Below are 57,297 nucleotides of genomic sequence, written 5' to 3' on the forward strand. Positions count from 1 at the left end.
AATATGATTTGCCATTTTTGGATGAACTGAAAAGGCTTTCAAGAAGGGTATTAACTTCTCTCACCGGTATGGAGTGGAAAAAATTTTTTATATCTAATCTAAGGAAATAATAACCTTTAATGTGAGGTTTAAGGAAGTCAAAATATGATTTTCCTTTAATAAAACCACATGCAGATGAATTTACAGGTTGGCGTGATAAGATGAATTTTGTTATGCGCTCGTTGATTTTGTTCTGTTCAGAATCTTTTACTATTTCGAAGAAGCAATCATTACCTATTTTCCTCTCAATAACAGACACGTCAAAACTATCAAAAAGATCAGTGTTTCCTTTCAGAATGGCATTTTTAAAAAAATCATCACTCACTCTATTTTTATTCATGGTGCTCCAACCCGATACAAATGAACAACATTACACCGTAGGTGTGATTCGGCACACTAATACAAATTGACCAAATTAGCAACTACTGGGACTGCGTCTAATATAAAGAAGTGAACTTCTTACTATCGGACAGGAAGGGCAAGCCTCCAGACATTCGTTTACACTCATATCTCCCCTCTACTATCGGGTTGAAGCCTACGAATAATATCATAAAATTCTGGAAAGTAAAATCTAAAAACACTTCCAAATGTTTTATTAGTCAACTTAATCTCATCCTCGATGTATTTAACTGAATAATTTAAAAAGGAAGTTGTCCACCCATTAGTCTTACCAACGCGGCTGTTGGCAATTGACTTTTTTTCTAATAAATTCATGAGGTTTTTTGCATTTTTTGAGGTTTTCTTTAATGCGTCATTTAAAGCTCTACCATTGCTAATATGTTGTTTATAGCTTTCATAATTGAAAGAGCTGTAATCAACTAATATTTTATTTTTTCCATTGAATATTACCGAAAAATAATCTATTAGCATTTCGAGAGTTAAAAATTTACTTCTTGATACTTTATTTGTTATTTTATCTATATTAATGCCATATTCTACAGAAAGCCACTCGTAAAAGATCTGTGCACTATTTATTTGGATCAAACATCCTTCTAATGTCGTTCTATTCAGAAAAATGTTTTTGTGCAAAAGGCGTTTTTTTACAGCATTAAATACATCTTCAAAATTTGACGTGGCTGGAAATATTTGTTTGAATAAATCTACATCAATCCTTGCACCTAAGTTGTCTATTAAAAACTGATTGTTACTTTTTATTTCTCTATGCTTCTTACTGAAACCAAAGTTATTTCTTTTGATTTCTAACATTAGGGTCTTCTTGTCGAATTTATAGTAATTTCCGTTGGATTTTAAATTTATAGTAAAATTACCCGGTTTACCTTTTAAAGATATTGCTTTGTCTGCATCAAATAAATATAAATACGGTATTGAAGAATTAGCATATGCTGGATTTAAACGTTCACCTATTGTGTTGCTGCTGCTTTTATATATATCAATATGTTTAAGGTGCGAAAAGTGATCAGATAAACGCATATTACCGAAAACTTCAAGCTCTGTTTCTCCTTCTACAAACAAAATAAAATCACTAAAATAAAGTCTTGCTTCATTGTCACTAAATATATTGATGAAACTCTCGTTATCGAAATTTGAATTTAACTCATTAATATTAGTTGCCGAGTCTCGAGACTTCTGAAAGCAAAAGAATTTTTGTTTTTTACGAAATCGCTTGATTATTTCTTTTACTATATTAGGCGAGTGTGTTGTTATAAATAGTTTTGGACGTGTAATTCTATCATTTACTCCTTCTCGATATTTATAGCTATTAAATATCTCTTGTATTAATACTTCGTTCATTTTTGGATGCAAACCTAGTTCAGGTTCATCAATGAACACAAAGGGAGTTATATATTCTCGTCGGGAAATTGTAATTAAAAGATTCAGGTATGTTTTAATATAATAGAATGAGTTTGTGCCGTCTGAATGTAAACGTAAATCTCGTTCATCAATTTCAAACTTATAACCTTTTAAACCAGCTTTGATGTAACTTAATATTTTTTCTTTCTGCGTGCTGACTTTTGTAGAAAAATGATTATTTAAATCATCAATGTATTTTCTATATGAACTATCGCTACCAGAGTTAATTGAATTATCGAAAAAGTCAATAATTGACTCATCATCGATTTTTGAAATATTAAACGATTTAATTCTAGAAACTAGATCCCATAAATTATCCCATTCATGAAGGTTCATGTGCCGGGGTTCAATGTGGAAGAAAGGAAACAAATAAAGAATTAGATTTAGTACTTGACTATCTTTTGTTGACCATTTTACTTTTCCATCATTATATATATAAAGTGATAGTGTATATTCTGTTGGTTCATTCGTATAAGTTGCGAGCGAAAATATACTTCTTCTAATGGGAGGGATTAGTTTTCTCATGATAAATTGAAAATATGGATTATTAGTTTGCCTTCTAGCAATTCTAAAAATCTTAGTTGTATCAAATGTTAAAGATATGATACCTTTGTATGAATAATTTGAATACAATTTTAATGGTAGTTCTTCTTTTCCTTCGAGTCTGTTATAATAAAATTTAAGCGCCTTTAATAGATTTGACTTGCCCACGTTATTCCTGCCAACAATGCAGTTCATATCATGTAATCCACTGATTTCAACATCATCAAAAGATAGCAAGTTTGTGATTTTTATTTTTAGTATCGTCATGGTAAACCTAGCAATATGTTAAATTATAATGAAAATACAATGACTATACTAAAATTGTCAACAATATCAGCATAATGTTGACTTTATTATTTGAGATAGGACAAAAATGTTATCAATCTTACTATTTTAATTGCAAAACGTAGAAAGAATTCATCTGTTTTTATTGAATCTAGTTGGCCTAATTGAAGGATGATTCCTACTTCTTCCTGATACTGTCGATGGAGCATGAGTGTAATCCAGATCATTATCGGCCTTGTACTGTTCTTCTTTAGGACGGCTTGGGAAGCGTCTAATCTCAGCGGGTGAAGGCTTGTAATCATCACTGTTAAACTTGACACGTTTTTCATGTTCAGAGCGTGAAACATAGATACCCTGAACCTCGTCAAAGACATAGTTTTCAGCAATACGGTTATCATGTTCAGTATCCACTGAAACAGGTGCTGGTTTCTTCTTGGCCCAGATAAATCTTTCTTTAAAGAATTCCACTACCAGCAACGTAAAGCGCTTAAAAATATTTTCTTTCTGTGGTTGAACCTGCTTCCTCTTAGATTTAACAGGAGCGCGTTTAATTGCTCCGGGTGTTGAAGAAGAGGAGACTTTCAGTTTAGTGCGTGTATGTGGCGTAGGAGCAACCAGAATAGGTTTTTGTTCCTCTGATGATGATTGTGAACCCGTATCGGTCAGGATGATTTCTACTGGCTCAGGCAAATGTGAAACAGTGAAGCTGTTGAGGTCTACCACTATCTGTAGATCTAAATCTTTAAAGACACCGTATGCAGCTATAGCTTCTTGTTTCAGCTCATCACGAACAACCTGTTCAGCCGCTCTTTGTTGTTGGGCTGTCTGACTGTTCCATTTAGCACGAGGAATGCGTTGCATAGCTGGACGGCTGGTTAAGGCTGCTTTAGCAATCCATAGTGCTTTTTCTTCAACGTCCAATGTGATGGTTGCATTCTCAAATGCCTCATCATGCTGTATCTCAATAGAACGGTGGTCAATACGTTCATTGCTGCCAGCGGCAGCCAGATAGTGATTGGCAAATGTTGCCCATGATTCACGCCACTTAATCACATTTTTCTTATCATTCCAGCTACGGTCTTTTTTACCAAAGCCTTCAGCGGTGATCGGCTTTAATGTCAACATCACATGGGCATGGGGATTTTGACTATCCAGATCATGGAAAGCGATATCAGCAATCATGCCTTTATCGACAAAGTTCTTTTGACAGTAATCTAAAACCAATTTTATCTTATCTTCATTGTTAATTTCAGTGGGAATAGCTACGTCAAAATAACGGGCTGTTTGACCATCCTTCTGACGCTCAACCCTTTCAACTTCATTCCATAGGGCTGTTGAGCTTTCGATAATATGAGAAGGAGCAGAAGCAGGAGCCAATATCTGATGATGGAATAAATCAGAACGGTGGCTGAAATCATATGTGTTGCCAGTGCGATCATCTGTGATCTTGCAGCGCGCATGATAGGCAGCCTTCCTGCAGGAAGACATGCCCTCTGAGCGTTTCACAATTTTAAACTCCAGATGAAATATTGCCATATAATAAACCACCTTAAATATAATAAAAACTATCAAATATACAACAACACCTACTATGCTGATTTTAGTTTTTCGAAAGAAAAACTCAGGGGTTGACGTTGAACTTGGTTTTGCTTTTAGCCTGCGGCAGGCAACCGTCGGTAGACCCCACACACTCGAAGAGTGTATAAGTGGGCATTGTTTTCTTAAAAAAAGAAACAATGTAAAAGCCTTCTTATTAATTAATACGAAATATATGAATGCCTGTAAAACAAAACGCCGAATTAAGCAGCGCTATCTGGATAAACGGGCGAAGTATTCCGCGATATTACCGAGATGGGTTTTAGATAGCGTCCGAAGGACAAAAAGAGTTTAATTTATCCCGCCGTAAGGCGGGAAAGACATAAAACAGGAAAATAAGCATCTTGTTAGGTAGTTTTCCTTGTTGCACAATTCACAGGTTAAGACCGAAAAGAATATTTTAAAAGCAATAGGTTAAATTATTTTCATGGATTTTATAAAATAAGTAACGGGGAGAGTATCAGATATTTAAAGTTAGTGATTGCAGGCGTATGTGTTGCTCAATTTTATTTTTGGCTTACTCTTTTGTTTTTTTAAAACAAAAGAATATTATTTTTGATAAATTTCCTTTATCCAAAAACGCTTAAAGCTCCTCCATGGGGAGGAAGTGGCTAAAGTTGTTCGCCGTAAAATAGCAGAGGTATATTACAATCTTCGAATATTAATGCGAAGGATCGAGCAAGACTTAAATTACGAGGAAAACATTTCTGAGGATATGGTGGTCGACAGGAACAAGCAATCGAGCAAGTTTTTTCTACATAAGTTAATGAAAGTAAATATATTTTTAATGATCTTAGAAGATGTGGTTTTGAATTTGATACAAAATAGTTGGTTGAATTATGTTCAGTTTTGAGATCGTGATCAAGAAAATAAGTATGCTCTATGGTGTAGTTTAGTTTAGGTGTGTTGTCAATAGAGTATTGTGGATAAATAGTTTTCTTGAAACTTGGTTTTTTCATAACACCACAATCTTTATTTTTGAGATGAGGTAGATGTTATGAATGAGACCAATGTTGCTCAATATCTTCGGATGTCTACGGACCATCAGCAGTATTCATTATTTAATCAATCTCAATTCATAAGTAAATATGCTTCGGAAAATGGTATGAATATTATTCATACTTACGATGACTCCGGTAAAAGTGGAGTAACGACAAACCGTAGAGATGCATTTCATCAACTAATAGATGACGTGGTTAGCGGAAGAATAAATATTAAAGCTGTTTTAGTTTATGATATCAGTCGTTTCGGCCGATTTCAAAAAATAGATCAATATGGATATTATACCCACCAACTTGAAATGCATGATGTAAAGATTATTTACTGTGCAAATCCTATCGCTGAAGTAGACAATGATTATGCCGACTTCCAATTGTTCATAGGGAGAAAAGAAGCATCTTCATTCAGTCGAAATTTATCTCAAAAAGTTTTTATTGGTCAAGCAAATCTGGCTGGTCGTGGGTATCACCAAGGTGGGCCTGCTGGTTATGGTTTGCGTAGAATGCTAGTAGATGAAAGTGGTATACATAAAGGGATACTTAAATATAAAGAGTGGAAAAGTATCCAGACTGATCGAATAATTTTAGTTGTAGGGCCGGCGGATGAAGTAGCTGTTGTGAAATGGATATACGAGCAGTTTGTTAATGTCTTTAAGCCTGAGCGAGTTATTGCGTCAGAACTTAATAGAAGAGGGATAGTCGCAGAACATGGGAAGAAATGGACGAGAGGGAAGATTCATGAAATTTTAACTAATGAAAAATACATTGGCAACAATGTTTATAATCGAACCTCATATCGATTAAAACGGCGTTTTATCCACAATCCACAACATGAATGGATACGATGTGAAAATGCTTTTGAGGCCATTGTTTCTCCTGAAATATTTTTACAAGCGCAGGAAGTTATTAGTAATAGAAGTATTTATCTTAGTAATGAGGAATTGCTTGGTAAACTAGTAGAGCTTTTTAAAACAAAAGGAAAACTATCCGGAATAATTATAGATGAGGATGATGACACACCATCTTCATCTGTTTATAGGAAGCGTTTTGGTGGATTATTACAGGCTTACAAATTGATTAACTATAAACCAAAGCACGATTATGACTATTTGAGAATAAACTCTTTGCTAAGAGAAAAGTATCGAGATTTAATTGAAACTCTAATTTTAAATATTACTGAACAGGGTTGTTATGTTGATTATAATGAAGAGTCTAAATTATTTACTATTAATGATGAAGTTAAAATATCTGTTATTATTTCTCGTTGTTTTATGAGTAATACAAGGAAGCGTTGGAAGATACGGTTTGAGCGTAAGTATAGTTACGATATTTGCATTGTTGTTCGACTTGATAGTCAAAACGTGAACACGAAAGATTACTATATATTTCCTTCAATCGAGGTGTTAGAACGACAGTTAATTTTTGAAAATGTAAATCCTTATCAGTTAGAGTTTTATAGGTTTGATGCTTTGAGTCCTTTTCTACAGATTCTTCGACGTGAAATTATTTAAGAGGAAAATTTTATGAACGAATATGAAGAAATAAAGCTTATAGATATATCTAAGATCAGAATAGTCAATCCGCGTTCCAGAAGTAAATCCATTCATGAGGAACTTGTTGAAAGCATAAGGAACATCGGCTTAAAAAAACCAATAACAGTAAGAGTGTCTGATTCACCATGTGAGATGTATAAGTATGATTTGATTTGTGGGCAAGGAAGAGTTGAAGCTTATGAGATATTAGGGGAGAAAAACATTCCTGCAATAGTAAAGTCTGTCAATCATGAAGATGGGCATATCATGAGTCTTGCTGAAAATATTGCACGAAGAAAGCCCCGTGCAACTGAACTTCTCAACAGTATATTAGAGTTGAAAAATAAAGGTTTTACCGAATTGGAAATAGGGCAGAAAATAGGACGTTCACGAACTTGGGTAAGCGCAATAGCTTCATTAAAAGAGAATGGAGAGGATAAACTTCTTGCTGCTGTAGAATCGGGAAGAATACCATTTTATCTTGCTGTTGAGATATCAAGGGCAAAAGGAGATGATATACAAGATATTTTGTTGGAAGGTTTTAATTCTGGAGAACTGAATTCAAAGCAAATAGCTGTAATAAAAAAGATCTTGGCTCAGAGGGAAACTTCAGGAAAAGGAAGTGACAATAATGCTTTCGTTAGGGGCGTAAAAAAGAAGCGGATTACACCTGATGAACTGAGGGTACTTTATCAGGATAATGTGAACAAACATAAAATGATCCATACAAGGTCTGAGTTTACGATGTCGAGCTTAATGGTTGTTAAAGAGATCATGGTAAACCTTTTACAAAATAAAGAATTCGTCGATGTGTTAGTTTCTGAAAATTTAAATACTATCCCTGCTTTTATTCTCGATAATGTGAATCCCGAACGAGGATTGGAAAATGAAAAACCATAAATTTAGTAGTCGATGTGTATTAATAGATGTGTACGAGCTAAAGTATGGTAAAGAATTACCATTAAACATTAAGACAAGTGTAAAATACAAACAAATACTTTCAACTATAGAGGTAATTGGTGTTATTGAACCTATCGTAATCTACATTAATGAGAGATCTGAAAAAATTATACTTGATGGACATTTGAGAGTCGAGGCATCAAAAGATGCAGGCCTTGATAAAATATACTGCTTAATAGCGGAGGATGAGGAATCTTATAGCTATAATAAATATGTTAACCGCTTATCAGTCATTCAGGAACACCGAATGGCAATACAAGCTGTTGAGGCTGGAGTATCGGAAGAGAGATTGAGTACGGCACTAAATATTTCGATAAAGGCACTTAGAACGAAATTCAAACTACTTGATGGTATTACCCCTGAAACAACCGCTTTATTAGCTGACAGAATAGTCCCACAAGCTATATTCAGGGTGTTGAAGAAAATGAAGCCAGAGAGACAACATGAAGCAGTATGTACGATGATAAGTATAAATAACTTTAGTAGGAAGTTCGCACTCTCACTATTGCATACAACCCCTGATGAAATGTTAAAAAACCCCGGAGATTCCAAGCTAAAGCAACAAGATATCGCTAAAAATTTTGCTAGAATGGAACGAGAAATGGCAGCGATGGAAATGGAAACTAGGCAACTAGAAAACATTTATGGTACAAACAATTTAAAGCTTGCGGTGATTATAAATCACATCAAGAAACTACTTGGTAATTATGCAGTGCTGAATTGGCTTGTAGATCATAATCCTGATTATTTAACTCAACTAAAGAAGATTTCCGCTATTGATTCCTTACCAGTATCTAAAGATGAAACGTCTTTTTAAAAACATTGTTATTGTAAAATATTAAAAACAGCACATTTATACTGCTATGTGCTGTTTTTAACTAAAAAATATTTTTTTGCTAAAATACTACATGGCAATGATAATATATATTTCTAGAAATATAAGGTGTTATTATTTTATCCTTACCTAATCAGTTAACCGCGCACACATGAATAGTTAAGGTGTGCTATATAAAAATGCAACACTGGTTTCTACAATTAAGTATTTATGAGTCAAATGAAAATAATGTTAAAGAGTCGGATGAGTGACATTTATGGATGTTAAGTTAAATTTTTTTTGTTGAATGAGTTTTTCCATTTAAAAATAAATTTGAATTCAATATTCTGAATGTATTATTCTTATATTGAAGATTTAATAATAAAAGGAGAGCATATGAGCAATGGTTTGAGAATTTACTATAAAATAGAAGTTAAAGCTAAAAAGAATCAGCATGGTGATGCTGAAAGTAGAGTTTATACTCTTTTTTTCAATGATCCTTCAGGGGATATAACAAGAACGATAAATGAAAAAAAAGGTGGGGAGTTTGTCGCGGATCTGATATGTGAGAAAAGAACGCCGGGCGGTATGCTGTCAGGAGATGGACAATGTAGGGGTTACAGTATCGATGTGAATATCCATGAAGGGGAAAATATTCGTTCAGTCATTTCGGCACTTGCAATTGAAAATGATGAGTACCTTAGAGATCCAAGGTGTGAGTCTCGGGAAATTTATCTGTCTAAGCTGAATGAGTTAGCTAAGAAAGGTTTTACACCATCTTTCAGAAAAAATAGACCATAATTGTATCCTCAAAAAATTGTATCAATTTAAAAATGATGAATTCATTTTATTAAAAAGTTACCTTCTTGTATTGATAATTATCCAAAATGTGTTAAAGGATAACCTATAACAAATACAAGGAGGTGTAATGTATAAAAATAACGATGAAGCCATTGATTGGGAAGCCAAGAGACTTCTTGATGATGGTATCTATACCGATAAAGAACAAGCCTATTTAGAAGCAGAAAAGATAGTAATAAATATTAGGGAACAAGCAAAGCAACGCCAGATAAAGCAACAGTTTAAGATGAAAATAAAATCAATCAAGAAACAAATCAGTAATGGTTATGACTATGCTGACATCCCTTATGCCAACAAGAGAAAAAATTGGGGAGAACATAAATGACCAGAAAAGATATCAAACAACAAATTGCTTCAGCACAGGAACGTCTATACTTTTTGGAAGCTAAAAAGAAACAACAAACGAAAAAAGAAAATACACGCCAGAAAATTATTTTCGGTGCAGAGGTTGCCAAAGTCTTAGGATGTGATATTGGTTATGTAGATAAGGAATTGGTCTTTGGGATTCTGCTTGATATCCCGAATCTTCATGAAAGTGATATTGAAGGGTATAGAGCACAGGGCCAAGTCTATATCGAAAGTGTTTTAAATAAGTCCAAACAGTAAGTTTTCCTTTTTTCACGTCCGAACGGTGAGCCGACCTAAAACTTGTTTTTAGGTCGGTGAGCTGTTGAGCAAGCCCCAGAGGGCGCGGTAGCTAATTTATTCCCAACACTATCTCAGGAAGAGATTCGCAGCATATTCACCATTAATAAAAACATCACATTCATGAACTGGTGCTGAAAAAGTATGAATTTCTCTTTTGCAACGTGCCATAACTTTTTTACCATTGTAGGTCGCTGTATAGACATTGGTGAAACTATTGCTAAAGGCCCCGGCTAAACTTTTATCTTGGTTTAGGAAAGGTTCATTTACTATCAGGGTTTCATTTATCCATAGCTTTAAAACACCATTTGGCATGTTTGCGCTAATTAGAAGTTGTTCGCCATCCTGAGTTCGGTAAGGCTGTTTTGCGGAAAAATTGGTACAACCTACCAGAAAAAGTATTCCCAGAAGTAAGACTTTGCCTGTCATTTACTATCCTTAAGTTAAATTTTTATATTTAATCTTAGAAAAATCCCCTTTAAATAAAATTCAAAGGGGGAGGGTTTTATCAGATCTCAAAATCTTCCAAAGTCTTACCATTTTCAAGCGCAGCGGCGATAGCTTTTGGTGTACGACCCTGACCTGTCCATAATTTTTCACTGCCGTTTTCATCGACATATTTATATTTGGCTGGACGAGGAGCACGTTTAGATTTTGTTGACTTGGTGGCAGAAACAGAACCGAGCAGTTCAGCCGGATCGATACCATCTTCTAACAGTTTGGCACGAAGAGCTTCAATTTTTGCCAGACGTTCAGCCTGTTCTTGTTGAACTTTGGTTTCTTCTTCACGGCGCTCTTCAACAATAACAGTCAACTTTTCCAGCATTTCTTCCAATGTTGCCAAATCGGTTTCACGCGCCTGAGCACGTAGGGTGCGGATATTGTTTAATACTTTAAGTACTTCACTCATAGCTTATTATCCTGATGGTGATAAGAAATCATCGATAGGGTGTCTGAATTTGACATATGTCAGAAATAAATTGTATATCAATACGGATACGGAGGAAATAATGAAAAAGAGAAAATCAAAGAAAAATCCGCTTGAGGATACAGCGGTGTTAAGTCGAATTGCCAAAAACGCCTCACAGAAAGCGATCAACGAGGCATTCAGGGCTGGAATGCCTATCCACTCTATTTCAGAAGGAAAGCTGATAAAAGAATATCCTGATGGAAGAAAAGAGTGTGTTAAAACGTTGGATATAGTACCGATTTCTCTCGCGTCAGCCGTTCGTCAGTTAACCCGCTAATTACGCACCGCTATCTATTGTTTGACTCAAGTTAATGGTTTATCTGTTTTTCATCGTTTGGATGAAAAGGAGTTAAACATGGTGTTATTAAAAAACAGAAAATATAGAAAAGGGTTCTCTCTGCTTGAACTAATGTTAGTTTTAGGTGCTACTGCTGGGTTGGTTGTCAGTGCGTTTATGATTTATCCCAAAGTTCAGGCAGCACAGCGTGCAGAGATTGAATTAAAAAATATCACAGCTATCGTGTCTGGGATAAATGCCATTTATGGTTCCAGCAGTAATTATACAGGGATAAATGCAAGAACATTAATTGACGCGAAAATCATACCAAGTCAAATGAGAGTCGGAAATACTTATCAGGTGGTTAATATATGGAAAGGGCCAGTGAGTTTTAGCTATGGTAATAGTAGTTTTTCTATTACATACGGTAATGTTCCATCTGTCGAGTGTGCAAGGATAGTGTTAGCAACGGTATCAATGTTTTCAACTATATCTGTTGGCGATAATGAAGGTTATGATGAAAATGGTAATGAACTCGGAAACAGTGGTACTGTGAAGCAGGGAGCTAAAAATATCGATGAAGTAACCAAATATTGTTCTAATGAAATGAATGTCATCTCATTTAGTTATTGATGAGGTTGTTAACTGCTTTAGTTTTTTGTCATTGCATTAATAAATTGGTTTTGTTTAATAAGTAAAGTGACGTGATATCTTGACCACTTTTTTATTTTTGCTAATTAACATGTATGTAAATAAAAAAGGACGGTGAAGGATGAAAATAACAAATAAAAAAGGGTTTTCCCTATTGGAAATAACACTGGTGTTAGGTGTTGGCGCAGCAATGGCTTTCATGAAGTTTCAGGACATGAAAAGCGATCAAGAAAACATTATGGCGAATACCGTAGGTTCACAGATGAAGCAAATGGGAGAGGCGGTTAACCGCTATATAAGTATCCGCTATGACAAACTTTCAACCCTAACTTCCAGTAGTAGCCAGAGCAGCGATCCGGGACCAAGAACCTGTTCGGCTAATGGTTGTGAAATTACCTATCAGACGCTGTTAAATGAAGGGCTGTTGCCTGTCAGTTATACCGGAATAAATGCGCAGAAATCAGCGTATAAGATTTTATTAAAACGTTCTGGAACAACACCTAACTACGTCATTAATGGACTTGTTATTACAACGTTGCCTTGGTCAGAAGGAAACCGTGTTCGCTATGACTTATTAGGTCGTGCTATGCAAGCGGCTGGCATTGATAGTGGTATGACGCAATCCGCTACGGTGGCATCGGGTACGGCTGGTCAATGGACTGAGAGCCAAAGTAACTACAGTGGGATTAATGCAGCAGGACTGTTGGCCTACCGTGTAGGCTACGATTCTTCTATGTATTCCGTTTATCTACGTCGTGATGGAACACTCCCTATGACAGGGGATTTGAATATGGGCGGCCAGAGTATTAATAATGCCAAAGACATTACCGCATCGGGTGATGTTAACGCGACCTCGTTTAACGGTACCTATGGTCGTTTTGCCAAGAATGTGGGTATTTCAGAAGACTTGACAGTAAATGGGTTTTCCACCTTTGGTAAGAACGTATCGATGAACAGCCAGCTTACGGTAAAAAATGGTATCAACTCTGAAAGCTATGTTTCAGCCAGAACCCAAGCCAGCAAACTTCAGATTGGTGGTGGTGGCACCAGCGATCCGAATATGCTCCTGCTGAACGTATCAGGCGGTGCGGGTGATGGCTATCTTTCCCTGAATGGAGATAACAACTCCTCTGTTAAACTGGATATTTGGGGTAGCCAAAGAGTGAGAGGCGACCTCACATTATCGGGTTCAAATGATGGAAAAACGACAGGAGCGATTTCTGCATCAGGAAATATTACAGGTAAATATTTGCAGTCGACTTCAATATCAATTGCAGGTGAGGTTTGTTCGCCTGATGGTCTGATAAGCAGGGATGAAACAGGCGCGATATTGTCCTGCCAGAATGGGGAATGGAAAGGAACAGGTGGCGGAAGTATCACCCGAACAGCCACTGACAGTTTACGTTTTCAGTCCACGGGGGATTTTAATTATCTCAATGTCTCTGTGGTGTCAAAGTTTTATCCGGCAGATGGTACACACACCGGTTCAGCCACGTTTAATGTTCTGGTTGGGGGCAAGACGGTGGGACAAATCACGACCTCAATTACGGTCTGGAAAGCGGGGAGTCGTGGACATTACTGGGGTTATGAAAATACGGGCGCGACATTGCGTATGTTTACTACCGCAGTAAAGCAGGGCGATGTTGTTCAGGTGGTTATGGCAAGTTCTGGATTTCATAGCAGCAGTGATATCAGCGTTTCATTATCTCAGTAAGCGTAGGGCGAATAGGGATTTTTTGACAGGTTTATGACTTAATAAGAAATAATATCTGAACCTAAATAAAAATCTCATTCATCATCTCTGTATCAATGCCTGATACGGGTTTCGGTATTGAATCATCCATAAAAAGCGCCCAACATTCAGCTCTCAAAGGAATGTTTTACTGTCAAAGGAGAATGACAATGCCGGGTGCTGCCCGCCTTAACGACATTGGAAGCGGTCACGATTGCTTCCCTGAAACACCAATAATCGAAGGCAGTCCTGATGTAATTATTAATGGTCAGCCTGCCGCCCGACAAGGCGATGCTGTTCTGCTTCACGGTTGTCCCTGTCCTAATGCACCACATGGTGTTCATTCCCGAAAAATCGCCGAAGGTTCATCCACCGTTATTATTAACGGAAAACCTGCTGCACGTATTGGGGATGGCATCAATTGTGGTGGTGTTATCACGTCCGGTAGCGGCAACGTGATTATTGGTGATACACCCCATCGTTCTCCCGTTCAGGACTGTGCTAAACAGGCAGCATTAACCCGTGCGCCATTGCTGGCATTAACACCGATGCTGGCTGTAGAGCCTGTTTTTGCCAAATCCTGCTTACGTGGCGCGGGTTGTACGACTGCGGGAACGGAAGAAGAGCCACAGGGCAACATCGGGGAAATGAGTTTTTATGTCGCCGAGCCTGTTGGTGAGTCGATTGTTCCGGCAGATAAACCGGGTGAAGTAAAACAGTATGCGCAGGCAGCGAAAAAGAAAAATACGTCTTCTGCTGTTTCTCCTCCTCAGTCATTTGCCGGAAAAAACGAGCCGTTACCCAAGACCTCGCCCGGTGTGATTAACAAGCCTCAGATACCCCCGATGGAGCCGTGGTATAAAACAGTATTCGACCTGTTAGTGGGTAAAGCGGATGCGGCAATGTTGCCGCCCCCTCAACCAGTGGTCATGGCAGGTACGGCAGCACAGGCGGGTGCGACCGCTGCTGCGGGTGGCGCTGTAGCGCAGGCCAATCAGGATGCAGCAAAGGCACTGACATATCAGATGAAACGCCTTTCTGGTCCATCAATCTGGCAAGGCCAGTTGCAGATGGCGCAAAGTTTCCTGCTGATGGGAGCATTGATTCAGCAACATCTGAAAGGTGAAAAAGACGATCTGCTGACACAGGAAAAGCTACTGGAGGTAGCGAAGAAGCAGGGAACGGTGCCCAGTCGTGTTCGTTATCAGTGGATTGAAGATGAGGAAACGGGCAGGCTGAAGGCGGTCGGCTACCACACCAGTATGGAAAGCGGGCGTGATCAGGTGCGTGTCAGATTACTGAAATATGATTTCCCCAATAACCGCTATGAGTTCTGGGAAGAGGGCGCAACTGGGCCAACGATTTTATGGACGCCGGATAATCCGGGAGTAGAATTACCCACGGACACAGCACACGGTGAACAGCCTGTTATCCCATCAGCAGTGCCGGGATTTGAAATTCCCGAAATGGATGATGTCAGCATTCTTGCCACACCGATGCCGGACGAGAAGGATTTTCGGGATTACATTCTGGTGTTCCCAGATAATGCGTTTCCACCGATTTACATCTATTTGAGCAAATCCCTCAAGGGGATACAGGGTTCGCCAAAAGATGCAAAAAATAAGATCAGAAAAGGTCAAGGGCCAACTGAAATTACACGTATTGATTCACCAGAATTGAGTGTTCCCGGTTCACAATGGCACGCTCATGGAAAAAATGGGGGAGCTGTAAATTTGGATGGTTCGATACATGATGGAGACCCTGAATTTTCTAAAAAAACGTTGCAATGGCTTAAAGCTAATGGATGGAGCATAGGAGATTGAGTATGAACAGTCAATTTGATACGGAATTAGAATTTCTCATAGAGCAAGAGGGGCTAAATAATGAGTCACTTTATCTTCGTGATTATCAAAGTTTTGAAGAGATTCCTTTGTTCTCTCGCTTTGAAAGTATTTCATTCTTAGAGTCATTGTCTTTTGATGAGAAGAACAGAGTTTTGATAAAAAAGGGCATTGAACTTGTTGAGAATATACTTTTTTCAGTAAAAAGGAAGTTGTCTGAGAATGATTTCCGTAACTATTTTTGTTGTCTTACATTAACTGATGTTGATGACTATCATGAAATAAATTGTTTTACTCCTAATATACTTATATCTAAAAGGAAAAAATGGCTTCTGCACCATCTTAATTTAACTCAAAAAGAAACAGCAGAAGAAAATCTGGTTAAAGAATACTTAGTCTTTATGGAGAGGAAAGAATATAAGGTTCTCGTTCCATCCAATTACTCTGTGGATAACAAGAGAATGTATATAATAAAATCTTTTATATCGTAGACGATTATCTATTCAATGGATGTATTTCCAGAATTAGCATTAAGAGTGTATAGAATATGACGACTTTTCGTAAATTAGTAGGAAACATCAATATGAAGAAAGAGCCGCATCAACAATCTTCTCTTGATTTATGGTTTGATATACTGCTTGAAAAGCTGTAAAGCGTAAACCAGTGTAACCAACGTCCCAGCGATGAACGGGCATAGCAAAGCGTTCTGGCGACATCACTAACAGTATGGCCCCGATGGAGCATCAACATGGTAGTTAGCCGACGAGTATGCTTGTTTTATGAATGGCTTTCTGCATCAGGTGTCGTTCGTCACGGGGTATTGGTGCTATGTCGGCATTGCTCAGTCCGGTTGGTGATTTGTGATGTTTGGAGATTGTTCAGATCGCTCAATTCGGACTGAGTTCCCTTCTGGTGATTTACTATTTGGAACAGCTATTTAGTTATCTGGATGAATAGTTAAGGTGCTGGTTAATGAAATATAGGAATAAATAACAATATGACTAATGAATATAATTACCCCTGTCCATGCTGCGGCAAGGATGAATTTGAAGTGTTAGGTGAATATGATATTTGCTCTAATTGTGGATGGGAGGATGATCCTTTTCAGTCTAAGAATCCTGATAGAAGTGGAGCAAACAAGATGAGTTTAAATGAGGCTAGAGAAGTTTTTAAAAATGGCCAAAAAGTTAAATAGTGTAATGGTATGAATAAATGGCGAGTTATTCTTTATTTGATGTTATTTCTTTAAAAAATGATCTTCCAGATGAAGGGTTAAAAAAAGGAATGTTAGGGGCTATTGTTCACATTTATGACGATCCATCATTTGCATATGACATAGAGTTTTGTGATGATAATGGTGAGACACTGGCTTGGATAACATTAAAATCAGACTGTTTCAATAAGGTTAATTTTAAAAAATAGTTTGATGATTCACTCATTAAAATAAAAATATCATAACGATGAACTGTAATAAAAAAATTAAATAGCAGCACAACAATCTGTATGTGCTGCTCAACTTCCCACACAATTAAAGTTGTGGGCTTAATGCGTTATCCTCATGACTGTTTCCTTAGTCTGCTGGGATCACTTCTGGCGTATGAAAAGTACGGAATAACAGATCAAGTCGTTCCCAAAGAACGAAGATCAAAATCTCTTTTGCCTTGGGTTCATCCAGTTCAACAACGGCATAAATTAATGCCCGACATTGATCGATAATTTCTTCCAGTTCCAGCGGTGTGTTATCGAACATGATAAGTCTCCGTTGCTGGATGCTGAGATGTGGCAAAAAAAGCAGTAGCCAGATGCAGATTTTCAGGAAGGGAATAGGTAAACTGACAGACAGCCATAGCGTTAGTCCTTATAACGTTGAGGTTAGCCCTTGTCTGGTATCGCAAGTACCTTTCAGGGGCGATTATTGCATGAATAGTTTTTCGTTAAGGTGTGTACCTGCTTGGCTGCAATGTAAAGCTAGGAATGGTGCTAGTCAATTGCTAAACGCGATATGAGAAATCTACGGTGGGCAAGTCTCCAACGTTTCAGATCTACATAGTCTCAGAGCTGCGTGAAAAATTGGGTGAAACTGCTGGGAATGTGGGTATGAGTCTGGATAGTTTGTTTAAGAAATTGGCTCAGCGGAGATTAGGGATTGAGGTAAAAAGATAAGGTGTGGGATATTAAATGTATTTATTCGGAAGTGTTAATATTAAAATATTCTCTAATCGTATATCACGGAGAATACCATTATAAATATATTCATCCGTGATATTATCATTCAGCTCACTTTTCGACTGTGAAGCATGAAACACCCGGTTTATCTGTTCCACATGATCTGATTATTTGATGGGTCTCATCAAATTTATCATTAAGTGCATTAATAAAAATACCACTATCACCAAAGATAAAACTAATTGCCGTGGCTATCAACGCCGCCAAAACGCCGTATTCAATTGCAGTAGCACCACTCTCGTTACTTAAAAATGAACGAAATTTCAATTCCATAACAGCAACCCCTTGCCTGATTGAAAGTGTGTATACCCTAAATAATTCGAGTTTCAGGCAGACGGCAAGCGAGGGGATCCCGATGACCTTACTCAAGTAAGTTATTCGGGTAACCGAACGAAGCTAACGTACATGCAACTTGAAGTATGACGGGTGTAGACGTTTTTATCTTATAATCCTTGGCTTTCATGGTAATGATTTTCATTATCAAAATCAATAATGACTTATGATAGGGACTTTAAGTGGTCTGATGTTTTTACTGCTTTTGTGTTCTGACAGTTATCTCACCCTGATGGTATCAGTCATCCATGACCTGAGCTAAATTTTATCCCTTCTGCCCAAACTCAAACGGCCTAACCATCCCGTTGTTGTTAGCATCCAGAAAATCAGCCCACCATTGCAACATGAGGCGGCGTTGCTCAAGGTGTTTGGCCTTGTGAGTATAGGCAGCGCGAACGTTGTTCTTTTCCATGTGGCTCATTTGAAGCTCAACCACATCTTCAGGCCAGATACCCGATTCAATCAAGGCACTACACGCCAGCGTTCGGAAACCATGACCGCACAGATCGGTTTTGGTGTCATAGCCCATTTTGCGCAGCGCCTTATTAATGGTGTTTTCACTCATCGGCTTCATCGCATCATAACAGCCCGTCAGGATAAAACCGTCATCACCGTTAACGTCATAGGTGAGGTCTTTTAGTTCTTTCAAAATTGCCAGTGCTTGATCGCATAGAGGAACATAATGCTTTCTGCGCATTTTGGCACCACGACCTGAATGCTTGATCCCATCAATAGCTTCACGCTGTTCAGGGATAACCCACAAAGCACTTTTGAAATCGATCTCTGACCATCGGGCAAAGCGGAGTTCGCTAGAACGAACAAAAATCAGTAGATTGAGTTTTATCGCAAGTTGAGTCAGTCGGCTACGGCCTTTATAGCCTTCAATGCGTTCCAGTAGGGCAGGTATCTCTTCCAGCTCGATAGCGGGGCGGTGCTCTGTCTGTGGTTTCTGAACCGCACCTTCCAAATCATAGGCAGGGTTAAAGCGGATCATCTTTTGCTGGACGGCATAGCGCATGATGGCAGTGGCGTACTGTTTCACCCGCATAGCGATTTCCAGATAGCCCAGCTTTTCTATCTTTTTGATGGGAACCAGCAGATCGCCCGTATCCAGTTCAGCAATATCTTTTTCACCAATGTCAGGGAACAGATAAGTTTCCAGCCGGGTCCAGACAGAACGCTGATAATCTTCCGACCATGTGGTTTTGGTGGCAAACCAGCTCTTAGCAACAGTTTTGAAAGCGCGGGTATTGTTACGCTTCTCTTGAATGGTTTTGTTGTCAGCCTGTTTTTTAGCGCTCGGATCAATTCCAGCCGCTAACAGTTTTTTTGCTTCATCCCGGCGTTGTCTGGCATCAGCCAAAGAAACAGCAGGATAGACGCCTAAAGCGAGTAATCTTTGCTTCTTTTCGAAACGATAAGACAAGCGCCAGTATTTAGATCCATTAGGATGCACTAGCAGGTGCATACCAAAGCCATCAGTAAGCTTATATTCCTTCTCAAGAGATTTGGCATTTTTTACTTTGGAATCAGTTAGTGGCATGATTTTCCCCCTTGAGTTGTTGGTATAAGCAAAATCGAACCAGAAATACCAACAATTCTACCAACAAAAGTAGTGGGCAGTAGCGTTTTTTAGTGAACGAGGGTGAACCTAAAGAAGGGGATAACCAATTGATAAAAAGCAAAAAAGCAGACGTCAGTGAACGTCTGCTTTCTTTAAATTGGCTCCTCTGACTGGACTCGAACCAGTGACATACGGATTAACAGTCCGCCGTTCTACCGACTGAACTACAGAGGAATCGTGTGAACGGGGCGCATGATATCCGCCACCCGCGGTACTGTCAACGGCAAAATCAGCTTTATCGTCTGACTGTTTAGGCTGTGTACAATTCGCTGTTTTTTTATGAGTTAGTAAATGGATGGCGCACGGTAATTGGTGCTGCTTTGCCAGCTTTTTAGACGGGCGAGCGGATCCTGTCGATAGAACTTTTGGAAGCAGCGGTACAGATCGGGGAAACGCTCTTCGAGAAGTTCGGGGGCGCTGAAGAAGTATTCCGACAGCACCGCAAAGCACTCTGCCGGATCGTGGACGGCGTAGGGATCCATGCTGGTAGCCTCTTCGCCGACCAGATCGATCTCTTCCTGCATGGCATCCATCGCGCCGTGCAGATGTTGTTCCCAGGCAGCAATCTCACGCAGCGGAATCAGGGGAACGCCCGTTGCTTCACCGCTGCTGCGAATATCCAGCTTGTGCGCGACTTCGTGAATGATGAGGTTGAAACCGGAGAGGTCGAAGGAGTCCTGCACTTCCTGCCAGTTGAGGACAATCGGCCCCTGATCCCAACTTTGGCCGGATTGCACCATTTTCCCCTTATGCACGAGTCCGATATCGTCCTGCCACTCTTCTTCAACAATAAACGGGCCGGGGTAAACCAGAACTTCGTGGAAGCCATCTAACGCATCCATTCCCAGCGACAACACCGGCAGGGAAAACAGCAGGGCGATGCGCTGCTGCATGATGTCCGTCAACACCAACTCCTGCAACGGAATCAGGCGCTTTTGCTTCAGAAACTGATCGGCAAGGGCGACCAGTTGTTTGAGCTCTTCGTCGCTTAACGGCGCGAGAAGTGGGATGGAAATCGCAGCTTGCCAGTGTTCAAGCGTCTGCACCTGAGGTTGAGTGTTTTTCCACGGCCATTTAATCATTGTTATTGCTCGTTCAGTCGTCACTTGAATTTAAAGGCGAGGGCGGGTGCTGTTAACATGCCGCAAAAGTAGGCATCATGGCAACTGCTAAACGGAGAGATGCCGGAGCGGCTGAACGGACCAGTCTCGAAAACTGGAGTAGGGGCAACGCTACCGGGGGTTCAAATCCCCCGTCTCTCCAACACTATTCAAACACTTACCCCGCGTTGAGTCTGTGACGCTTTCCACACTTGGTAGTGGCTTAAAGCGGACAGCTCAAATCCCCTTCTTCACAACGTAGCATGGTTTTGAACTCTTTTACGCGCTCGGCAGTTTTCTCTGTCAGGCACTGGGAATACACCATGCCATGCACCGATCCTCCGGTTGTCGGGAAAGTCCGAAACTCACAGTCAGCGTCGCGATACGCGATCCATTTTCTCTGGGCTGACTTGAGTAATGCCTTGTGTTCTTCAATAACGACCCGCTTTACGACATTCTGATAAAGCCGATTCAGCTCGCCATCCACTTTTTTATATTCCTGAACCGCGCACTGATTCATATCGAGTTGCGTGTTGGCGTTATTACAATCTAAAGCCGCAGCTTGCGCTGTGGGCAATACAAAAAACAATGCAATGGCTAATTTTTTCATTATTTATCCTCTGTAAACAGACGCTAGGCATGAAATTTATTATATCCACCACGAGGTTAGCTGAACATAAACTGAATGACGGGATGCCAGTCTGTGCGCCGCCAGCGTTGTCATGTTTGCTAGGCAACATACGGACTTGCCACGTGAGCGGCTTCGCGTAATGCTCAGCCAAATGTAACAATCCGGCGGCGAGTGCGATACACTTCGGTCATCTTATCAATGGGGTACGTTAGCGAATTATCTGGCGTGAGCATTAAACGAGTAGCAGCCTGCCTAGCTATTTTTTCTATGATGATGCTGTTTATTGCTCCCGTGATTTCCAAATCATTGGTGCAGTTAGCTGCCTGTCAGGTATCCACTCACCACATGCCTGCTGCGTCGCAACATCATCATGGCGCACATGAGCATGAGGCATGTCACCATGGCAGTACACCGCATAATCTGATGATGTCGAGCGTCGGGCTTTCACCGATGGAGGACATTGCCTGCGGATACTGCCAGCTGCTGGTGCATTTACCGTTTATTCTGTCGGTCGTATTGCCGTTGCTCTGGCTGCTATTGTCCACCAGCAGGCCGACCTATTCCCCTGATTTTGTTTGCCCAACCTTATTTCGGCCTTATTGCCCACAGCGCGCCCGCGCACCTCCTGATGCGGTTTCTTTGTTTTGAATCCTTTTAATTAAATTAACGACATCCGTCGGCGTACTCCCTTATGGTCGGGCGATCCCTCCATAGGCGTTTTGCCGCGCGTCGTTATGGCATAAGAAACCGTAAGGCAACACGATGAAAAAAATTGAATTGGTATATACGCCCGCCGCTTCTCTGGTGCTGGTGGCGTTAGCTTCTTTGCCTGTGATGGCACAGAGCGATCACGATCATTCCGCTGCTCACGCCACGCTGAACAATGATGATGCTGTGATGGTGGTGACTGCCCCTGAGACTTCTCCACTCACGCTGGTGACCTCGCCGAAAACGCCGCGCCAGCCTGTACCGGCCAGCGATGGTTCGGATTATCTGAAAACCATTCCCGGGTTTTCGCAAATACGCAACGGTGGCACAAATGGCGATCCAGTTTTCCGGGGCATGTTTGGCTCAAGACTGCGCCTTCTTTCCAATAATGGTGAGATGTTAGGTGCCTGTCCGTCACGCATGGATGCACCCAGTTCGTACATCTCACCCGAAAGCTATGACCTGTTAACCTTTACCAAAGGGCCGCAGACCGTACTGTGGGGGGCAGGAAACTCAGCGGGAACCGTGCGGTTCGAGCGGACGCCACCGCGTTTTGATAAACCGGGGATACAGGGCAATGCCAGTGTGCTGGCGGCGTCAAACGATCGCCATGATGAAAATGCCGATGTTAGCCTCGGGAGTGAAGAGGGCTATGTTCGACTCATCGGTAATAAATCACAGTCAGGCGATTACAAGGATGGTGAGGGGAAACGCGTGGCATCAAAGTGGGATAAATGGAATGCGGATGTAGCGCTCGGCTGGACGCCAGACAGCGACACCTTGTTGGAACTGACCGCAGGTAAAGGCGATGGGGAGGCGCGTTACGCAGGGCGCGGCATGGACGGTTCGCAATTTAAGCGTGAGAGTTTGGGTATCCGCGTGGAGAAATCAAATATAGGAGACGTATTCGATAAATTTGAGGCGAGTGCGTACTACAACTATGCCGATCACGTTATGGATAATTACACGCTGCGATCGCCAAGCGGCATGGGGATGATGGGTATGCCTATGGCCAGCCAACTGGATAGAAAAACGGTTGGAGGACGGATGATGGCAACGTGGATATGGGCCGACTATGAGCTGAAGAGCGGGGCGGACATGCAGACGAATACGCATCGCCGCTGGCGAAATGATGGCTGGAAGAAAGATGCACAGTTTAACACCTATGGTGTCTTCAGCGAGCTGACCTGGCAGGCTTCTGGGCAAAGTAAGGTCATCGGGGGAACGCGTCTTGATAAAACCAAGGTCGAGAACGATACGGGTACGGGCGCAAGCGAGCGTCGCGATACGCTGCCCGCTGGCTTTATTCGCGTGGAGCATACGCTGGCTGACAGCCCATTAATGCTGTACGCAGGTGTGGGTTACACCGAGCGTTTTCCTGACTATTGGGAGCTTTTCTCGCCAACCTATGGGCCGGGAAGAACGCAGAGTGCATTCACGCAGGTTAAAACTGAGAAAACGACCCAGATCGATATCGGGGCGCAGTACAGCGGCGAGCGTATGAGCAGTTGGGTCTCTGCCTACGTGGGACGGGTTAATGATTTTATTCTGTTCCGCTACGATCCGCTGAATACCAGAGTCAGTGAAGCGGATAATGTTAATGCGACCATCATGGGGGGAGAAACAGGATTCAGCTATAAATTAACCGATAGCTGGAAAACAGACGCCAGTCTGGCGTATTCCTGGGCGAAGAATACCGATGATCATCGGCCACTACCACAAATTCCACCGCTGGAAGCGCGCCTTGGACTATCGTGGGAAAAAGGGAACTGGAGCAGCACAGGCTTGCTGCGTTTGGTGAGTCAGCAAAATAGGATCGCGGTTAGCGAAGGTAACGTTGTCGGGAAGGACTTTGATAATAGCCCCGGTTTTGCGATTTTCTCGGCTAATGCGGCGTATCGCGTCAACCAATACGTCAAGCTGAGCACGGGTGTCGATAACCTGTTCAACACCGCCTACAGCGAGCATCTCAACCTCGCTGGTAATAGCAGCTTCGGTTATTCAGCCAACACGTCCGTAAACGAGCCGGGTAGAACCTATTGGGCGAAGGTGAATGTCACCTTCTGATTAAGGGCTTTAACGTACGGATAAACTGCACCGTAGTCATTCTTTGACAGATTACGGTGCGGTTCTGGGGCGATACGCCGCGTGAAACATGTTATTGCATTTTCTCTGCGAAGATTCGTCTCAATTATTCCGGCGAATGCTGACAAATCCCGAACGCTGAACTATTTTCATAAGTAATTATCACGTTACGGAGGTTGATATGGGGTTTTGGCGCATCGTACTGACTATTCTTCTGCCACCGTTGGGCGTGTTATTGGGGAAAGGGATTGGTGGAGCATTCATTCTGAATATTATTCTGACGCTATTAGGCTATTTTCCCGGTTTGGTGCATGCATTTTGGGTGCAGACAAAAGATGATGGGATTTAATGGCTGAAAAGCTGAATAACGGTCATGATGAAATAACGGGAGGCAAATGGCCTCCCGTTATTTTTGCGGACGTATAAGACCGACGATCAATAATAGCCAATCAGTTTCCACCACGCTAAGCCGACGATAAAAATCAGGGCGACGTTAAACGTGACGATGCAGAAATTGATTTTATAGAAACGGTGCCGTTCAAAATATCCCTGAGCAAAATAGATCGGGCCGGGGCCACCGCCGTATTCGGTATTTCCCCACATCAGGTTGCTAAAAATCCCAAAACAGATGGCGACCATCATGGGTGGCGCGCCTGCGGCTATTGCGGTGGCGGCGAAGGGCGCATAGAGCGCGGCTACGTGACCAGAGGCGGTTGCAAACAGATAATGCACATAGATATAGAGGATGCCGAGAATAACGAAGGTTTCCATCGCGCCGAAACCCTGTATGGAATTACCCAGCTTAACGGTCATCCACTTGATGAAGCCGAGGTCAGACAATCCTGCGGCGAGGCTGATAATGACGCTAAACCAGATGACTGTATCCCAGGCTGCGCGATCGCTAAGTACGTCTTTCCACTGGACGGCCTGAGTGACGAACAGATAGGCAACTAATGCCAACCCGACGGACGTGGCAGAAAAACCGGTGATCAGGCTGGTGCCCCAGCCAAGCAGCGCGAGAACAAAGCCAAACGCGACTTTTTTCTCTGCCGATTTCATGCTGCCCAATTCCGCCAGTGACCGGCGTCCCATCTCTTTGGCTTCTGGTGTTTTTTTCAGTTCCGGGTTCAGTATTTTGTACACCAGCAACGGCATCAGACAGAAGCAGCACATGGCGGGTACGACAGCGGCAATAAACCAGCCGCCCCAGGTAATATCTACGCCTAATGAGGTCTTCGCCAAACTGCCGACGAGCGGGTTGGCGGCCATGCCAGTGAGGAAGATCGCGCCGGTGATCGGAGTAAACTGAAAGCAGACCATGATCAGAAAGTCCCCGATCTTTTTACCGCTAACGCCGGGTGTTGAGCCTAATACTTCATTAATGGAACGTGCGATAGGAAAGATAATTCCCCCTGAACGCGCCGTGACGGATGGCATGGCGGGCGCCATGATGAGATCGGAAACGCCCAGTGAATAAGCAATCCCCAGACTGCTTCCGCCGAATAGCGACAGCATTTTGTAGGCGATGCGTTTTCCTAATCCAGATGTCACAAAACCCAGAGAGAGAATATAGGCACAAAAGATGAGCCAGACGGTACCGCTGGAAAAACCGGCTAGTGCTTTCGCTTCTGTTAATGTTCCAGTGAAAATAGTGATGCAAAGGACAAGAAGCATAATCGCGCCCGACGGCAGAGGCTGCGTCAATATTGCTGCGATGGTGGCGGCAAAAATCGCGAACATATGCCATGCCTGCGGCGTAAGGCCATCGGGAACCGGAGAAAACCAGATAATCAGGCCCAGCAGGAGAGGAATAATAACTGCGACTATTTTTTTCTTGGTGGATGATTCGGATGACATAACGTCTCCTTAATCGTGCAAGCCATTATTATCCGCCATCATTCCCGGCAACAGAGAGCCTGCCCAGACGCGTTATTATTTTGCGTCTGGGACGTATCGAACTCAGTCTGTTAATTAGGGTGATACCGGATAATCGCCGGTGATGACTACTTTCTTTCCGTTTTATTTAATACCTGGTCAACCATTTCAGGGGCGCTGCCCAAATAATTGACGGGATTAGTCAGGTCTTCGATTAATTTGGGATCGAGTCGGCTGGAGACGCTAGGCATGGCATTGAGAACATCGGCCAGCGTGCCGCCTTTCTCATTCACGATACGGCAGGCATCGTAAACGATGTCATGAGCTTCCTGACGCCCAATATACGGTGCCAGCCCCATCATAACGGCTTCTGCCACAATCAGGCCGTTGGTCATATTGAGGTTTTTCAGCATCATTTTCTCATCAACAATAAGACCGTTTAGCATGAACTTGGCCTGATGAAGTGCGCCCGCAGAAAGAATGAAACTTTCCGGAATAGCGATCCATTCTGCGTGCCATGGGCCTGTGGCACGTTCCAGATCTTGCACCATCGCATCCAGCATTAATCCAGCCTGTTGGCGAACGCCTTTGGAACAGGCCAGCATCAGTTCGCTGGAAATGGGGTTACGTTTTTGCGGCATGGTGCTGCTGGCTCCACGGCCTTTGACAAACGGTTCATACAGTTCGCCGAATTCGTTGGAGGCCATCAGCATGACGTCATAGCCAATTTTCCCCAACGAACCCGTGATTACTGCCAGCAGGTTGACGGCTTCGGCAAATCCATCACGAGCAACGTGCCAGGTTGAGGTCGGTACGCCCAGGCCAAGCTCGGCCATCAGTGCTTTTTGTACCGCCAGCCCTTTGTCGCCCAATGACGCCAATGTCCCCGCAGCACCCGCGAATTCGCCTACCAGTACGCGAGGGCGCATCTGGGCAAGGCGCTCGGCATGGCGATCGAACATATCCAGCCAGATGGCGGCTTTGTAGCCGAACGTAATCGGTAATGCCTGTTGTAAATGGGTACGCCCAGCCATTGGTGTATTACGGTAACGTGCGGCCAGTCCGGCCAAAATAGAACGCAGGGCGTCGATATCAGCTTCAATTAACGCGAAGGCATCACGGATTTGCAGCACCACGGCGGTATCCATAATGTCCTGTGTTGTTGCGCCCCAGTGTACATAACCGCCAGATTGACCGGCCTGTTTGGAAATCTGGTGTACCAGCGGCAGGATAGGGTAGCCCACAATTTCTGTTTCATGGCGCAGCAGCTCAAAATCGAGCGTGTCGGCGTTACAGCTGGCCGTAATTTCTGCGGCAGCGTCTTCTGGAATTACGCCACAGCGCGCCTGCGCGTTGGCCAGAGCGATTTCTACTTCTACATACTTACGGATGAGTTCCCGATCATCGAAGATCGCCCGCATTTCCGGGGTACCAAATGAATCACGGAATAGGACTGAATCAAGCACATTCGAAGCCATAACGCCTCCTGAAGCGAGTGTATTAGTGATAAGATGCAGGCCATATCCGCAATAAAATGAAGCGTGTTTCCCTTGATAATCGATATGACCTGAAAGGTTAAATATACGGACAGGTTTAAATGTCCGTACATGTTATGCTTATAACAACATGTACGGACAAGTTAGGGAAGCAGATGAGTGTCATTTTGTGATGCAGGGCATCAATATTGATTAAGAGTGTGAGCCGATGAAAGAACCCTTGTATAAGCGTATTGCCCGTGAACTTAGCCAGAATATTACGCTAGGCCAGTATCCGGCGGGGTCGTTAATCCCCTCCGAGCTTGAGCTCTGTGAGCAGTATCAGGTCAGTCGGCATACCGTCAGGGAGGCGCTGCGCGATCTAACGGAGGCGGGCTTGCTATCCCGTCGCAAGGGCGTAGGCTCCGTTGTTGTCGATAATGATGAAAAACGCGAACGCAACCATCCTCTGGCTAGCCTTGAGGATCTGTTCGTGCTGGCAAAAACCAATCTGCGCGTCGTGAAGAAGATTGATGAAATCGTGGCGGATGTTGAACTGGCACAGATTATCGGCGGCAAGCCGGGCGATCGCTGGCTGCATATTGCCAGCATTCGTGAAGACAGCGAGAAAAAGGATTCTCCGATCTGCTGGACTGATAGCTACGTTAGCCCGGATTATGCCAAGGTCAAAAGTCTGGTGCGCAGCGATCCGTTTGCTTTAATTAGCGATTTGATTGAAAAGCACTACGGCGTGCAGGGGGAAGAAGTGCGCCAGACGATCTCTGCCGTGGGTGTTCCGGCCAAAATAGCGAAAACGCTGGGCGTTGACGTCGGTTATCCGGCATTAAAAATCATCCGCCATTATCTTGACCGTTCGGGAAACGTCTTTGAAACCACGGTATCGATCCATCCGGCAGACCGATACACCTGTTCTATTACGCTGAAACGCCAAACGGGAAACCGAACGTAATCTGTTTGATACCTTATTGCAGCCCGCTGGTTTTCTATCGAAATGTGCCTGCGTATTCATGCAGGCACTAGTTATGCAGGCACCATCCACTTATACAGGCACTATTTATGCGTGCACTATCCACGCGCCACTATTCCTGTCGCTATTGCCCTGATGGCGATTACGCCGAACTTACCACCTGATTACGTCCCTGCTGTTTCGCCTGATAGAGCGCGATATCGGCGCGGTTAATCAGCATACTCAGTGTCTCGCCCGCCCGATATTCAGCGACGCCGCAGCTGACTGTCACCTGAATGACGTCTTCGCGGTAGGGAAAAGGTGAGATTTCAATACTGTGGCGTAGGGCTTCGGCACGCTGCTGCGCGGCGTTGATATCGCACTCGTCGAGTAAAATGACGAATTCCTCACCTCCCCAACGGCAGGATTGATCGCTGGAGCGTGTGTTGGTCGACAAGATAGTGGAAACTTCTTTTAAAACCAGATCTCCGACGTTGTGGCCGTATTTGTCATTAATTTTCTTAAAGTGGTCAATATCAATAAGAATAAGGGAGAGCGATTTGTGCTGTAAGGCATTTTTCGTCCCGAGACGGCGAAATAAATAATCAAATGCCTGACGGTTCATGAGGCCCGTTAATTTATCGGTCGTCGCCATCTGTTCCAGACGACGTTGATAGCCGCCAATGGTCAACCACAGCAGGAACAGGAAGAGGACGCTGACGAACGTGCTGATACCCAGATTTTTAAGCAACGTGGTGAACAGCCGTTTTTCACTGGGGTGACTGGTTTGCTCAACCATCAAATACCAGCCGAATTCAGGGATTAGCCGGGTGTTGAGGAAAATCTGTTCCCCGTTGGACTGATATTCATAAGCACCACCGGGAGAAGTCAAAATCGTGGTCGCGATCCGGTTCAGCCCTGACTGTTCTTGAATTTGCAGCGGACGGGTGTAGGTTTCTCCGTGTAGCGTAATGTTGCCTTCTTTATCAATGAAATAGATTGTCCGGTTATAGCGCTGTTCGTATTTTTCAATAAGATGTTTAACGCGCTCAACCGGGATGCCTACGCCAGTAATGCCAATAAAATTGTCTTCATAATCCATGACTTTATGATTGATGAAAATATCCAGGCGAGTGCGCTCTTCAGGATCGACGCGGAGATCGACAACGTAAGGCATGTCATCCGATAGCGCTCTGTGCTGGAAATACCATTGATCGTCGGGAGATGATTCCGAGACAGTTTTCAGGATGCGTTGCTGATCGTAATAGAGCCCGGTTTTATCAGAAATGAAAAACGAAAATACGGTGTTGAAACGGCGATCGATCTCCTTCAGATAGCGAAATAGGGCCTGCGGATCGCTTTCATTTTTCAGCACCCAGTCGCGTAAAAAAGTGTCGTGCGCCATTAGCGACGAAATAAAGATAGGTTTTAACAAATCCTGCTGGATTTCCGAATAGACGTTATCGCTGGTTAGCGGCAGGGTATTTTCTTCGATCTCTTCTTCCAGCGATTCTTTAGCCACTTCATAGCTGGTCCAACTAATCACCAGAAAGGCGGCGAGCAGCATGGCACCGAGTATTATGATTGCGCGTGTTTTGTCCAGCCAGCGTGAGTTATTGATGAATCCAGTCTGCAAAATAATCTCCCCAGAGAATCATTAATGAGATAAATGAGTAAATCCCTGTTTTCACATAAAAATGGTGATGCAACGTTTTACTGGAATGACGTTATGGAACAGTGGGTAAAGGAGTCGCTGACTCGTAGAATTCAGTATAGTGGTTCCCGTGTGGAAGTATTAGCCGCAGATTGCCGGAACGTAATGTTTTGTATTTTATTGTGGGCTTGTTAAAGCTCCCTTGTCGGTTTGATTATCCCTATGGTTAGATTTAATCAATCAATGATGTTGGGTGGATGACGATGAGCCATTATTCAGCAGCGAAGGAATCAGGCCCAACAGCGCTTTTATTTATTAATAAACAGGCGCGGAACGGCGATTCCTCCGCACGCTATGTGAAAGAATTATTACAACAAAGCCAGATCGGCATCGTCGAGCCGGATGAAAAAGACACGGGTTTGTGTAGCGATATTATACGTGCGTATGCGGATCGGGTGGATTTTGTGATTATCGGCGGGGGCGATGGCACGCTGAATTCAGCCGCGCCCGGCCTGGTGGATACCGGATTACCGCTGGGCGTGCTGCCATTAGGGACGGCGAATGACTTTGCCCGTACGGTGGGGATCCCCAGAGAGATTCGGCAGGCCGTGCAGGTTATCGCTAACGGGCAGCTGCGCGCTGTTGATTTGGGTGAGGTCAACGGGCATCTGTTCTTTAATGTTTCCAGTATTGGGTTTTCTGCTGCATTGGCGCGCGGGCTATCGGCGAAATCCAAGAAACGATGGGGAACATTAGGCTATGCGCTTGCGGCCTTTAAGCTCTTGAAACAAAGTCGTCCTTTCCGCGTGCAGATTGAGCATGACGGCATCAAAGAGCGAGTGAGAACGGTACAGGTGTCGGTGGGGAACGGGCGTTTCTACGGCGGTGGCATGGCGGTAGCTGACAGTGCCGCGCCTGATGATGGTCGGCTGGATGTGTATAGCCTGGAGGTTTCCCACTGGTGGGAAATGGTGGCACTGATTCCCTTTATCCGCAAAGGAACGCATGGCCGCTGGCGCAAAGTCCGCGCTTTTTCTGCCAGAGAACTGACGTTGAGTACCTCGAAGCCGCACGATATCAATGCCGACGGCGAGCTGATTGGCAAAACGCCAGCGGTATTCGGGATCAGAGAAAAGGCGATTCAGGTTTTTGCGCCACCGGTGCCTGATTAAAATCTGAACCTAAAACAAACAGGGACACCGCATAGCGTCCCTGTTTGTTTATATACCCGTCATACTTCAAGCCGCATGTGCGTTGGCTACGTTCACTCACCCGAATCACTTACCTGAGTAAGCTCATCGGGATTCGCTCTCTTGCCGCCTTCACGCAACTCGAATTATTTAGGGTATAAAGAATGAGTCAGCGGATTATTTAAATACGCGGAAACGTTCTTCAAAGGAAATATAGGTTTTCTCACCGGCCGGCTGCTCGATTGAGCCAAATGGCATTTGAGCACGCAGCTTCCAACTGGCTGGCAGATCCCACTGTGCTTTAACATCATCGTCGATCAGGGGATTGTAGTGCTGGAGCGTGGCGCCAATTTTTTCCTGCGCCAACGTAGACCACACGGCAAATTGAGCAATACCGGTTGAATGTTCAGACCAGACCGGGAAGTTATCGGCATAAAGCGCGAATTTTTCCTGTAGTGATTCAATCACGGCGGTGTCTTCAAAGAACAGGACAGTACCCGCGCCAGCGGCAAAGGAAGCCAGTTTGTTTTCTGTTGCGGCAAAGGCGTCCGCCGGTACAATTTTCTTCAACTGCTGCTTAACAATATCCCACAGTTTGTGATGCTGCTCACCGAACAGAATCACAACGCGTGAGCTTTGTGAATTAAAAGAGGAGGGGCTTTCATTAACGGCTGCGGTAATGAGGGCGGTAACCTGATCTTCTGATATCGGTAATTTATTGCCGATGGCATAGATTGAACGACGGGCCTTGATTGACTGCAAAAAAGCATTACTCATGGTGTGTTCCTCAGTTTACGTGATGATTTACCTTGATACTGTGTCACTGATTTTCGCCGTATTCAATGGCTTATCGTGCCGGACACCAATCTTTCCTCTTTCTGCCTTATCCGCCGCAGACATCACAGTGCGGGTTTTTCGGCAGCATCATTTCACGAAATTGCAGCGTCATCGCATCGAACATCAGCAGTCTCCCTGTTGCCAGCCTGCCGTAACCGGTCAGCAGCTTAATAGCTTCCATCGCCTGCAAGCTTCCGATGGTGCCCACCAGCGGCGACATGACGCCTGCTTCGACGCAGGTCAGCGCATTGGCACCGAACAGACGGCTGAGACAATGATAGCAAGGTTCATCGGGCTGATAGGTAAAGACGCTGATTTGGCCTTCCATCCGAATCGCTGCCCCAGAGATCAGCGGCTTCTTGAGCTGAAAGCCAATGCGGTTTAGGCGGTTGCGAATGGCGACATTGTCGGTACAGTCCAGCACCGCATCGTGTTTGCTGACCAGCTCGCTCAACGCCTCGTCATCGAGATCGCCATCAATCGTATCGAGCGAAAGATGCGGATTCATGTCGGATAACGTCAGACGTGCCGATTCAACTTTCGCCATTCCGATACGGGCATCGCGGTGCAGAACCTGGCGTTGCAGGTTAGACAGAGAGACGGTATCAAAATCCAGCAGCGTTAAATGGCCGACGCCCGCCGCAGCCAGATACTGCGCGGCGGCACAGCCTAGCCCACCGAGCCCGACAATCAGCAGGCGTGAAGCCTTCAGTTTTTCCTGTCCGTCAAAATCAAAGCCGCGCAGCACAATCTGTCGATTGTAGCGCAGCGTCTCTTCATCGCTCAGCTCCGGCAACATACTCAGTGTCCCAGCAACGCATTGAAGGGCTCGATTTCGACCCATTCGCCAGCGGCGACGCGACCACGATCTTGCTCCAGTACGATGAAGCAGTTACCGAGACTGAACGAGCTGAAAACGTGTGACCCTTGATGCCCGGTGGTTCTCACTTCCAGTTCACCCTGTGCGTTACGGCTGAAAATGCCGCGCTGGAAATCGGTGCGTCCCGGTGTCTTTTTCAGTGCGCTGGTGGTTTTGACGCGAACACGCGGCGGCAGGCACCATTGTGTATAGCCAGACAGGCGGGCCAGCAGCGGCTGAACCAGTTGATAGAACGTCAGCGCAGCAGAAACCGGATTCCCCGGCAGGCCGCAGAACCAGGCGTGTTGCAATTTGCCAAAGGCGAAGGGTTTACCGGGTTTGATCGCCAGCTTCCAGAAGTGGATATCGCCCAGTTCATCCAGCATTTGCTTGGTGTAATCCGCTTCACCAACGGAAACGCCGCCGCTGCTAATCACCAGATCGGCAAGTTGATCGGCCTTGTGGAACGCAGCGCGCAGCGCAGCCGGATCGTCACGGATAATCCCCAGATCATGTATCTCGCAGCCCAGCTGTTCCAGCATCAAACGGACGGCGAAACGGTTGGTGTCATAAATCTGACCGTCTGCCAGCGGTTCGCCGACGGGTTGCAGCTCATCACCGGTTGAAAACACCGCGACTTTCAGGCGACGTACCACGTCAATCTGCGCAATCCCCAGTGATGCTAGCAGCGGCAGCTCAGCCACGCCCAGCTTGGTGCCTGCGGGTAACACGTTGGCACCCGCCTGAATATCTTCTCCCGCCAGACGAATATTCTGGCCGGGTTTTACCTCATGGGGAAAGCGGATACCGTCCTCGCTGACTTCTGCTTCTTCCTGCATGATCACCGTATCAGCTTCTGCGGGAATCGGCGCGCCGGTCATGATGCGAATGCAGGTTCCGGCAGGCCAGTCGCCGGTAAAGGGTGCGCCAGCGAAGGCTTTACCCGCCAGCGGCAGCGGTACGGCGGCGGACAAATCGGCGTAGCGTACGGCATAGCCATCCATCGCGGAATTGGCGAAAGGCGGGACGTTAATCGGAGAGGCAATCGCATGGGCGGTGATTCGTCCTGCGGCGTCGAACAGGGATACGCGCTCTGTCTCGGTAAGGGAGGGAACCTGAGAAAACATATTTTCCAGAGCTTGTTCAAGAGTCAGTAAACCTGCGTTAACGCTTTCCATCTTCACTCCACAGTGTGTTTCATCAATACGACTGATTTTATTAATATGACGTATTTCATCAGTAAGAATCGTGTTCCGCCAACGCGCCGTTCATAGGCGAAAATCCGTTTCCTATGCCAGTATTAATTATGTCAGAGTTCGTCACGGGGGTGAATGTATGCAGGTCAAGGAATAGGGCTTTTGGCGCATGAATTCTCGTTAGGCACGGAGCGGCAGGGTCATGGCGTAAAACAGTGGCCTTCTGCCCACAAGTTGAACCATTTCGGGCAAAAGTGAGCGGATTTGCAGGACATATTGCCCCTGATGGCGTGTCTTTACGGCAATTAACCTAATGTTATAAAAGAAATTTTTCGTCGTGCCGATTTCAGTTTCCGCTTTACATCATACCTTGCGCTAAATATAGTCGAAAATCGCTGATAATTTGTCCCTGACCGCGTTGCGCTGATTCCAGCCGCATTTATATGGAGATTCGCCGTTCATGTTGCCCACACAGGATCATTATGCCTCGCTATCTTCCCCTGTTCCGGGGCTGATTTTGCCTGAAAAACGGGTGGTGGAGGTGCGCAACCTGAGTGTCTATTTTGAGCAGCAGGGGCAGCGGACAGATGCGGTGCGTAATTTGACGTTCTCTGTCGATCGGGGCGAAACGCTGGCTATCGTTGGAGAGTCGGGGTCGGGCAAGTCGGTGACGTCGCTGGCGCTGATGCGGTTGGTCGAACACGCTGGCGGGGTGATTCATCAAGGCGACATGCTATTTCGCCGTCGCGATGGGCAGGTGCTGGATCTCCGCGGTGCCCGGCAGCGTGCGATGCGCATGTTACGCGGTGCGGATCTGGCGATGATTTTCCAAGAGCCGATGACATCGCTGAATCCGGTTTTCCCCGTCGGCGAACAGATTGCCGAGTCGATTCGTTTGCATCAGGGAATGGACAGACGCGCCGCGCGAACAGAAACCTTGCGTATGCTGGATTTGGTCAGAATACCAGAAGCGCGCAACGTACTGGATCGCTATCCCCACCAGCTTTCTGGCGGCATGCGCCAGCGGGTGATGATTGCGATGGCGCTCTCCTGCAAGCCGTCGCTGCTCATTGCTGATGAACCGACAACCGCGCTCGATGTCACTATTCAGGCGCAAATTCTGCAACTTATTCGTGTGCTACAGCGTGAAATGGAAATGGCCGTGATTTTCATCACCCATGACATGAGCGTGGTGGCGGAAATGGCCGATCGTGTACTGGTTATGCACCGTGGGGAAAGCGTTGAAGCGGGGAGCGTTGGGCAGATTTTTACTGCACCGCAGCATCCGTATACTCAAGGGTTGCTGGCGGCGGTACCGACGTTAGGGTCTATGCGCGGTCAACCGTTCCCAGAAAAATTTCCGCTGCTGGATCAAAACGCGCGGCGTATTGCGGACAACGTCCCGCAGGATACCGTTCCCGCGCAGGCTGAGCCGATCTTACAGGTCAGCAATCTGGTGACGCGTTTTCCTATTCGCAGTGGTTTATTGAACCGCGTAACCAGACAGGTACATGCGGTGGAAAACGTCAGCTTCGATCTCTGGCCGGGCGAAACGCTCTCGTTGGTTGGCGAATCGGGATGCGGTAAGTCCACTACCAGCCGTGCGTTGCTCCAGTTGGTTGAAAGCCAGAGGGGCGAGATTATCTTTAACGGCCAGCGAATCCATCAACTGAAAGGTGCCGCGTTACAGCACCTGCGACGTGATATTCAGCTGATTTTTCAGGATCCCTATGCGTCACTGGATCCTCGTTTGACGGTCGGGTTCTCGATTATGGAGCCGCTGCTGGTGCACAACATTTGCCGCCGACAGGAGGCAGAAAAACGCGTTGAGTGGCTGTTGTCGCGTGTAGGGCTGGAGCCAGAGCACGCGAGGCGCTACCCGCATGAGTTTTCCGGCGGCCAGCGCCAGCGCGTTTGCATCGCCAGAGCGCTGGCGCTGAACCCTAAAGTGGTGATTGCGGATGAAGCCGTGTCCGCGTTGGACGTGTCGATTCAGGCACAAATCATCAACCTGATGCTGGAACTGCAACGTGAATTCGGCATCGCGTTTTTGTTTATTTCACATGACATGGCGGTGGTTGAGCGTATTAGCCATCGCGTGGCGGTGATGTACATGGGGCAGATTGTCGAGATCGGCTCACGGCAGGATGTATTCGAACGGCCTCGGCACCCTTATACCCGCAAGCTGATGTCGGCAGTACCAGTTGCCGATCCCTCACGTCGCCAGCGTGAGCAGGTGCTGCTGGTTGATGAAATACCCAGCCCGATTCGGGCGCTTGGCGATGAGCCGATCACGGCGCCTCTGGTTCAGGTCGGTGAGAGGCACTTTGTTGCGCACCATCCGATAGCCGGCGCGTATTGACAGGGATTCACAAGGAGAACGTAGCATGAGCGTAATGACGATAAAGCGGCGCTGGTTAGTGGCCGCAGGAGTAACCGCTGCCATGGCGACTTCACCCGTCTGGGCAGCCAAAGATGCGGTTATCGCCGTGGGTTCCACGTTTACCAGCCTGGACCCGTATGATGCCAACGATTCGCTATCGCAGACGGTGGCGAAGTCCTTCTATCAGGGGCTATTTGGTTTCGATAAAGATATGAAGCTGGTGAACGTACTGGCGGACAGCTATGACGCGAGCCCGGATGGCCTGACGTATACCGTCAAGCTGCACCCAGGCGTCAAATTTCACGATGGATCGGCGTTTAACGCCGCTGCCGTGAAAGTGAATCTGGATCGCGCCAGTAATCCCGACAATCGCCTGAAGCGATATAACCTGTTCAAGATGATCGATAAAACCGAGGCGGTTGACGATCTGACGGTGAAAATTACGCTGAAGACGCCGTTCTCGGCGTTCGTTAATAATCTGGCGCACCCGGCGGCGGTGATGATTTCTCCGGCGGCATTAAAGCAGTACGGCAAGGACATTGGTTTCCACCCGGTAGGCACCGGTCCGTACCGTTTTGTGGCCTGGAACCAGACCGACTTTGTCAAAGTCGAGAAATTTAACGGTTACTGGAAGGCGGGGTTGCCTAAGCTGGACAGCATTACCTGGCGTCCGGTGGTGGATAACAATACGCGTGCGGCGCTGTTGCAAACCGGTGAAGCGCAGTTTGCTTATCCGATACCGTTCGAGCAGGCCAAGGTGTTGGAGAAAAATGACAAGCTGGCGCTGGTGGCGTCGCCGTCGATTTTGCACCGCTACATTAGTATGAATGTCACGCAGAAACCGTTTGATAACCCGAAAGTACGCGAGGCGTTGAACTACGCGATCAACAAAGAAGCGCTGATTAAAGTGGCCTTCTCCGGCTATGCGACACCAGCCGAAGGGCCACTGCCGAGCAGCATTGATTATTCGGTAAAATATCACCCGTGGCCTTACGACCCGGCCAAGGCGCGTGAACTGCTGAAAGAAGCGGGCTACCCAGACGGTTTCACCACTACGCTCTGGTCGTCACATAACCACAGCACGGCGCAGAAAGTCTTGCAGTTCACGCAGCAACAGCTGGCACAGGTTGGCGTGAAAGTGCAGGTGACCGCGATGGATGCGGGGCAACGCGCCGCCGAAGTGGAAGGTAAGGGCGTTAAGGAAACGGGCGTTCGCCTGTTCTACACCGGCTGGTCAGCCTCGACGGGGGAAGCCGACTGGGCGCTGTCGCCGCTGTTTGCCACGGCCTCCTGGCCACCGGCGCAATTCAACACCGCCTTTTACAGCAATCCGCAGGTGGATGCGGATCTGGCGACTGCGCTGAAAACCACGGATCGGACGGAAAAACAGAAACTGTACAAAGATGCGCAGGACAAAATTTGGGCGGATGCGCCGTGGATTTTCCTGGCGACAGAGCGTTTGGTGTCGGCTAATAGCAAAAAACTGACCGGGTTCTACGTGATGCCGGATACTTTGTTCAGTTTTGAAGAGGCAGACCTGAAAGAATAACTCGCCGTAAAAGAATGACCAAGGAGTCGGGTGGCCGTTAGGCTGCCCGCAGTGGTCAACACTCGTTCACTCATAGGGAGTCCGACGCATGTCTGTGGAAAACTGTTCATGCTGAATTATTTTATTAAACGACTGCTGGGACTGATTCCCACGCTCCTGATTGTGATGGTGCTGGTGTTCCTGTTCGTTCATCTGCTACCCGGCGATCCGGCGCGTTTAGCCGCCGGGCGGGAAGCGGATGCTGCCGTTATCGAGATGGTCAGGCAGGATTTGGGGTTGGATAAACCGCTGCCGCACCAGTTCTGGCACTTCTTTACCAATGTCCTGCAAGGGGATTTTGGTACGTCGATCGTATCGAAACGCCCCGTCACCGAAGAGATCGCCATGCGCTTTATGCCGACGTTTTGGCTGACGGTGTGCAGCATGGCGTGGGCGGTGATTTTTGGCATGGCGATCGGCATCGTGTCCGCCGTGTGGCGCAACGGCTGGCCGGACAGAATCGGGATGATGCTGGCGGTATCCGGCCTCTCTTTCCCCGCGTTTGCACTCGGCATGCTGTTAATGCAGGTTTTTTCCGTCGAACTGGGATGGCTGCCGACGGTGGGGGCGGACACCTGGCTGCACTACATTTTGCCCTCTCTGACGCTGGGCGCGGCGGTGGCGGCGGTGATGGCGCGTTTTACTCGTGCGTCGTTTGTTGATGTCTTGCAAGAAGATTATATGCGGACGGCGCGGGCAAAAGGCGTGCGCGAATCGCTGGTGGTGGTGAAGCACGGGCTGCGCAATGCGCTGATTCCGGTGGTTACGATGATGGGGCTGCAATTTGGTTTCTTGCTCGGTGGCTCAATCGTCGTGGAGAAGGTCTTTAACTGGCCGGGGCTAGGACGGCTGCTGGTGGATGCGGTGGAGATGCGCGACTATCCGGTGATTCAGGCCGAGGTACTGCTGTTCTCGCTGGAGTTTATTCTGATCAATCTGCTGGTGGATATGCTGTATGCCGCGATTAATCCAGCCATTCGTTATAAATAAGGAAAGGGAATGAGACACTGGCGACGTAAAGCTATGCTGGCGACGCTCCCTGTCATTAGGGATAAACCTGTTCGCACGCCGTGGCGTGAATTCTGGCGGCGCTTTCTTCGGCAGCACGTCGCGGTCACCGCAGGCGTGTTTGTACTGCTGCTGATTGTGGTCGCGTTTCTGGCACCGTATCTGATGCCCTATGATGCCGAGAACTATTTCGATTATGAACGCCTGAATGAAGGCCCGTCGGCGGCACACTGGCTGGGCGTGGATTCATTAGGACGTGATATTTTCAGCCGGATCCTGATGGGAACGCGCATTTCTCTGGCGGCGGGTATTCTCTCGGTGCTGGTAGGGATGATTATCGGTACGGCACTCGGTCTGGTGGCGGGCTACTACGAAGGGTGGGCGGACAGGATCATCATGCGCCTATCCGATGTGCTGTTTGCCTTCCCCGGTATTCTGCTGGCGATTGCCGTTGTGGCGATTATGGGCAGTGGGATGGCGAATGTGATTGTCGCCGTCGCGATCTTCAGCATTCCGGCTTTTGCCCGTCTGGTGCGGGGGAATACGCTGGTGCTGAAGCAGCTTACCTACATCGAATCGGCCCGCAGCATTGGGGCCAGCGACAGGACAATTCTTTTTCGACATATTCTGCCGGGCTCGGTGTCTTCCATCGTGGTGTTTTTCTCGATGCGCATTGGAATGTCGATCATTACGGCAGCCAGCCTGTCATTCTTAGGGCTTGGCGCACAGCCGCCGATGCCGGAGTGGGGGGCGATGCTGAACGAAGCGCGGTCGGATATGGTGATTGCTCCGCACGTCGCGATTTTCCCTAGTCTGGCGATCTTTCTGACGGTTTTGGCGTTTAATTTATTGGGAGACGGTCTGCGTGATGCACTCGACCCGAAATTGAAAAGCTGAATAAAAAAAGCGCGGCATTTGCCGCGCTTTTTAGCAGTAAGGCAGTTAGAACGAGGTTCGTTTGTAGCTGCGGTACTGTGGTTGCCAGAAGTTATGGTCAATCGCCTTCTGCAACGCATCGGCGGAGGTCACCACGGCTGCGCCTTGCAGCTGTGCGGCTTTACCGACGTCCAGTGCAATACGTTTGGACACCTGCTGGATATCGGACAGATCCGGCAGCAGAGCGCCTTCACCGTTATTCGCCAGCGGCGAGCAGTCAGCCAGAGCGCGGCTGGCGGCCATCAACATACCGTCAGTGATACGTTTGGCACCCGACGCCAGTACACCTAACCCGATACCTGGGAAAATGTAGGAGTTGTTGCACTGGGCGATAGGGAAGATTTTGCCCTGATAGTTAACCGGAGAGAACGGGCTACCGGTTGCGACCAGCGCTGAACCTTCTGTCCAGCGAATGATATCTTCTGGACGGGCTTCTACGCGGGATGTCGGGTTAGACAGCGGCATCACGATAGGACGCGCGCAGTGCTTGTGCATTTCACGGATGATTTCTTCCGTGAACAGACCCGGCTGGCCGGATACACCGATCAGGATGGTTGGCTTGGCATTGCGTACAACTTCCAGCAGTGAAATCGCGTCGCTGTTGCAATCCCAGTCAGCCAGCAGTTCACTTTTCTGCACCAGCTTGCTCTGGAAATCGAGCAGGTTCGGCAGTTTGTCCGTCAGCAAACCGAAGCGATCAACCATGAAGACGCGCGCGCGTGCTTCTTCTTCGCTCAGCCCTTCAGACTTCATCTGCGCGACGATTTGCTCAGCAATACCACAGCCTGCGGAGCCCGCACCCAGGAAGGTGACGGTCTGATCGCGTAGCTGAGTACCTGCTGCACGGCTGGCAGCAATCAGGCTGCCAATCGCAACGGCTGCGGTGCCCTGAATGTCATCGTTAAAGCTACAGATCTCATCACGATAGCGGTTCAGCAGCGGTGTGGCATTTTTCTGCGCGAAGTCTTCAAACTGCAACAGCACGTTCGGCCAGCGGCGTTTAACGGCCTGAATGAATTCGTCAACGAAGGCATAGTATTCGTCGTCGGTGATACGCGGATGACGCCAGCCCATGTACAGCGGATCGTTCAGACGCTGCGGGTTGTTGGTGCCGACATCCAGAACGACAGGCAGGGTGTAGGCTGGGCTGATACCGCCACAGGCGGTGTACAGCGACAGCTTACCGATTGGAATCCCCATGCCGCCAATACCCTGGTCGCCCAGACCCAGAATACGCTCACCGTCGGTCACAACGATGACTTTCACGTTCTGCTTAGTGGCGTTTTGCAGCATATCGTCGATATGTGCGCGGTTAGGGTAGGAGATAAACAGGCCGCGTGCGCGACGATAGATATCGGAGAAGTGTTCACAGGCTTCGCCAACGGTCGGGGTGTAGATGATCGGCATCATCTCACTGAGGTGACCGTCCAGAAGGCGGTAGAACAGCGTCTCGTTGGTGTCCTGAATGTTACGCAGGTACACGTGTTTTTCAATATCGTGTTTGAATTCCTGATACTGACGCCAGGCGCGTTCTGCCTGTTCTTCGATGGTTTCGACGGCTTCAGGCAGCAGACCATGCAGGTTAAAGTTGGCGCGTTCTTCTTCGGTAAACGCACTGCCTTTATTCAGCAGGGGAAATTCAAGCAATATTGGGCCAGCGTAGGGAATATGGAGAGGACGTTTGCTTTCGTATTCTAATTCCATGACTTTTTACTCTCGGATAACAGAAAAAAACTCAGGTGTTGTCGATAAAAACTGTTGCGGATCTTAAATTACCCAGAAAATATGTACAGGAATTGTTAATTAAAATAGTTACAGATGGCTTGCATCTTAGTCAAAATGCAGGCTTTATCGATTCACCTCTCGTTTTTCACACTTCCCTTTGCCGAAATTCTGCGCTGACCTCTGCCGTTATTCCTCAATAAAGTGATGTTCAATGTCGGTGCAGCCTAATTCGGCCAACATAATTTGCGAAATGGCCCAGTGGCTGACAACGGCATTACGACGCTCGACGACAGCCGCGTGTTTAATGGTGCACGGATCGTCGCCAGCAAGGTTCATCAGATTCAATGCGACTTGCAAAGGCGGCAGGCTAGGGTTAAATGCCGCATTTTCTGCGTAGCGTCCGGTATAAATGTTGCCGCTTAAGGTTTCCAGCGCAATGCCGCTGATGGCTTTGCTATAGGGCGCGTGGCTACGGTTGGCGGCATCCAGCGCTTGACGCGCAAGCGCGCCCACATTTTGCAAGGTTGCGCCGTGGTTGATGTCATCCATCAGCAAGGTATCGATGTGCAGATCGACGGGACCAAAGGAATCCGGCAGATAGTGGCTGAGCACGGCAGGCTGGCGACCCGGTAGTTGAATGCGCAGCGATGCGGCATTGCGCAGCTCATTCATAAACTGACGACAGTGGCCGCATGGCGTGTAGTTCACGGTCACCGCCCGCAACCCACGCTCATTGCGTATCCAAGCGTGGCTGACGGCGCTTTGTTCGGCATGCACCGTTTGCTGCAACTGAACAGCGCTGAACTCCATGTTGGCACCAAAGTAGAAATTGCCGCTGAGCCCTTGCGCAATCGCACCAACCTGGAAATTCGAGATAGGCGCTTGTGCACAGGCAGCTGCCAGAGGTAATAGCGCAAAAGCCAACGCATCGGCGTCTAGCTGGCTGGCTTCACAGACGGCATTCACGTCGTCAGCCGTTAGCATGGCGGCGAAATCCGGTTTATCGATCAAGGGACCGATTGCGGCTTGCAGACTGGCAGGTAATTGCTGGAAGGCATTTTCAAATCGTGGATGCATGGTGGCGTACTCTTTTTACCCGTCAATGACGTCATGTTAGGGAGCAGAGTAGCAATAAATTGTGATCAAAATCTCTTTGTTGAATGAAATGGCTGCAAATTAACTGCTAAATGCGAGATGTATCTCAATTTTATGGCGGGGATGATGCGAGCTACGCACCATCCCCGCTAGATTCAGCCAGCAACATGCAAGAGTAGAGGGAAGACTAGCGGCGCAATCAGCGACGTGATGATCCCGCAGATGACCAGCGCCAGCGAGCTGAATGCGCCTTCCTGATAATCGACTTCTGCGCAGCGCGCCGTACCGAGTGCGTGCGAAGCAGTGCCCATCGACAGCCCACGCGCGGCTTTGGTTTTGATACCGACGCGGTTGAACAGGGTGTGGCCTAAGACAGCGCCGAGAATACCGACGAAAATCACGCAGACGGCGCTGATAGCTGGAATTCCGCCAATCGAGCTGGCGACGGCCATCGCAATCGGCGTGGTGACTGATTTAGGCAGCACCGAGGCGGCGATTTCTGGCGAGGCGCCCATCCACAGCGCCACCAGCGTGCCGGAGATAATCGCGGTCAGGCTACCGATGAAGCACACGCTGATGATTGATTTCCAGCGCGCGCGAATTTGATGCAACTGCTCATAAAGCGGGAACGCCAGCGCGACCACCGCCGGTTGCAGCAGGTCGTTAAGGACTTTGCTGCCCTGAAAATAGTGCTCGTAGGGAATCTTCAATACCAGCAGCAGCGGAATAATAATCGCCATCGACACCAGCAGCGGGTTCAACAACGAAATTCTGGTCAGTACGGCCAATTTACGTGCGGCGAAAAAGACCATCAGAGTGAGGGGCAGCGACCACCACAAATAGCTGAACATTATTCGTTATCCTTCGGCGGCGTGCGATCGCCAGCCACGGCTCGTTCACGCTGCATTATCTGGGTACTGAAACCCACAACCAACATCACAATAAAGGTACTGATCAGGCAGGAAACCACGATGGGGCCAAACTGTTGGCTGACCAGATCGTAATAATTCATCACGCCGACGCCGATAGGGACGAACAGCAGCGCCATGTGACGAATAAGAAGATGGCAACCCGGTTTTACCCACTGCGCGGGCAGGATTTGCGAGGCAAGAAGGGTGAACAAAACCAGCATGCCGATGATACTGCCGGGGATAGTGAATGGGAGTAACGCGGATACCGCATTGCCTGCCAGCAGGCAGAGATAAATCAATGCGAAAGCGCGTAAATACTGCCAGCACACGATGAACGTATTACGCATGGGAAATTCCTGATTAGCAGAGGGGATTATCATAACGCTAATGGAATTTACGTGCCACAGCTCACGAATTTTGTTGGGAAGGAAAAAAGAGGGGCCGCCTAAAACATGAGCGACATCTGTCCGGGCTGAAATGGATCGTGAAGCCGATGAGATAAATTCGGCTCAACCCCACGCCAGCGTGGCAAAGAGGTTGAACCGGAAAGGGTCGAGACGACAGAAGCGTTATTTTACGTCTACGCTCCACTTGGTGATATCAATCTGCCCATCACCGCCAAAGATCTCGGTGCCAAACTCAACGCTGCTGATATATTTTGTATTGCTCATCCATTTCTTGGTTCCCACCAGATAGTTGGTGAAATGGCGAATATTGAGCGATGCGTTGTTGGTATTGGAGGTACGAACAAAGGAAAAGACATTCCACCCTTTGCCATTACCGGCGTTGATCCAGCCTTTGAATACGTTCCAACTGCTGCCACCGAGGAAAACTGTTTCAATATAATCACCCGCCGGGCCTGCATTGGTATTATTTAGCCAGATCATTAATTCATCGGTAGGGGTAGAATCCCAACTGGCTTTGTCGGTGGTGTGGAACCAAATGTCATAAGCCGCGTTGTAAGTGCCAGTGGATTTGATGGAATAGGTGACGTTACTGGTAATACTTTTATTACTGGACAATTTTATCGGCAAGCCGCTATTTGCCGTATAGCCCGCCGTCCAGTGCCAACCGCTCACCAGCGATGGATAGGCTTTAACGCTGGAGGAGTTACTTGGCCAGTGCCAGTTCCACCCCATGCTGGTTGGGCTGTTATAGAAAACCGTTTGCTGCCATCCTTTTACTTCATCTTTTCCCCAGGGCCGGATCACACTTTGTTAAAAAATTGAACTATTCTCTAATAGACTGATCTCAAAGTAGAATAACTTTTTGAGGTCTTGATATGACACTTTTTGACCACCTCTCTCTGGTAGAGGAAACTCGTTCTCCTATTAATCAACAACATCATCTTGTTGATGTCCTATTTCTTGTTCTCGCTGCGGTCGCCAGTGGACAAAATGGGTGGGCTGAAATTCAACAGTTTGGTGAACTACGCCTCGACTGGTTAAGAAAATTTCGATTATTTTCCAATGGCATACCACGGCGTCATACTATTGCCAGAATAATGAAAGCCGTCGATCCCGACAGCTTTCAGTTCTGTATTTTTAGCTGGATTAATGACATTCGCGCCAAATCAAGCAAGCCACTCATTGCGATTGATGGAAAGACGCTGAAAAGTGCCTCTCTGTGGAGTCGTAACGATTTTCACTCTGTTAATGCTTATGACCTGAATAATGGCATTGCGCTTTATCAGGATATGGCCGAGGGAAAAGGAAAAGAAATCAAAACAGTACAGAATCTTGTTTGCATGCTTAACATCAAGGATGCACTGATAACGCTTGATGCGTTACATGCACAAAAAGAAACGCTTGAAAGCATTGTGGCGAGAAAAGGTCATTACCTTGTACAAGTCAAAGGAAATCAGCCGACATTGTTTAATGCAGTGAAAGCGCAATTCCATGAGGCGTTTAACGATAATACCGCGTTAGCACAATATGAAATGCAGGATAAAGGGCATGGCCGAATGGAGCGCCGTATTACTTTTCAAATACCGGCAGAGTTGAGCCCGGAGTTACAGGAGAAATGGCCTTCAATAAAAACACTGGTCGCGGTTGAAAGACACCGTAAAGACAAAAAATCGAATACGCTGGATACGGCATTTTATCTGTCATCTTACGATATTGATGCAGAGTTTATGGCGACATCGGTCCGTCATCACTGGGGCATAGAGAACAGTCTGCACTGGGTATTAGATGTTGTTTATAAAGAAGATGCTTGCCGTATTCACGATGAGAATGGTACAAAAGTCTTGTCATTAGTCAGAAAGATGGCGCTCAATCTGGCAAAGATGGAGAGCACACAAAACCGGAGTATGAAAAGCAAAGTGCAACGTGCACTATTGGATGATGACTATCGGGAGTTAATGATTTTTGCGAATGTTAAATGTCATTAACAAAGTATGCTCCGGCCCTGATCTTTTCCCCAGACGTTATTGAATACATAATATTTATTATTCTCAAAATAGAGTTTGTCGGCGTCTTTGGAGGAACTGACCGCAGAAGCGGTGAATGGGGAGAGTAACAAGGCAGAAAATAATACGGGAAATAATGTGTGGAATATACGGTGTGGTTTCTTATTTACTGTAAGCATAATAAATCTCCTTTTAAATATATGCTTGAGGTGTTTCACGTTAAAATCTAACACGTATTCATCAGGTGTCTACGGTTGGTTGAATATAAACTGTGGTGTGCTTAACATTTTATATTTATTTCATCGGTGTCAGAGTAATTCAATACGCCAACCATGAATAAAATGAAAAACTTATTCGTGTGCATAATTATAAGAGCGGTAATGAATGGTTATCATGTGAGATGAAAATAGAGGGCATTTTTTGCGGCGCACGAGTGCGTGCGCCTTGGCTTACCGGTTAGTCAAATAGCTGTTCATCACGGATGGCCGCACAGACGGCGTCGGTCAGCTTACGCAGTTCATCAGGCTGAATGATAAACGGCGGCATCAGATAAATGAGTCGGCCAAACGGTCGAATCCAGACGCCACGCTCGACAAAGAAACGCTGTAGTCGCGCCATATTGACCGGACGCTGTGTTTCCACCACGCCGATAGCACCCAGCACGCGAATGTTAGCCACCAGCGGAGAATCCGCGCAGGATTGCAGCGTGTCTCGCAACTGCCGCTCAATATTTTGCACTTGCTGCTGCCAGCGGTTCTCCGCCAACAGCGACAAACTGGCACTGGCTGCCGCGCAGGCGAGCGGATTGCCCATAAATGTGGGGCCGTGCATAAAACAGCCTGCCGCACCGTTGCTGATGGTTTCAGCGACTATCCGGGTGGTCAGCGTAGCGGAGAGCGTCATATAGCCGCCGGTAAGTGCTTTTCCCAGACACATAATATCGGGAGAAATGCCTGCATGCTCGCAGGCAAACAGCTTGCCGGTGCGGCCAAATCCGGTAGCGATCTCATCGGCAATCAGCAAAATGCCCCACTGGTCACACAGTTCCCTCACCCGATGCAGGTAGGCCGGATGATAAAAGCGCATCCCGCCCGCGCCCTGCACGATGGGTTCCAGAATGACGGCCGCGATCTCATGAGCGTGCGCCGACACCATCGCCTGTAGCGGCGCGATATCGGCTTCCTGCCACTCGTCGGTAAAACCGCCTTCGTTGATAGCGGCACAGGGCGGCGCATCGACAAACAGATGGGTAGGCAGGTAGCCCTGATACAGACTATGCATCGAATTCTGCGGATCGCACACGGACATCGCACCGAAGGTATCACCGTGATAGCCGTGACGCAGGGTGAGAAAGCGTTGACGGGTTTCCCCCCGTGCTTGCCAATATTGCAGCGCCATTTTCATCGCCACTTCGACAGCCACCGAGCCGGAATCCGCCAGAAAAACGCATTCCAGTGCTTCTGGCGTGATGTCCACCAGTTGGCGGCACAGTGCCACCGCCGCCGGATGGGTGATCCCGCCAAACATCACATGCGACATCTGGCTGAGCTGAGCCTGCACCGCTTGATTGATCGCCGGATGGTTGTAGCCGTGAATCGCCGCCCACCACGATGACATGCCGTCAATCAGGCGACGTCCGTCATCCAGCTGAAGCTCGACGCCGCTAGCCGCGATCACCGGATAGCAGGGCAGCGGTTCGGTCATTGAGGTGTAGGGATGCCAAATGTGGCGCTGGTCAAAAGCAATGTCTTCCGGGCTCATGATGATCTTTCGTCAACCAAAATGGATTCTATTTGGTTGACAGTATATCGGGTTAATTTACACTGGCGAAACGTTTTTAGTTTGGAGATGCCGAGATGGCTGACCGCATGTACTGGACGCTTGAGCAAGCGCAAGACTTATTTAATAAACCATTTCTGGAACTGATGTTTGAAGCGCAGCAGATCCACCGTCAGCATTTTGATCCCCGTCAGGTGCAGGTCAGTACGTTACTGTCGATAAAGACCGGTTCCTGCCCTGAGGACTGTAAATATTGCCCGCAGAGCTCCCGCTATCGCACCGGGATTGATACCGAGCGCCTGATGCAGGTTGAACAGGTGCTGGAATCAGCCCGTCAGGCGAAAGCTGCAGGATCGACGCGCTTTTGTATGGGCGCGGCGTGGAAAAACCCGCACGAGCGCGACATGCCGTATCTGGAACAGATGGTGCAAGGCGTTAAAGCGATGGGGATGGAAACCTGCATGACGCTGGGAACGCTGCACAACGATCAGGCCGAGCGTTTGGCCTCTGCCGGACTGGATTTCTATAACCATAACCTCGATACCTCGCCAGAATTTTACGGCAGCATCATTACGACCCGCACATATCAAGAGCGTCTGGATACGCTGGGTAAAGTACGCGGCGCGGGCATTAAAGTCTGTTCCGGCGGCATCGTTGGTTTGGGGGAAACCGTGCGCGATCGCGCCGGGCTGCTGGTGCAACTGGCTAACCTACCGACGCCGCCGGAAAGCGTGCCGATCAACATGCTGGTTAAGGTGAAAGGCACGCCGCTGGCGGATAACGATGATGTCGATCCGTTTGATTTCATTCGTACTATTGCCGTTGCGCGTATCATGATGCCGGCTTCCTATGTACGCCTGTCCGCCGGACGTGAGCAGATGAGCGAACAAACGCAGGCGATGTGCTTTATGGCGGGGGCGAACTCCATTTTCTACGGCTGCAAACTGCTCACGACGCCAAACCCGAAAGAAGACAAAGATCTGGCGCTGTTCCTCAAACTGGGTCTGAATCCGCAGCAGACGGCGACCGAATACGGGGATAACCAACAGCAACAGCGGTTGGCGGAACAACTGGTTAACGCCGATAGCGAGCAATTTTATAATGCTGCGGTATAACGTCCAGCCTGCAAACCGTCGGGCAAGGCGTGCTGAATCATGAGCTGGCAGCAACGTATTGACGCCGCGCTGGTACAACGCCAGCGCGATGATGCCTACCGCGTACGGCGGGTGAATCAAGGCGGCAGCGGGCGCTGGCTGATGCAGGGCGACCGCTGCTACCTGAATTTTTCCAGCAACGACTATCTGGGGTTGAGTCACCACCCGGAGATTGTGCGCGCCTGGCAGCAGGGCGCTGAGCAATACGGTATTGGCAGCGGTGGTTCCGGGCATGTGACGGGCTATACCGATGCTCATGCCGCGCTGGAACGTCAGCTTGCCGACTGGTTGGGTTATCCGCGTGCGCTGCTGTTTATTTCCGGCTATGCCGCGAATCAGGCTGTGGTGGCCGCGTTGGCACAGTCAGAAGACCGTATCTTTGCCGATAAGCTCAGTCACGCTTCATTACTGGAAGCGGCTGCACAGTCACCCGCGACCCTGCGGCGCTTTAAACATAATCAGCCTGATAATCTGCAAACGCTGCTAGAGAAACCTGCGGACGGCCAGACGCTGGTGGTGACCGAAGGCGTTTTCAGCATGGATGGCGATACCGCGCCGCTGTCGGCGCTGCAAAATCAGTGCAGGGCGCACGATGCCTGGCTAATGGTGGACGATGCGCACGGGATTGGCGTGCTGGGTGATGAAGGGCGCGGGAGCTGTTGGCTGCAGGGCGTCAAACCCGAACTGCTGATTGTCACGTTCGGCAAGGCGTTTGGCGTGAGCGGGGCGGCGGTACTGTGCGCCGAACCGCTGGCCGAGTACTTCCTGCAATTCGCTCGTCATTTGATTTACAGCACCTCGATGCCAGCGGCACAGGCCTGTGCGCTGAGCGCGGCAGTTAACTGTGTCCGGCAGGGCGACGCGCGGCGTGATGCGCTACGACGCAACATCGCCCAGTTCCGCGCGGGTTTCTCCAACTCGTCCTATCAATTGATGGATTCACAGAGCGCGATTCAGCCGCTGATTGTTGGTGAGAATGCGCGGGCAATGGCACTGATGAGTCATCTGCGTGAACAGGGCGTGTGGGTCAGTGCGATGCGGCCACCAACAGTGCCTGTCGGCAGCGCACGTCTGCGCATTACGCTGACGGCGGAACACCAGCCGGAAGATATCAGTCGCTTGCTTACGGTATTACACCATGCTGACAGAAAACTATAACAAGCAGGCGATTGCGCAGGCGTTTGGGCGAGCAGCAGGGTGCTACGACCGCTTTGCCGAACTGCAACGCACCAGCGGAGAACGCCTGCTGGCGCTGATGCCGTCGCACAGCGGTTTACAGGTATTGGATGCGGGCTGCGGAACCGGGCATTTTAGCCGCCACTGGCGTCAGGCTGGCAAGAATGTGACTGCGCTGGATTTGTCGGTGGACATGCTGGCGCATGCCCGTGAGCAGCACGTTGCCGATCGTTATCTGGAAGGCGATATCGAAAACCTGCCGCTGGCGGATTGCTGTGTGGATATCAGCTACAGCAATCTGGCGGTGCAGTGGTGCGATTCGTTACCGCGTGCGCTGGCCGAGCTGTATCGGGTTACACGACCGGGGGGCGTGATTGCGTTTGCGACGCTGGCGGACGGTTCCTTAAGTGAATTGTCGCAGGCGTGGCAGAGTCTGGACGGCACACAGCGGACGAATCGCTTTCTGTCGCTCTCTGCTATCGAAGTAGCCTGTCAGCCTTATCGCCATCATGTGGTTCAAGAACGTGAGGTCTGCTTTTTCCCAGATGTATTGGCGTTGATGAAATCGCTGAAGGGGATTGGTGCGACCTGGTTGCACGACGGGCGTGCGCCGGGGCTATTGAGCCGGGCGCGTCTGACGGCGTTGTCTGCTCATTATCCGCAAGAACAGGGCGGCTACCCGCTCAGCTATCAACTGGTTTATGGGGTGATTTATCGTGATTGAGCGCTGGTTTGTGACGGGCACGGATACCGAAGTCGGGAAAACGGTCGCCAGTATGGCGCTACTTCAGGCTGCGAATCAGGCCGGATACCGCACCGCAGGCTATAAACCCGTGGCGTCCGGCTGTGAAATGACGGCTGATGGCATTCGCAACAGCGATGCGCTGGCGCTTCAGGCCAATAGCAGCGTCCGGCTGGATTATCAGGCGGTGAACCCGCTGGCGTTTATGGAACCGACCTCACCGCATATTATCAGTGCGGTAGAGCAGCGGCCTATCCATCTCTCGGTGCTGTCCGCAGGGCTACGGACATTAGAAACGCAGGCGGATTGGCTGTTGGTCGAAGGGGCTGGCGGGTGGTTTACGCCGCTGTCGGAGCAGGACACGTTTGCCGACTGGGTCGTTCAGGAACAGCTTCCCGTGATTTTGGTGGTCGGTATCAAGCTAGGTTGTATCAACCACGCGATGCTAACGGCCCACGCCATTCAACACGCTGGCCTGCGTCTTGGCGGCTGGATTGCAAATGACATCACGCCACCTGGAAAATGGCATCAACCATATCTGCAAACGCTGCAACAGCACCTGCCCGCGCCGATGCTGGGCGAAATTCCTTATGTATCGGATCTTCAGCAACATAATCTGGGGCAGTACGTTGATATTGGGTTATTAGCGAAATAAGTAACGCCACTAAAAACGTTGGGATGTTTTTTTATTATTGGCTGACTATTTTATGCCAAATGATAATGGTGTTATTTATTATTTCCTGACTCAATGGATTAACGCGATGTTTTTAATAGAAGCGCTAATCCATTTGTTTTTTAAAGCCACATTTTATTAATTTCTGGTCGTTCGTGAAATAATAGTGATAGAATAAATTTCGTAACATTTATTGTATGTTTTTTTTATTAAAATACTTACGCGAATAACTAACATGATCCAAGGAATGTATCATGGCAAACATTATTTATCTTTCACTTAATGGTGATAAACAAGGGTTGATATCAGCAGGGTGCTCCACCATGGCGTCGATAGGCAACCTGCATCAGTCTGGACACGAAGATGAGATTTTTGTTTACGAATTAAATACCAGCGTTATGCGGGAAGATAACGTCTCATCCTATCCCCTCCAAATCAGAAAACCCATCGATAAATCCACGCCGCTATTATCCCAATCTCTGGGCGATAAAGAAAAATTAACCTGTGAACTGTCTCTTTATCGGACAGTAATGGCGGGCGGTAATGAGCTGTGTTTCAAAATAAGGTTATTAGGCGGAATTATTTCTGGCATTAATGCTGTATATCCTAATTCTTTGACGCATAACGATTTACAGCCAAGTGAAAGTGTGTCTTTTAAATTTCACACCATTGAATGGGAACATGTGGTTGCACGCACCAGTTCCTATCTGTTCTGGCAAGATACCGTTATGTGAAGTGATGACTGATTCATTTCATTCTGGCTGTTTCTATTTTCCTGCGCTGCAGTCCGTAAATAAGGACGCATTGAGGACTTTATGAGTAAACGTTCGGAGATTGTTGATGGTCCAGCAGCAACGTTGGGCAAGCGTGGACTAATTTATACTGAAGTGCTTGGCTGGGTTGATTTGGGTCATGCTCAGGGCGACGATATCAGAAAGTTGTTACCTCAATTTGAGGCAGGTGAGAGTGGGGGAAAACCGTATTACGATGTGAAATATTTCCAGGATATGCGGAAATTTAGGAAGAGAGTCGGTACATCTAAATATACCGTCTGGCGCATCAAGAAAGGCGTGTCACGGAGCGAGCAGTTCAGCATCGCGTTAGCGATGATGATGGCAGTCGCTCCCCGTTTTGAGGGGTTCCAAGATGGCTTTCCGTTTAATTTTTTCACAGAAAGCGGGTTTAGCGCCGAAGATCTCGTCTCGGATTTATTGGGCTTTTATCGCGTCGTTGATGGCATACATTACTTCTCTGAACTCAAACCGATTAGTAGGGATGAGGCATTAAAACGCTGGGATTTTTACGGTTCTATCGGGGCTTTCAAGAATAAATCATTCAGGCCGCTGCTCTTCCCCGATCCAGAGCTGAACCCGAATGCGCAGCCCTATTTCGGCGTGTTGCCTGCATTTATGACGAGAATAAAACCCTACACTTCCGTTCCGTCTGAACGGGTTGATATTGTGATTGATGATGGAACCGGGTGGCACCTGAATTTTTCAGGAGGGTAAATGGCGACGCTATATCGTTTGCTGCAAAATCTGCTTATGGGTTGTCTCATCGCTGTGGGGCTGTTGTGGTGGTTTTCGACTGGTTCTGATTCTGGTTTTGATTCTGGTATTGAATTTTACACAGTGGAGGATCAAGCCCTGTACGAAACGCTCACTGACGATATTGTCAAAGGCGCGCCGCGTATCTCGACAAATTATCGGTTTGTTTACTATCCACCACAGGGATCGGCATCGGAAGTGATCGCGGTGTATTTTGAAGACACCACGGATGTTACCTCGTTGAGAGACTACCTTATTTCCATCGGTTGTACCCTTGATAGGACGGAAGTAAATGTCGAAAACTGGCTAAGTAAGGATAAGACCAAAGCAATAACGATTTTTGTCGACCCAGAGGGAAAAACAGTGGATTTGGAAATTCGATTGCCGCCACCGTGGTGGTGGTGATGAACTGGGAGACATGAGTGCTTTTGGGGGAAGAAATGGCGAGGCTATATCGATTACTGTGCGACTTGGGCATCGCTTGTTGCGTGGCGGCGGGATTGTTGTGGTGGTTGTTTTCAGGCTTCGATCTTGAAAGTAAACATTACACTATGGAAGACAAAGCTCTCTACGAAGAGCTTACTGACGATATCGTCAAAGGTGTACCTCGTATATCGGCGGTTTATCAGTTTGTGAACGCACCTCAAGAGGGCCCAGCATCGGAAGTGAGCGCAGTATATTTTGAAAACACCGCGGATATTGACTCATTGAGAGACTACCTTATTTCCATCGGCTGCACCCTTGAGAAGGTGGAGGGAAACGGCGAAGAATGGCTGAGCAAGGATAAAACAAAAACGGTAGTGATTTTTGTCGACGCTAAGGGAAAAAGGGTTGGTATGGAGGTTGTACTGCCAAGACAACTGTGATGGTGACTGTTGGCAAACCTTCGTCTGCGTTTAATCAAGCAACGGTTTTTGTTGTTTTTTACCGCCATCTGTTTCATGAGTGTAAAACCTACATTTTCATGCCGATTAATAGCTAAAACCTTCTTGAATTTTCCCCTAACTCCCCGCTATGCCTGAATTGTTGCGATTTAGCCCTCTACTGTTTTTAGTCTTTTTCCGTCTAATACTTATGCGATAAATCACAGAAAGAGTGTGAAGAAAATCCATATCAGGGGGGATTGCGAATGAAGCGGGTATTTCTCTAACTCAGTGCTGATGCGGGGTTGTGGGAGTTATCCACCATTTCTGTGGATAACTATGTGAATTATGGATAGACAACACAGCCTAACCGAGAGCTGGCGCGGCCTGTCGCCAGGTTGACGTTATTCTCCACGGTTTTGTTAAACTATTTATTATCATGTACTTAATTAAAATCAAGCGTCTTGAACATCAATGGGGCGTAGTTGCATAAATTAGCGTCACCGGCCATCTCCGGATGTTACATTTTTACCAAATCTGGGGATAAATCACGATGATTTTATCTGGTAGATTGAAGATGGATGTGCTAGCAAATTCATTTGTCGATTAATCATCCAATCCAGCGATAATTCCCTTGATGCTGTTTTTATATCCAGTATCATTGCGGTGGCGAATTTCATCATTGGCATTCAGAATAAAGTTCTGAGCATCCACCCACGAACCTCGCATTGAGCGATGGGTAATAACGATAAGTAGCGTGCTTAACGATGAGTAAAGTATTTACACTGAATTCCGACTTTAAACCGGCAGGCGATCAGCCTGAGGCTATTCGTCGTTTAAAAGAGGGTCTGGAAGACGGGTTAGCGCACCAAACGCTGCTCGGGGTAACGGGCTCAGGTAAGACGTTCACGATCGCCAATGTGATTGCCGACCTCAATCGGCCGACGATGATGCTGGCACCAAATAAAACGCTGGCAGCCCAGCTGTACGGCGAAATGAAAGAATTCTTTCCCGATAATGCCGTCGAGTACTTTGTGTCGTATTACGACTATTATCAGCCAGAGGCCTACGTTCCCAGCTCGGATACCTTTATTGAAAAAGATGCGTCGGTTAACGAACATATCGAACAGATGCGCCTTTCCGCGACAAAAGCGCTGCTGGAGCGGCGCGATGTCATCGTCGTGGCCTCGGTATCCGCGATCTATGGTCTGGGCGATCCCGATCTCTATCTGAAAATGATGCTGCATCTGACGCAAGGGATGCTGATTGACCAGCGGGCTATTTTGCGGCGTCTGGCCGAATTGCAGTATGCCCGTAACGATCAGGCGTTTCAGCGCGGTACGTTCCGCGTGCGCGGTGAGGTGATCGATATCTTCCCTGCGGAATCTGATGAAATCGCGCTGCGCGTTGAACTGTTCGATGAAGAAGTGGAGCGGTTGTCGCTGTTTGACCCGCTGACGGGCCATGTTCTCCAAACGGTGCCGCGCTATACCATCTATCCCAAAACGCACTACGTCACGCCGCGTGAGCGTATTTTGCAGGCGATGGAAGACATCAAGGTTGAACTGGCCGACCGTAAAAAGGTGCTGCTGGCTAATGACAAACTGGTGGAAGAGCAGCGGTTGAGTCAGCGCACCCAGTTTGATCTGGAAATGATGAACGAACTGGGTTACTGCTCCGGTATCGAAAACTACTCACGCTACCTTTCCGGTCGTGGCCCCGGCGAGCCGCCACCGACGCTGTTTGACTATTTGCCTGCGGACGGGCTGCTGGTCATTGATGAATCCCACGTCACCGTGCCTCAGATTGGCGGTATGTATCGCGGCGACCGCGCGCGTAAAGAAACGCTGGTCGAATACGGTTTCCGGCTGCCTTCAGCGCTGGATAACCGACCGATGAAATTTGAAGAGTTTGAAGCACTTGCTCCACAGACGATCTACGTGTCTGCGACGCCGGGTAACTATGAACTGGAAAAATCGGGCGGTGATGTGATCGATCAGGTAGTGCGCCCCACTGGGTTGCTCGATCCGATCATCGAAGTACGGCCTGTTGGGACACAGGTGGATGACCTGCTTTCCGAAATTCGTCTGCGTGCCGCGATTAATGAGCGGGTACTGGTGACCACGCTGACCAAACGCATGGCGGAAGACCTGACGGAATATCTGGAAGAACACGGCGAGCGGGTACGTTATCTGCACTCGGATATCGACACCGTCGAGCGCGTGGAAATCATTCGTGATTTACGTCTTGGCGAGTTCGACGTACTGGTAGGTATCAACCTGCTGCGTGAAGGGCTGGATATGCCTGAAGTGTCGCTGGTGGCGATTCTGGATGCCGATAAAGAAGGCTTCCTGCGCTCTGAACGTTCCCTGATCCAGACGATTGGGCGTGCGGCACGTAACCTGCGTGGCAAAGCCATTCTCTACGGCGACCGGATTACGGCATCGATGGCGAAAGCGATTGGTGAAACGGAGCGTCGCCGCGAGAAGCAGGAAGCCTACAACACCGAGCACGGCATTGTGCCGCAGGGCATCAATAAGAAGATCTCCGATATCCTGCAACTCGGTAAGCCGACGAACAAAGGCAAAGGGCGTGGCAGTCGTAAAGCGGCAGAGCCAGCAGCACGTTATGAACTCATGACGCCGAAGGCACTGGAGCTGAAAATTCGCGAGCTGGAAAGCAAGATGTTGACGCACGCGCAGAACCTTGAATTTGAAGAGGCGGCCGCTCTGCGCGATGAAGTACACGCACTGCGCGCACAATTTATCGCCGTATCCTAACGGTGCAAGCACTCACTGAGGATCAATGATGGATCAGACTATACCGGGAGTAGAAGTGCTGTTTGTGGCGGGTTTCGGGCCGATCGTGAAATCCCTTTCTGACAGCCATGCGCTTTATGTCGATACGCTGAAGTTGCCACTGAAGCCCGTTGCGGAAGGGAGCGACTATCTGGTGAGCGATGAGATGGATGGCGTGAAGCATTTCGCGCTA

General features: G+C 47.3%; 54 protein-coding genes, 2 tRNA genes and 3 pseudogenes (2 of these 59 running past the window's edge). 34 read left to right on the plus strand and 25 right to left on the minus strand.

The genetic code is table 11. The features are described from left to right. The 3 genes from EIP93_RS08565 to mobQ all read right to left on the minus strand — a co-directional run. On the minus strand, positions 1 to 379 hold the 5' portion of the coding sequence (locus tag EIP93_RS08565; protein WP_103158531.1) for a reverse transcriptase family protein. It extends 725 nt beyond the left edge of the window; only the first 379 of its 1,104 coding nucleotides appear in the window; the start codon lies at positions 377 to 379; its stop codon lies off the left edge, out of view. A gap of 164 nt (positions 380 to 543) precedes the next feature. Beyond that, positions 544 to 2,661 carry a retron Eco8 family effector endonuclease gene (locus tag EIP93_RS08570; RefSeq protein WP_125232566.1) on the minus strand — a complete coding sequence of 706 codons (2,118 nt, stop codon included), beginning with the start codon at positions 2,659 to 2,661 and terminating at the stop codon, positions 544 to 546. Between the two features lie 150 nt (positions 2,662 to 2,811). Continuing rightward, positions 2,812 to 4,215 (minus strand): MobQ family relaxase, encoded by a 1,404-nt coding sequence (gene mobQ / locus EIP93_RS08575; protein ID WP_125232567.1) that lies wholly within the window; start codon positions 4,213 to 4,215, stop codon positions 2,812 to 2,814. Positions 4,216 to 5,272: 1,057 nt separating this feature from the next. Between mobQ and EIP93_RS08580 the strand changes: the two genes are divergently transcribed. From EIP93_RS08580 to EIP93_RS08605, 6 genes are all read left to right on the plus strand, one after another. Further along, the gene (locus EIP93_RS08580) at positions 5,273 to 6,784 is read left to right on the plus strand and encodes a recombinase family protein (RefSeq protein WP_109491833.1); all 1,512 of its coding nucleotides are present in this window, start codon (positions 5,273 to 5,275) and stop codon (positions 6,782 to 6,784) included. Between the two features lie 12 nt (positions 6,785 to 6,796). Then, positions 6,797 to 7,705: a ParB/RepB/Spo0J family partition protein gene (locus EIP93_RS08585; RefSeq protein WP_107333225.1), complete on the plus strand. Its 909-nt coding sequence runs from the start codon at positions 6,797 to 6,799 to the stop codon at positions 7,703 to 7,705. Next, positions 7,692 to 8,582 (plus strand): plasmid partitioning protein RepB C-terminal domain-containing protein, encoded by an 891-nt coding sequence (locus tag EIP93_RS08590; RefSeq protein ID WP_109226177.1) that lies wholly within the window; start codon positions 7,692 to 7,694, stop codon positions 8,580 to 8,582. Before EIP93_RS08585 ends, EIP93_RS08590 begins: the two co-directional genes overlap by 14 nt. 393 nt (positions 8,583 to 8,975) lie before the next feature. After that, complete coding sequence (locus tag EIP93_RS08595; RefSeq protein ID WP_107333223.1) at positions 8,976 to 9,380, plus strand: hypothetical protein; 405 nt, start codon at positions 8,976 to 8,978, stop codon at positions 9,378 to 9,380. A 127-nt stretch (positions 9,381 to 9,507) separates the two neighbouring features. Further along, positions 9,508 to 9,765 carry a hypothetical protein gene (locus EIP93_RS08600; RefSeq protein ID WP_107333222.1) on the plus strand — a complete coding sequence of 86 codons (258 nt, stop codon included), beginning with the start codon at positions 9,508 to 9,510 and terminating at the stop codon, positions 9,763 to 9,765. Next, complete coding sequence (locus EIP93_RS08605) at positions 9,762 to 10,046, plus strand: conjugal transfer protein TraD (RefSeq protein WP_107333221.1); 285 nt, start codon at positions 9,762 to 9,764, stop codon at positions 10,044 to 10,046. Before EIP93_RS08600 ends, EIP93_RS08605 begins: the two co-directional genes overlap by 4 nt. Before the next feature lie 108 nt (positions 10,047 to 10,154). On the opposite strand, the gene EIP93_RS08610 is transcribed toward EIP93_RS08605, so the two are convergent. Both EIP93_RS08610 and EIP93_RS08615 read right to left on the minus strand, forming a co-directional pair. Further along, positions 10,155 to 10,514, minus strand: coding sequence for a hypothetical protein (locus EIP93_RS08610; RefSeq protein WP_109491834.1), 360 nt, complete (start codon positions 10,512 to 10,514; stop codon positions 10,155 to 10,157). 79 nt (positions 10,515 to 10,593) lie between these two features. Beyond that, complete coding sequence (locus EIP93_RS08615) at positions 10,594 to 10,995, minus strand: H-NS family histone-like protein (RefSeq protein WP_005969668.1); 402 nt, start codon at positions 10,993 to 10,995, stop codon at positions 10,594 to 10,596. Between the two features lie 100 nt (positions 10,996 to 11,095). Here EIP93_RS08615 and EIP93_RS08620 point away from each other — a divergent pair, with 100 nt between their 5' ends. The 5 genes from EIP93_RS08620 to EIP93_RS08640 all read left to right on the plus strand — a co-directional run bounded on the left by EIP93_RS08620 (position 11,096) and on the right by EIP93_RS08640 (position 16,047). After that, positions 11,096 to 11,332, plus strand: coding sequence for a hypothetical protein (locus EIP93_RS08620; protein ID WP_005969666.1), 237 nt, complete (start codon positions 11,096 to 11,098; stop codon positions 11,330 to 11,332). Between the two features lie 78 nt (positions 11,333 to 11,410). Further along, on the plus strand, positions 11,411 to 11,965 hold the full coding sequence (locus EIP93_RS08625; protein ID WP_107333218.1) for a type 4 pilus major pilin: 555 nt from the start codon (positions 11,411 to 11,413) through the stop codon (positions 11,963 to 11,965). A gap of 139 nt (positions 11,966 to 12,104) precedes the next feature. After that, positions 12,105 to 13,697: a shufflon system plasmid conjugative transfer pilus tip adhesin PilV gene (pilV, locus tag EIP93_RS08630; RefSeq protein ID WP_125232568.1), complete on the plus strand. Its 1,593-nt coding sequence runs from the start codon at positions 12,105 to 12,107 to the stop codon at positions 13,695 to 13,697. 188 nt (positions 13,698 to 13,885) lie between these two features. Further along, positions 13,886 to 15,538, plus strand: coding sequence for an S-type pyocin domain-containing protein (locus EIP93_RS08635; protein WP_241229569.1), 1,653 nt, complete (start codon positions 13,886 to 13,888; stop codon positions 15,536 to 15,538). 2 nt (positions 15,539 to 15,540) lie between these two features. Continuing rightward, positions 15,541 to 16,047: an Imm15 family immunity protein gene (locus EIP93_RS08640; RefSeq protein WP_164498008.1), complete on the plus strand. Its 507-nt coding sequence runs from the start codon at positions 15,541 to 15,543 to the stop codon at positions 16,045 to 16,047. Positions 16,048 to 16,207: 160 nt separating this feature from the next. Here EIP93_RS08640 and EIP93_RS08645 read toward each other — a convergent pair. After that, positions 16,208 to 16,353, minus strand: a pseudogene (locus EIP93_RS08645) (helix-turn-helix domain-containing protein); the annotation flags it as partial. Between the two features lie 200 nt (positions 16,354 to 16,553). Here EIP93_RS08645 and EIP93_RS08650 point away from each other — a divergent pair. Then, a complete protein-coding gene (locus EIP93_RS08650; RefSeq protein WP_125232570.1) occupies positions 16,554 to 16,751 on the plus strand; it encodes a CPCC family cysteine-rich protein in 198 nt (65 codons plus the stop codon). Between the two features lie 17 nt (positions 16,752 to 16,768). Beyond that, positions 16,769 to 16,978, plus strand: coding sequence for a DUF4926 domain-containing protein (locus EIP93_RS08655; protein WP_125232571.1), 210 nt, complete (start codon positions 16,769 to 16,771; stop codon positions 16,976 to 16,978). 148 nt (positions 16,979 to 17,126) lie between these two features. Here EIP93_RS08655 and EIP93_RS08660 read toward each other — a convergent pair whose 3' ends face one another. The 5 genes from EIP93_RS08660 to mtfA form a co-directional block, all read right to left on the minus strand. Next, on the minus strand, positions 17,127 to 17,306 hold the full coding sequence (locus EIP93_RS08660; protein ID WP_125232572.1) for a hypothetical protein: 180 nt from the start codon (positions 17,304 to 17,306) through the stop codon (positions 17,127 to 17,129). A 527-nt stretch (positions 17,307 to 17,833) separates the two neighbouring features. Then, a complete protein-coding gene (locus EIP93_RS08670) occupies positions 17,834 to 18,055 on the minus strand; it encodes a Flp family type IVb pilin (protein ID WP_119889611.1) in 222 nt (73 codons plus the stop codon). Positions 18,056 to 18,380: 325 nt separating this feature from the next. Next, entirely contained in the window at positions 18,381 to 19,658 is a 1,278-nt protein-coding gene (locus EIP93_RS08675) for a tyrosine-type recombinase/integrase (protein ID WP_125232574.1), read from the minus strand. Positions 19,659 to 19,837: 179 nt separating this feature from the next. Further along, positions 19,838 to 19,913, minus strand: a tRNA-Asn gene (locus EIP93_RS08680). A 110-nt stretch (positions 19,914 to 20,023) separates the two neighbouring features. After that, the gene (gene mtfA, locus EIP93_RS08685) at positions 20,024 to 20,821 is read right to left on the minus strand and encodes a DgsA anti-repressor MtfA (RefSeq protein ID WP_125232575.1); all 798 of its coding nucleotides are present in this window, start codon (positions 20,819 to 20,821) and stop codon (positions 20,024 to 20,026) included. 93 nt (positions 20,822 to 20,914) lie between these two features. On the opposite strand from mtfA, the gene EIP93_RS08690 reads away from it, so the two are divergent. Beyond that, positions 20,915 to 21,002: transfer RNA gene (locus EIP93_RS08690), tRNA-Ser, on the plus strand. Between the two features lie 60 nt (positions 21,003 to 21,062). On the opposite strand, the gene EIP93_RS08695 is transcribed toward EIP93_RS08690, so the two are convergent. Next, the gene (locus tag EIP93_RS08695; protein WP_119158553.1) at positions 21,063 to 21,449 is read right to left on the minus strand and encodes a lysozyme inhibitor LprI family protein; all 387 of its coding nucleotides are present in this window, start codon (positions 21,447 to 21,449) and stop codon (positions 21,063 to 21,065) included. 219 nt (positions 21,450 to 21,668) lie between these two features. On the opposite strand from EIP93_RS08695, the gene EIP93_RS08700 reads away from it, so the two are divergent. The 3 genes from EIP93_RS08700 to EIP93_RS08710 all read left to right on the plus strand — a co-directional run bounded on the left by EIP93_RS08700 (position 21,669) and on the right by EIP93_RS08710 (position 24,612). Then, positions 21,669 to 22,118: a DUF2946 domain-containing protein gene (locus tag EIP93_RS08700; RefSeq protein ID WP_125232576.1), complete on the plus strand. Its 450-nt coding sequence runs from the start codon at positions 21,669 to 21,671 to the stop codon at positions 22,116 to 22,118. Positions 22,119 to 22,232: 114 nt separating this feature from the next. Next, complete coding sequence (locus tag EIP93_RS08705) at positions 22,233 to 24,245, plus strand: TonB-dependent copper receptor (protein WP_125232577.1); 2,013 nt, start codon at positions 22,233 to 22,235, stop codon at positions 24,243 to 24,245. A 199-nt stretch (positions 24,246 to 24,444) separates the two neighbouring features. Next, entirely contained in the window at positions 24,445 to 24,612 is a 168-nt protein-coding gene (locus EIP93_RS08710) for a YqaE/Pmp3 family membrane protein (protein WP_010280855.1), read from the plus strand. 86 nt (positions 24,613 to 24,698) lie between these two features. Here EIP93_RS08710 and EIP93_RS08715 read toward each other — a convergent pair whose 3' ends face one another. Together EIP93_RS08715 and EIP93_RS08720 are read right to left on the minus strand one after the other, a co-directional pair. Then, the gene (locus EIP93_RS08715) at positions 24,699 to 26,120 is read right to left on the minus strand and encodes a DASS family sodium-coupled anion symporter (RefSeq protein WP_103861055.1); all 1,422 of its coding nucleotides are present in this window, start codon (positions 26,118 to 26,120) and stop codon (positions 24,699 to 24,701) included. A 146-nt stretch (positions 26,121 to 26,266) separates the two neighbouring features. Beyond that, a complete protein-coding gene (locus EIP93_RS08720; RefSeq protein WP_103861054.1) occupies positions 26,267 to 27,616 on the minus strand; it encodes a class-II fumarase/aspartase family protein in 1,350 nt (449 codons plus the stop codon). A 226-nt stretch (positions 27,617 to 27,842) separates the two neighbouring features. On the opposite strand from EIP93_RS08720, the gene EIP93_RS08725 reads away from it, so the two are divergent. Next, positions 27,843 to 28,583 (plus strand): GntR family transcriptional regulator, encoded by a 741-nt coding sequence (locus EIP93_RS08725; protein ID WP_010308003.1) that lies wholly within the window; start codon positions 27,843 to 27,845, stop codon positions 28,581 to 28,583. A gap of 160 nt (positions 28,584 to 28,743) precedes the next feature. On the opposite strand, the gene EIP93_RS08730 is transcribed toward EIP93_RS08725, so the two are convergent. Then, positions 28,744 to 30,216, minus strand: coding sequence for a sensor domain-containing diguanylate cyclase (locus EIP93_RS08730; RefSeq protein WP_125232578.1), 1,473 nt, complete (start codon positions 30,214 to 30,216; stop codon positions 28,744 to 28,746). Positions 30,217 to 30,491: 275 nt separating this feature from the next. Between EIP93_RS08730 and EIP93_RS08735 the strand changes: the two genes are divergently transcribed. Next, positions 30,492 to 31,406, plus strand: coding sequence for a lipid kinase (locus tag EIP93_RS08735; RefSeq protein WP_125232579.1), 915 nt, complete (start codon positions 30,492 to 30,494; stop codon positions 31,404 to 31,406). A gap of 195 nt (positions 31,407 to 31,601) precedes the next feature. Here EIP93_RS08735 and EIP93_RS08740 read toward each other — a convergent pair whose 3' ends face one another. The 3 genes from EIP93_RS08740 to moeA form a co-directional block, all read right to left on the minus strand. Further along, positions 31,602 to 32,201, minus strand: a complete 600-nt coding sequence (locus tag EIP93_RS08740) for a nitroreductase family protein (RefSeq protein ID WP_103861051.1) — start codon at positions 32,199 to 32,201, stop codon at positions 31,602 to 31,604. Between the two features lie 106 nt (positions 32,202 to 32,307). Then, entirely contained in the window at positions 32,308 to 33,060 is a 753-nt protein-coding gene (gene moeB, locus EIP93_RS08745; RefSeq protein ID WP_103941212.1) for a molybdopterin-synthase adenylyltransferase MoeB, read from the minus strand. 2 nt (positions 33,061 to 33,062) lie between these two features. Next, positions 33,063 to 34,298, minus strand: a complete 1,236-nt coding sequence (gene moeA, locus EIP93_RS08750) for a molybdopterin molybdotransferase MoeA (protein ID WP_103941214.1) — start codon at positions 34,296 to 34,298, stop codon at positions 33,063 to 33,065. Positions 34,299 to 34,776: 478 nt separating this feature from the next. Between moeA and EIP93_RS08755 the strand changes: the two genes are divergently transcribed. The 4 genes from EIP93_RS08755 (at position 34,777) to gsiD (ending at position 40,192) form a co-directional block, all read left to right on the plus strand. Then, on the plus strand, positions 34,777 to 36,678 hold the full coding sequence (locus EIP93_RS08755) for a dipeptide ABC transporter ATP-binding protein (RefSeq protein ID WP_119158560.1): 1,902 nt from the start codon (positions 34,777 to 34,779) through the stop codon (positions 36,676 to 36,678). A gap of 25 nt (positions 36,679 to 36,703) precedes the next feature. Continuing rightward, entirely contained in the window at positions 36,704 to 38,248 is a 1,545-nt protein-coding gene (gene gsiB, locus EIP93_RS08760; protein ID WP_170310696.1) for a glutathione ABC transporter substrate-binding protein GsiB, read from the plus strand. Positions 38,249 to 38,356: 108 nt separating this feature from the next. Then, complete coding sequence (gene gsiC, locus EIP93_RS08765) at positions 38,357 to 39,277, plus strand: glutathione ABC transporter permease GsiC (protein WP_125232580.1); 921 nt, start codon at positions 38,357 to 38,359, stop codon at positions 39,275 to 39,277. Positions 39,278 to 39,286: 9 nt separating this feature from the next. Then, on the plus strand, positions 39,287 to 40,192 hold the full coding sequence (gene gsiD, locus EIP93_RS08770) for a glutathione ABC transporter permease GsiD (RefSeq protein ID WP_125232581.1): 906 nt from the start codon (positions 39,287 to 39,289) through the stop codon (positions 40,190 to 40,192). A gap of 45 nt (positions 40,193 to 40,237) precedes the next feature. On the opposite strand, the gene EIP93_RS08775 is transcribed toward gsiD, so the two are convergent. From EIP93_RS08775 to EIP93_RS08795, 5 genes and pseudogenes are all read right to left on the minus strand, one after another. Beyond that, positions 40,238 to 41,935: an NAD-dependent malic enzyme gene (locus EIP93_RS08775; RefSeq protein WP_103861046.1), complete on the minus strand. Its 1,698-nt coding sequence runs from the start codon at positions 41,933 to 41,935 to the stop codon at positions 40,238 to 40,240. Between the two features lie 207 nt (positions 41,936 to 42,142). Then, positions 42,143 to 43,033, minus strand: coding sequence for a cytidine deaminase (gene cdd, locus EIP93_RS08780; protein WP_103861045.1), 891 nt, complete (start codon positions 43,031 to 43,033; stop codon positions 42,143 to 42,145). A gap of 173 nt (positions 43,034 to 43,206) precedes the next feature. Next, positions 43,207 to 43,902 (minus strand): CidB/LrgB family autolysis modulator, encoded by a 696-nt coding sequence (locus EIP93_RS08785; protein WP_039536126.1) that lies wholly within the window; start codon positions 43,900 to 43,902, stop codon positions 43,207 to 43,209. Continuing rightward, positions 43,902 to 44,309, minus strand: coding sequence for a CidA/LrgA family protein (locus EIP93_RS08790; protein ID WP_010303345.1), 408 nt, complete (start codon positions 44,307 to 44,309; stop codon positions 43,902 to 43,904). Before EIP93_RS08790 ends, EIP93_RS08785 begins: the two co-directional genes overlap by 1 nt. Before the next feature lie 222 nt (positions 44,310 to 44,531). After that, positions 44,532 to 45,161, minus strand: a pseudogene (locus EIP93_RS08795) (GH12 family glycosyl hydrolase domain-containing protein); the annotation flags it as partial. A gap of 83 nt (positions 45,162 to 45,244) precedes the next feature. Between EIP93_RS08795 and EIP93_RS08800 the strand changes: the two are divergent. Beyond that, entirely contained in the window at positions 45,245 to 46,354 is a 1,110-nt protein-coding gene (locus EIP93_RS08800) for an ISAs1 family transposase (RefSeq protein WP_025919286.1), read from the plus strand. Positions 46,355 to 46,371: 17 nt separating this feature from the next. Here the strand turns inward: EIP93_RS08800 and EIP93_RS23080 are convergent. Both EIP93_RS23080 and bioA read right to left on the minus strand, forming a co-directional pair. Beyond that, positions 46,372 to 46,551 (minus strand): annotated as a pseudogene (locus EIP93_RS23080) (GH12 family glycosyl hydrolase domain-containing protein); the annotation flags it as partial. 277 nt (positions 46,552 to 46,828) lie between these two features. Continuing rightward, positions 46,829 to 48,133, minus strand: coding sequence for an adenosylmethionine--8-amino-7-oxononanoate transaminase (gene bioA, locus EIP93_RS08810; protein WP_125232582.1), 1,305 nt, complete (start codon positions 48,131 to 48,133; stop codon positions 46,829 to 46,831). A 95-nt stretch (positions 48,134 to 48,228) separates the two neighbouring features. Between bioA and bioB the strand changes: the two genes are divergently transcribed. The 10 genes from bioB to EIP93_RS08860 form a co-directional block, all read left to right on the plus strand. Next, on the plus strand, positions 48,229 to 49,266 hold the full coding sequence (bioB, locus tag EIP93_RS08815) for a biotin synthase BioB (RefSeq protein WP_102118725.1): 1,038 nt from the start codon (positions 48,229 to 48,231) through the stop codon (positions 49,264 to 49,266). Between the two features lie 39 nt (positions 49,267 to 49,305). Next, positions 49,306 to 50,463 (plus strand): 8-amino-7-oxononanoate synthase, encoded by a 1,158-nt coding sequence (gene bioF, locus EIP93_RS08820; protein WP_125232583.1) that lies wholly within the window; start codon positions 49,306 to 49,308, stop codon positions 50,461 to 50,463. Then, positions 50,444 to 51,205: a malonyl-ACP O-methyltransferase BioC gene (gene bioC / locus EIP93_RS08825; protein WP_125232584.1), complete on the plus strand. Its 762-nt coding sequence runs from the start codon at positions 50,444 to 50,446 to the stop codon at positions 51,203 to 51,205. The genes bioF and bioC overlap by 20 nt, the downstream gene beginning before the upstream one ends. Continuing rightward, positions 51,198 to 51,878 carry a dethiobiotin synthase gene (bioD, locus tag EIP93_RS08830; protein ID WP_125232585.1) on the plus strand — a complete coding sequence of 227 codons (681 nt, stop codon included), beginning with the start codon at positions 51,198 to 51,200 and terminating at the stop codon, positions 51,876 to 51,878. The genes bioC and bioD overlap by 8 nt, the downstream gene beginning before the upstream one ends. A 272-nt stretch (positions 51,879 to 52,150) precedes the next feature. Next, the gene (locus EIP93_RS08835) at positions 52,151 to 52,630 is read left to right on the plus strand and encodes an Hcp family type VI secretion system effector (RefSeq protein WP_125232586.1); all 480 of its coding nucleotides are present in this window, start codon (positions 52,151 to 52,153) and stop codon (positions 52,628 to 52,630) included. Between the two features lie 81 nt (positions 52,631 to 52,711). Continuing rightward, entirely contained in the window at positions 52,712 to 53,404 is a 693-nt protein-coding gene (locus EIP93_RS08840; protein WP_125232587.1) for a hypothetical protein, read from the plus strand. Next, positions 53,405 to 53,848, plus strand: a complete 444-nt coding sequence (locus tag EIP93_RS08845; RefSeq protein ID WP_125232588.1) for a hypothetical protein — start codon at positions 53,405 to 53,407, stop codon at positions 53,846 to 53,848. Positions 53,849 to 53,865: 17 nt separating this feature from the next. Next, a complete protein-coding gene (locus EIP93_RS08850) occupies positions 53,866 to 54,309 on the plus strand; it encodes a hypothetical protein (RefSeq protein ID WP_225586224.1) in 444 nt (147 codons plus the stop codon). 764 nt (positions 54,310 to 55,073) lie between these two features. Continuing rightward, positions 55,074 to 57,086: an excinuclease ABC subunit UvrB gene (uvrB, locus tag EIP93_RS08855; RefSeq protein ID WP_103861038.1), complete on the plus strand. Its 2,013-nt coding sequence runs from the start codon at positions 55,074 to 55,076 to the stop codon at positions 57,084 to 57,086. Positions 57,087 to 57,114: 28 nt separating this feature from the next. Next, positions 57,115 to 57,297: the beginning of a VOC family protein gene (locus EIP93_RS08860; RefSeq protein WP_103861037.1), read on the plus strand. It continues 249 nt past the right edge of the window; the window shows 183 of its 432 coding nt (coding positions 1-183); the start codon lies at positions 57,115 to 57,117; its stop codon lies beyond the right edge, outside the window.

Source organism: Pectobacterium versatile, from assembly GCF_003932035.1.
In the GTDB taxonomy this organism is placed as follows: domain Bacteria; phylum Pseudomonadota; class Gammaproteobacteria; order Enterobacterales; family Enterobacteriaceae; genus Pectobacterium; species Pectobacterium versatile.

Bases quoted from the DNA above. Each gene is read 5' to 3' on its own strand.
- EIP93_RS08570 (WP_125232566.1), bottom strand. From the start codon at position 2,661: ATGACGATACTAAAAATAAAAATCACAAACTTGCTATCTTTTGATGAT.
- mobQ (WP_125232567.1), bottom strand. From the start codon at position 4,215: ATGGCAATATTTCATCTGGAGTTTAAAATTGTGAAACGCTCAGAGGGC.
- EIP93_RS08580 (WP_109491833.1), top strand. From the start codon at position 5,273: ATGAATGAGACCAATGTTGCTCAATATCTTCGGATGTCTACGGACCAT.
- EIP93_RS08585 (WP_107333225.1), top strand. From the start codon at position 6,797: ATGAACGAATATGAAGAAATAAAGCTTATAGATATATCTAAGATCAGA.
- EIP93_RS08590 (WP_109226177.1), top strand. From the start codon at position 7,692: ATGAAAAACCATAAATTTAGTAGTCGATGTGTATTAATAGATGTGTAC.
- EIP93_RS08595 (WP_107333223.1), top strand. From the start codon at position 8,976: ATGAGCAATGGTTTGAGAATTTACTATAAAATAGAAGTTAAAGCTAAA.
- EIP93_RS08600 (WP_107333222.1), top strand. From the start codon at position 9,508: ATGTATAAAAATAACGATGAAGCCATTGATTGGGAAGCCAAGAGACTT.
- EIP93_RS08605 (WP_107333221.1), top strand. From the start codon at position 9,762: ATGACCAGAAAAGATATCAAACAACAAATTGCTTCAGCACAGGAACGT.
- EIP93_RS08610 (WP_109491834.1), bottom strand. From the start codon at position 10,514: ATGACAGGCAAAGTCTTACTTCTGGGAATACTTTTTCTGGTAGGTTGT.
- EIP93_RS08615 (WP_005969668.1), bottom strand. From the start codon at position 10,995: ATGAGTGAAGTACTTAAAGTATTAAACAATATCCGCACCCTACGTGCT.
- EIP93_RS08620 (WP_005969666.1), top strand. From the start codon at position 11,096: ATGAAAAAGAGAAAATCAAAGAAAAATCCGCTTGAGGATACAGCGGTG.
- EIP93_RS08625 (WP_107333218.1), top strand. From the start codon at position 11,411: ATGGTGTTATTAAAAAACAGAAAATATAGAAAAGGGTTCTCTCTGCTT.
- pilV (WP_125232568.1), top strand. From the start codon at position 12,105: ATGAAAATAACAAATAAAAAAGGGTTTTCCCTATTGGAAATAACACTG.
- EIP93_RS08635 (WP_241229569.1), top strand. From the start codon at position 13,886: ATGCCGGGTGCTGCCCGCCTTAACGACATTGGAAGCGGTCACGATTGC.
- EIP93_RS08640 (WP_164498008.1), top strand. From the start codon at position 15,541: ATGAACAGTCAATTTGATACGGAATTAGAATTTCTCATAGAGCAAGAG.
- EIP93_RS08650 (WP_125232570.1), top strand. From the start codon at position 16,554: ATGACTAATGAATATAATTACCCCTGTCCATGCTGCGGCAAGGATGAA.
- EIP93_RS08655 (WP_125232571.1), top strand. From the start codon at position 16,769: ATGGCGAGTTATTCTTTATTTGATGTTATTTCTTTAAAAAATGATCTT.
- EIP93_RS08660 (WP_125232572.1), bottom strand. From the start codon at position 17,306: ATGTTCGATAACACACCGCTGGAACTGGAAGAAATTATCGATCAATGT.
- EIP93_RS08670 (WP_119889611.1), bottom strand. From the start codon at position 18,055: ATGGAATTGAAATTTCGTTCATTTTTAAGTAACGAGAGTGGTGCTACT.
- EIP93_RS08675 (WP_125232574.1), bottom strand. From the start codon at position 19,658: ATGCCACTAACTGATTCCAAAGTAAAAAATGCCAAATCTCTTGAGAAG.
- mtfA (WP_125232575.1), bottom strand. From the start codon at position 20,821: ATGATTAAATGGCCGTGGAAAAACACTCAACCTCAGGTGCAGACGCTT.
- EIP93_RS08695 (WP_119158553.1), bottom strand. From the start codon at position 21,449: ATGAAAAAATTAGCCATTGCATTGTTTTTTGTATTGCCCACAGCGCAA.
- EIP93_RS08700 (WP_125232576.1), top strand. From the start codon at position 21,669: ATGGGGTACGTTAGCGAATTATCTGGCGTGAGCATTAAACGAGTAGCA.
- EIP93_RS08705 (WP_125232577.1), top strand. From the start codon at position 22,233: ATGAAAAAAATTGAATTGGTATATACGCCCGCCGCTTCTCTGGTGCTG.
- EIP93_RS08710 (WP_010280855.1), top strand. From the start codon at position 24,445: ATGGGGTTTTGGCGCATCGTACTGACTATTCTTCTGCCACCGTTGGGC.
- EIP93_RS08715 (WP_103861055.1), bottom strand. From the start codon at position 26,120: ATGTCATCCGAATCATCCACCAAGAAAAAAATAGTCGCAGTTATTATT.
- EIP93_RS08720 (WP_103861054.1), bottom strand. From the start codon at position 27,616: ATGGCTTCGAATGTGCTTGATTCAGTCCTATTCCGTGATTCATTTGGT.
- EIP93_RS08725 (WP_010308003.1), top strand. From the start codon at position 27,843: ATGAAAGAACCCTTGTATAAGCGTATTGCCCGTGAACTTAGCCAGAAT.
- EIP93_RS08735 (WP_125232579.1), top strand. From the start codon at position 30,492: ATGACGATGAGCCATTATTCAGCAGCGAAGGAATCAGGCCCAACAGCG.
- EIP93_RS08740 (WP_103861051.1), bottom strand. From the start codon at position 32,201: ATGAGTAATGCTTTTTTGCAGTCAATCAAGGCCCGTCGTTCAATCTAT.
- moeB (WP_103941212.1), bottom strand. From the start codon at position 33,060: ATGTTGCCGGAGCTGAGCGATGAAGAGACGCTGCGCTACAATCGACAG.
- moeA (WP_103941214.1), bottom strand. From the start codon at position 34,298: ATGGAAAGCGTTAACGCAGGTTTACTGACTCTTGAACAAGCTCTGGAA.
- EIP93_RS08755 (WP_119158560.1), top strand. From the start codon at position 34,777: ATGTTGCCCACACAGGATCATTATGCCTCGCTATCTTCCCCTGTTCCG.
- gsiB (WP_170310696.1), top strand. From the start codon at position 36,704: ATGAGCGTAATGACGATAAAGCGGCGCTGGTTAGTGGCCGCAGGAGTA.
- gsiC (WP_125232580.1), top strand. From the start codon at position 38,357: ATGCTGAATTATTTTATTAAACGACTGCTGGGACTGATTCCCACGCTC.
- gsiD (WP_125232581.1), top strand. From the start codon at position 39,287: ATGAGACACTGGCGACGTAAAGCTATGCTGGCGACGCTCCCTGTCATT.
- EIP93_RS08775 (WP_103861046.1), bottom strand. From the start codon at position 41,935: ATGGAATTAGAATACGAAAGCAAACGTCCTCTCCATATTCCCTACGCT.
- cdd (WP_103861045.1), bottom strand. From the start codon at position 43,033: ATGCATCCACGATTTGAAAATGCCTTCCAGCAATTACCTGCCAGTCTG.
- EIP93_RS08785 (WP_039536126.1), bottom strand. From the start codon at position 43,902: ATGTTCAGCTATTTGTGGTGGTCGCTGCCCCTCACTCTGATGGTCTTT.
- EIP93_RS08790 (WP_010303345.1), bottom strand. From the start codon at position 44,309: ATGCGTAATACGTTCATCGTGTGCTGGCAGTATTTACGCGCTTTCGCA.
- EIP93_RS08800 (WP_025919286.1), top strand. From the start codon at position 45,245: ATGACACTTTTTGACCACCTCTCTCTGGTAGAGGAAACTCGTTCTCCT.
- bioA (WP_125232582.1), bottom strand. From the start codon at position 48,133: ATGAGCCCGGAAGACATTGCTTTTGACCAGCGCCACATTTGGCATCCC.
- bioB (WP_102118725.1), top strand. From the start codon at position 48,229: ATGGCTGACCGCATGTACTGGACGCTTGAGCAAGCGCAAGACTTATTT.
- bioF (WP_125232583.1), top strand. From the start codon at position 49,306: ATGAGCTGGCAGCAACGTATTGACGCCGCGCTGGTACAACGCCAGCGC.
- bioC (WP_125232584.1), top strand. From the start codon at position 50,444: ATGCTGACAGAAAACTATAACAAGCAGGCGATTGCGCAGGCGTTTGGG.
- EIP93_RS08835 (WP_125232586.1), top strand. From the start codon at position 52,151: ATGGCAAACATTATTTATCTTTCACTTAATGGTGATAAACAAGGGTTG.
- EIP93_RS08840 (WP_125232587.1), top strand. From the start codon at position 52,712: ATGAGTAAACGTTCGGAGATTGTTGATGGTCCAGCAGCAACGTTGGGC.
- EIP93_RS08845 (WP_125232588.1), top strand. From the start codon at position 53,405: ATGGCGACGCTATATCGTTTGCTGCAAAATCTGCTTATGGGTTGTCTC.
- uvrB (WP_103861038.1), top strand. From the start codon at position 55,074: ATGAGTAAAGTATTTACACTGAATTCCGACTTTAAACCGGCAGGCGAT.